Here is a 57,252-nt window from a genome sequence, read left to right on the forward strand (position 1 = left end):
CTCGTTGTAGAGGGTCTGCCGGGACACCCCGGCCGCCGCGGCCACGTCGACCATCCGCACCGCGGACCACGGCCGGCGCGCGAGCGCCGTGAAGGCGGCGTCCAGTAGGGACTCCCGGGCAGCAGGCATCGTCGCCTCCCTGGGCCAGACCAGCTCTGCGCCCAGAGTTGACGCGCCCGTATGCACTGTCAAGGGCGCGCGAGCGCTCGCCCGCCCGGGGGACGTCCGTGAGCGCGACGCGCGGTGGCCCCGCCCCCGGTGGCCTCGTGGCCGCCGAGGCGGATACGGTTCCCTCCATGCCGGACTACCTCGACGACCTGCGCCTCGCCCACGTCCTCGCGGACGCCGCCGACGCCACCACCATGGACCGCTTCAAGGCCCTCGACCTGAAGGTGGAGACGAAGCCGGACATGACCCCGGTGAGCGAGGCGGACAAGGCGGCGGAGGAACTGATCCGCGGCCACCTCCAGCGCGCCCGCCCCCGGGACGCGGTCCTCGGCGAGGAGTACGGCGTCGAGGGCAGCGGCCCGCGCCGCTGGGTGATCGACCCGATCGACGGCACCAAGAACTACGTCCGCGGGGTCCCGGTGTGGGCCACGCTCATCTCGCTGATGGAGGTGGGCGAGGGGGGCTACCAGCCCGTCGTGGGCGTCGTCTCCGCCCCCGCTCTCGGCCGCCGCTGGTGGGCCGCGAAGGGGCACGGCGCCTTCACCGGCCGCAGCCTCACCTCGGCGACCCGCATCCACGTCTCCCGCGTCGGCCGGCTCGCGGACGCCTCCTTCGCGTACTCCTCCCTCTCCGGCTGGGAGGAGCAGGGCCGCCTCGACGGCTTCCTGGACCTCACCCGCCAGGTGTGGCGCACGCGCGCGTACGGCGATTTCTGGCCGTACATGATGGTCGCCGAGGGGTCGGTGGACCTCTGCGCCGAGCCGGAGCTGTCCCTGTGGGACATGGCGGCCAACGCGATCGTCGTCACGGAGGCCGGTGGCACGTTCACGGGCCTCGACGGCCGGCCGGGCCCGCACAGCGGCAACGCGGCCGCGTCCAACGGCCTGCTGCACGACGAGTTGCTGGGGTATCTCGGCCCGCGCGGCTGAGACACAACCCTTGTTGACCGTCCCTTTACCTGGCAGTGTGGGCCCATCCTCACTTGTGAACATGTGAATCCCGTGCGGTTCCAGGAGGTGGCCCGCCCATGCTCGTCCGCGACGCCATGACCACGGTGATCCTCACCGTCGGCCCCGCCCACACCCTCCGCCAGGCGGCCGCCCTGATGTCGGCCCGCCGGGTCGGCGCCGCCGTCGTCCTCGACCCGGACGCCGGCGGCATCGGCATCCTCACCGGACACGACATCCTGAACTCGGTCAGGCTCGGCCAGAATCCGGACACCGAGCGCGCCCCCGCCCACACCACCACCGACGTCGTCTTCGCCTCCCGGCCTGGAGCCTGCACGAGGCCGCCCGCGCGATGGCCCACGGCGGCTTCCGGCACCTGGTCGTCCTCGACCGGGGCGAGCCCGCCGGGATCGTCTCGGTCCGCGACCTCGTCCGCCGGCTGCTCCCGGCCGCCCGGCACGCCCCGACGCACTGACACGCCGACGCTCCGCCCGAGCCGAACGGGCCGGACCCCGAGCACCAGGGGTCCGGCCCGCCCTGAGGGACAACCCCCAGGCTCATGACGCGTAAGGGCCCGGCACGGACGCGCCGCCGGCCCTTGCTCGGCTCAGCCGCGCAGCGCGCCCACCGCCGCCTCCAGCCGCTTGCCGAAGTCGGCGTCGGCGCGCTCGAAGTTGCCGATCGCCCGCTCGACGATGTCCTCGCGCGAGACCGGCGCGATCGCCGCCGCCAGGTTCGCGATCAGCCGCTCCCGCTCCTCCTGCGACATCAGCCGGTAGAGGTTGCCCGCCTGGACGAAGTCGTCGTCCTCGGCGTGCGCCGGCGTGGGGTGGTTGCCGGTGGAGCCGCCGACGGATACCGGCTGCCACGGCGCACGGCCCGTCTGCTCCGGCCCGCCGAAGCTGTTCGGCTCGTAGTTCTTCGCCCCGCCGTGCCGGCCGTCGTACAGGAAACCGTCGCGGGAGTTGGTGCACGCCTCGGTGGCGTGCGGACGGTTCACCGGCAGGTGGTCGGCGTTGATGCCGACGCGGTAGCGGTGCGCGTCGCCGTACGCGAAGAGCCGGCCCTGGAGCATCTTGTCGGGCGAGGGACCGATGCCCGGTACGAAGTGCGCGGGCGAGAAGATCGACTGCTCGACCTCGGCGAAGACGTTCCGCGGGTTGCGGTTCAGCTCCAGCCTGCCGATCTCGATGACCGGGTAGTCCGCGTGCGGCCACACCTTGGTCAGGTCGAACGGGTTGAAGCGGTACGTCGCCGCGTCCGCCGCCGGCATGACCTGCACGCCCACGGTCCAGCTCGGGAACTCCCCGCGCTCGATCGCCTCGCGCAGATCGCGCTGGTGGGAGTCGGGGTCCTTGCCCGCGAGCACCTCGGCCTCCTCGGCCGTGAGGTTCTTGATCCCCTGGTCGGTCTTGAAGTGGTACTTGACCCAGAAGGCCTCGCCCGCGGCGTTGCTCCACTGGAAGGTGTGCGAGCCGAAGCCGTCCATGTGCCGGTACGACGCCGGGATGCCGCGGTCGCCGAACAGCCAGGTCACCTGGTGCGTCGACTCGGGCGACAGCGACCAGAAGTCCCACACGTTGTCGGCTTCCGTGCTGCCGGTGTACGGGTCGCGCTTCTGGGTGTGGATGAAGTCCGGGAACTTGATCGCGTCCCGGATGAAGAACACCGGGGTGTTGTTGCCGACGAGGTCGTAGTTGCCCTCCTCGGTGTAGAACTTCAGCGCGAAGCCGCGCGGGTCGCGGACGGCGTCGGCCGCGCCGAGGTTCCCGGCGACGGTGGAGAAGCGCAGGAAGACCTCGGTCTCCTTGCCGACCTCGGAGAGGAAGGCGGCCCGCGTGTACGGCGTGACGTCGGCCGTCACCGTGAACGTGCCGTACGCACCCGCGCCGCGTGCGTGCACGACGCGCTCGGGGATGCGCTCGCGGTTGAAGTGGGCGAGCTTCTCCAGCAGCAGTTGGTCCTGGACCAGGACCGGCCCGCCGACGCCCGCCGTCTCGCTGTCCTGGTTGTCGGCGACCGGAGCACCGGCCTCCGTGGTGAGCGGTCCCTGCGTCACGTGCGCCTCCTGCGTCATTGCTGACTGGTCATGTCCCAGTTCTGTCCTGCGGCCAAAGCCGTTCTGGATCCTACATTGGACTAGATCTAAGTCAAACAACGTTCCAATCTCACACCTGTTCCCATCCTGGGATGCCCTGCTGTTAGGCTGGTAGCCATGAGCGACCTTCTGGAACGGCTGCGTGGACGCGGATGGCGGATGACCGCGCAGCGGCGCGTGGTGGCCGAGGTCCTGGACGGTGAGCACGTCCACCTGACGGCCGACGAGGTCCATGCGCGCGCTGTCGCGAAGCTCCCGGAGATCTCCCGGGCGACCGTCTACAACACCCTGGGCGAACTGGTCACCCTCGGCGAGGTGCTGGAAGTCTCGACGGACAAGCGCGCCAAGCGGTACGACCCGAACGCGCACCGCCCGCACCACCACCTGGTGTGCGCGCGCTGCGGCGCGATCCGCGACGTCCACCCGACGGGCAACCCGCTGGCCGACCTCCCCGACGCCGAGCGCTTCGGCTTCACGGTGTCGGACGTCGAGGTGACGTATCGGGGGCTGTGCCCGGACTGCGCGAGCGCGTAAGCCGCGGGCAGAAGCTTGAGGGGGCGCGAGCCCCCTCTTTTTTGTCGCCTCCGGGATCCCGGGGACGCTCATGGCCTGGAAACGCCCGAGGGCCGGAACCCATCTCTGGATTCCGGCCCTCGGCCTTCAGTAGCGGGGACAGGATTTGAACCTGCGACCTCTGGGTTATGAGCCCAGCGAGCTACCGAGCTGCTCCACCCCGCGTCGGTGAACACGACATTACGTGAGGCACGCGCGCGGTGGCAAATCCGTTTCCCGGGACGTGGCGGGGCTCACCCGGTCACGCCGAGAGTTCTTCTCGCAGCGCGTCCCTGAGCCGGCCCGCCCGCTCCGCGACCTCCGCCGGCCCCAGGTCCACCGCGCGGTCGGCCCACCGCTGCCCCTCGGCCAGCTCGCCCCGACGCGCGTAGACAAGGGCCAGCCGCAGCGCCGCCCGGCCGTGCCCGGCGTCGGCGGCCCGGGTCCACCACACCGCCGCCTCCGGCTCGCTGCCCTCCCTGGCCAGCAGCAGCCCCAGGTTGAAGGCGCCGTTGCGCGACCCGGCCTCCGCCGCCCGCCGGTACCACCGCGCGGCCTCGACCACGTCCCCCCGGGCGGCGGCCAGCATGCCGACCCGCACCTGGGCTCGCCGGTGCCCCTGCGTGGCCGCGCGCTCGTACCACTCCTCGCACTCGGTCTTCTCGTGCACGATCTCGCCCAGCTCGTGCGCGGGCTCCGGCGGCCGGCGCGCGTCCAGCAGCGTGGCCAGCCGGTACGCCGCCTCCGCGCTGCCACCGCCCGCCGCGCACCGCAGATGCCGTTCGGCCTCCTGCTCGTCGCCCTCACGCAGCCGGGCGATGCCGACCTGCAGGGCCGCCTCGGTGTGCCCCGCGGCGGCGGCCCGTTCGTACCAGCGCAGCGCCATCCGCGCGTCCGGCCCGGTGCCGCGCCCGGCGTAGAGGATGCCGAGGTTGAACGCGGCGTCCACGCTGCCGGCCTCGGCGGCCTTGGAGAACCACGGCTCGGCACCGGTCGCGTCGCCGCCCTGGAGCAGCAGGATGGCGAGCGCGTTGGCGGCCTCCCGGTGCCCGGCGTAGGCGGCCCGCCGGTACCACTGCTCGGCCTGGGCGGTGCGGCCCTGCTCGGCGCAGAGCAGCCCGAGGTTGTACGCGCCGTTGTCGTCGCCCGCGTCCAGCGCCGCCCGGTACCAGCGCTCGGCGGTCTGGGTCTCGCCGCGCTCGGCGTGCAGCGCGCCGAGCGCGTTGGCCGCGTTGCCGTCGCCGTCCTGGGCGGCGCGCAGCCACCACACGGCCGCGCTCTCGGTGTCCCCGGCGTCGCGCAGCAGGAAGCCCAGGGCGCAGGCGGCGCGGGCCTCGCCGTCCTTGGCCGAGGTCAGGTACCAGCGCCCGGCCTCCTTCAGCTCGCCCCGCTTCTCCAGGATCGCCCCGAGGTGCAGCGCGGCCCGCCGGTGGCCGCGGGCGGCCGCCTGCCGGTACCACTGCTCGGCCTCCGCGACAGCGTTGTCGGACCCGGCCCCCTCCTCCGGGCCCGGCGCGCGGTCGAGGGCGCGCGCCAGCCGGTACGCCGCCTCCCGGTGCCCTCGCTCGGCGGCGGCGCGCATCCAGTGCTCGGCGCCGACGTCCCCGCGGTGCTCCAGCAGATCGGCGAGCGCGTAGGCGCCGAGGACGTGCCCCTGCTCGGCGGACTGGCGCAGCCAGTACTCGGCGGCGGGCTCGTCCCCGCGCTCACGGTGGTAGCGGCCGAGCGCGTGCGCGGCGGCGGCGGACCCGGCGACGGCGGCGATGCGCCACCAGCCGGCGGCCTCCTCGGGGTAGCCGCGCTGGTGCAGCAGGACGCCGAGGTTGTTGGCGGCGGCGCGGTCGCCGGCCGCGGTGGCGGCCCGCAGATGGGTTTCGGCTCCGTCGAGGTCGCCGCGGCGCAGCAGCAGGCTTCCGAGGACACTGGCGGCCTCGGCGTCACCGCTCTGCGCGGCGAGACCGAGTCGTACCTCCTCGGCGGCGTCCCCCATGTCGCTCACGTCGTCGCGGGTCGGCTCCTCACCGGGATTCTGCACAAATCGCCCTGACTCGAACAGAGTTGCCTTGTCCCCCATAACGTCCATCGTCGCACCACCTGCAACCTGGGTACACCCGGTATACCGCAGCCCGTGAGGTCACTTCAGCGTTTTGTCGACATGCCCACAGGGAGACAAGTCAAACACACACCCCTCAACTCCCCACGGCGGCGCGGCCGTACCTCCTTTCCGTATTTGAGTTCGCACACCACGAAGGCCCGGATCCCTTGGGATCCGGGCCTTCGATGCAGTAGCGGGGACAGGATTTGAACCTGCGACCTCTGGGTTATGAGCCCAGCGAGCTACCGAGCTGCTCCACCCCGCGCCGTTGCGTGTCAACCGTACCACGGCGCGGGGTGGTCTTGATCAACTCCCCTTCTTGCCTCCGGCCTTGGTCTCCGCGTCCGCGGCCCGCTTCAGCGCGGCCTTCAGGTCCTTCTGGGCCTTGTCGTACGCCGTCCAGTCCGGTCCGTTCGGATCCTTGAGGGCCTGCTGTCCCGCGTCGAACGCCTTCTGCGCGTCGGCGAGGGCCTGTTGGACGCTCGGGTTGGCGGAGGAGGGCGGGTTGGCGGTGCCGGTGTCCGGTGGCGTGGGGGTGGAGCCGTCCACGCCGAAGACCTTGTTCAGCGCCTGGTCCAGGGTGTCCTCGAAGGCCGTCTTGCCGTTGTAGGTGACCAGCACCTTGCCCAGCAAGGGGTACTTCAGCTTGCCGCCGAGGACGTAGACCGGCTCCGCGTACAGCAGTCCGCCGTCGAGCGGCACGGTCAGCAGATTGCCGTACTCGACCTTGGAGTGCCCGCGGGTGAGCAGGCTGATCGTCTCCGCGATGTCCGGCCGGGAGTTGAACTGGCTCTGCACCTGTTTGGGGCCGTCGGCCGTCGTGCTGGTCGGCAGTTTCAGGATTCTGATCTTGCCGTAGTCGCCGGTTCCCGGGTCGGAGTCGACCGCCATGAACGCGGCGAGGTTGTCACGTCCGTTCGGCGTGAACGTCGTCGTCAGCGAGAACGTCTGCTTGCTCTGGTCCGGCATCTTCATGCTCAGGTAGTACGGCGGCACCGCGCTGCCCGAGTCGTTGGTCGGGTCGTCCGGCACCTGCCAGACCTCGCTGCCGGTGAGGAACGTCTGCGCGTCCGTCACGTGGTAGCGGGCGAGCAGCTCGCGCTGGACCTTGAACAGGTCCTGCGGGTAACGCAGATGGGACATCAGGTCGGGCGAGATGGCGCTCTTCGGCAGCACCGTGCCCGGGAAGGCCTTCATCCAGGTCTTCAGTACCGGGTCCTGGGTGTCCCACTGGTAGAGCTTGACCTCGCCGGTGTACGCGTCGACGGTCGCCTTCACCGAGTTGCGGATGTAGTTGACCTGGTTCTGCTGGGCCACCACCGCGCGGTTGTTGTTGGCGGCGGTGAGCGAGTCGGCCGTGGTGTCGCCGAGGGTCGTGCGCGAGGAGTACGGGTAGCCGTTCGACGTCGTGTAGGCGTCGACGATCCACTGGATGCGGTGGTTCACCACCGCCGGGTAGGCGTCGCCGTCGATGGTCAGCCAGGGGGCGACGGCCTCGACGCGCTCCTTCGGCGTGCGGTTGTACAGGATCCGCGAGCCCTTGCCGATCGCGCCCGAGTAGAGGATCTGCGGCTCGTTGAACGCCACCGCGTACGCGGCCCGGTTGACCGCGTTGTCGAGGTTGACCCCGCTCTCGCCGGTGTAGCTGGTGGTCTTCTCGTCGCCGTTGTCCGCCGAGTAGTCGACCTCCTTCTGCGGACCGCCCACGATGGAGTACGTGGTGGTCTTCTCACCGTAGTAGACGCGCTGTTCGTACGTGCCGAGGTCGCCCTTGGAGGGCAGGTCGGACTCGGTGAAGACCGGCTGGCCCTGGTCGTCGGCCTCGGTGCCCTTGGCGGCGACCGCGCCGTACCCGTGCGTGTAGCGGAAGTGGTCGTTGATCCAGTTGTTCTTCGGGATGCCGTCCAGGTTCAGCTCGCGCAGGCCGATGACCGTGTCCTGCTCCTTGCCGTTCTTGTCCCGGTACCGGTCGACGTCCAGGTTGGTCGGGAAGGCGTAGTAGTTCTTCATCTGCTGCGCCTGCTGGAACGTCGGCGAGACGACGTTCGGATCCATGATCCTGATGCTCGCCGCGTCGTCCGCGTCACTGCGCAGCTTGGTCTTGTCCGAGGCCGTGGACTTGCCGTCGTACTCGGTGACCTTGGTGTCGCCGATGCCGTACGCCTCGCGGGTCGCCGTGAGGTTCTTCTGGACGTAGGGGGCTTCCTTGGCCTGCTCGTTGGGCTGGACCTGGAACTTCTGCACGATCGCGGGGTACAGGCCGCCGATCAGGATCGCCGACAGGACCATCAGGCCGAAGCCGATGACGGGCAGCTGCCAGGTGCGCCGCCACAGCGTGGCGAAGAAGAGCAGGGCGCAGATGACCGCGATGCAGAAGAGGATGGTCTTCGCCGGGAGGTAGGCGTTGGCATCGACGTAGCGCAGGCCGGTCCAGTTGCCGGTCGCCTTGAAGTCGCTGGACTTGACGGCGAGGCCGTACCGGTCGAGCCAGTAGGCGACCGCCTTGAGGGCGACGAAGATGCCGAGCAGCACCGACAGATGACCGGTCGCGGCGGCGGTGGCGCGCGCGCCCGGGCTGGTCAGGCGCAGCCCGCCGTACAGGTAGTGCGTGAGCGCGGCGGCGATCAGGCACAAGATGGCCGCGGCGAAGCCGAAGCCCAGCAGGAAGCGGTACCAGGGCAGGTCGAAGGCGTAGAAGGAGACGTCGAGGTGGAACTGCGGGTCCTTCTGGTGGAAGGGCACGCCGTCGACCCACATCAGCCACAGCCGCCACTGGCCGGCCGCGGACGCGCCCGCGACCAGCCCGACGAGGGCGGTGACGGCGAGCAGCAGCCACCTCTTGTACGGCGCGATGCCCATCCGGTAGCGGTCGAGGCTCTGCTGCTCCATGGACATGGCGCTCAGCGGGGGCCGCAGCCGGTGCGCGATCCAGATGTTGAGCCCGACGGCGACCGCCATCAGCAGACCGAAGACGAAGAACAGCCCGATCTTGGTCGACAGCGTGGTCGTGAACACCGACGAGTAGTGCACCGACCGGTACCAGAGCCAGTCCGTCCAGAAGCCCGCGAACATGGTGAACGCCATGCCGAGAACGGCCAGGACGCCCAGTGTCAGGAGCAGGGTCCGAACCCCGCGGGACGGGCGGGCCGCTCTGATCCGTGGCCCCGTCGGGCCTCCGCCGCGGTCCGGCATCTGGAAAGCCAAGGTGCGCACCTCGAAGTCGCTGTCGATCCGTCAGTCAGGCCCTCGTGTTCGCGGACCCGCCGTGGCCCCCCGTGATCGCGGACCCACACCTATGCAACTTACTCACCGTTTGCTCGGTTCCCGATTCCGGCCCTGAACGAGGCAGGATTGTGACCATGTCCAACACTCCCATGGCAGCGAACCCGCTCACCCGGGCCGTACTCGAGATCGACGAGTACGTCTCCGGCCTCGGCTGGGACCAGCCCGCTCGCCTCTTCGCCCTTGTCGACACCGCACGGCTGCGGGCTCAGGAACCCTCGCTCGCGGCCCAGCTGGGCCTCGACGGGGACGAGTCCGAGACCGCCGGTCTCACCCCGATCGAGCAGGACGAGCTGCCGTCCGGCAAGCCTCTCGACGACTTCCTCGGCACCATCGCGTGGCCCGACGCGGTGGCCGGCTGCGCGCTGGCGGTGGAGCGCCTGATGCTGCCGCCGTCCGCCGAGGCGCAGGTCCCGCAGAACCTGAGCGAGGCCAAGCTGACCCAGTGGGTCGCCCAGCACCCCGAGCGCCAGGAGGTCCGCATGACGGTGGCGGTGCTGCGCGACGGCACCCGCGAGTCGGCGATCCGGCTGCGCGAGAAGGACTCCCCGACCGAGGTCCTCACCGGCCCCGATCTGGTCCCCGGCCTGGCGGAGGCGCTGAAGGCGACGTTCGAGGACTGAGGTCCTCTTCCGGTACGGCGAGGTCCGGTACGGCGATGGGGGCGCCCCTGCTGGTGAGGGGCGCCCCCAGCCGTGACCACGCGCGCGTGCCGCTCAGCCCCTGGTGGTGCACCTGGGCAGCGCGCCGGTGTTCCCGCTGCGGATGTCCTTCAGCGCGCCGAGCGCGTCGCCGATGGTCCTCACCCTGACCAGGGTGAGCCCGCTCGGGATGTCCTTGGCGGCCGCCGCGCAGTTGTCGGCGGGTGTCAGGAAGTACTGGGCGCCCTTGTCGCGCGCGCCGACGGTCTTCATCTCGACGCCGCCGATCGGGCCGACGGTGCCGTTGTCGTCGATCGTTCCGGTGCCGGCGACGAACTTGCCGCCCGTGAGGTCGCCCGGGGTGAGCTTGTCGTAGATGCCGAGGGCGAACATCAGACCGGCGCTGGGGCCGCCGACGTCGGCGAGCTTGATGTCGATGCTGAACGGGAAGGTGTGGCCGGTCCCCGCGGAGATCCCGACGACGGCCCGCTTCGGCCCGCTGTCGTCGGACTCCTTGGTGGTGACGGTGATGTCCCGGGTCGCGGTCGCCGTCTTGTTCGCCTTCTCCGCGGCGGCCTGCTCCTTGGCGGGGACGACGGTGAAGACGGCGCTCTGGCCGGGCCTGTGCTTGGTGACGAGCTTGGCGACGTCGGACGGCTGCTTGACCGCCGTGCCGTCGACGGCCTTGATCACGTCACCGGCGTGCAGCCTGCCCTCGGCCGGGGAGCCCTTGACGACCGTGGAGACGATCACCCAGGACTTCACCGGGATGCCCAGCTGCTTCAGCGCGGCGACCTTGGCGCTCTCCTGGGACTGGCTGAACTCCTCGGCGTTCTGCTGCGAGGACTGCTCCTCCGTCGTCCCGTTCGGGTAGAGCGTGTCGTGCGGGACGATCAGGGTGTCCGGGTCGAGCCAGCCGTAGACTGCTTCCACCAGGTTCATCCGGAAGTCCGCGCTGGTCACCCGGACCGTGGTCATGTTCAGGTGGCCGCTGGTCGGGTACGTCCTGTGCCCGGAGATCTGCAGCACCGGCTCGCCGCCGTGGTCCCCCAGCGTGTTCACGGTCGGGCCCGGGGACATCTCCGCGTACGGCACGGGGATGAGCACACCCGCGCACAGGAGCGCGATCAGCATGAGGGTGGAGGCGAGCATCGTCGCGGTGCGGCGTGGCATGGCACGACAGTACGTGACGCCTGTGTCAGCGGCCCGTCAGGGCACCCCCCTCACCCACCGCCCGCGCCCGAGTGCGACTTCTCCATCGCCGCGCGGAATCGCGCGTATCCGTCCAGCTCGGGCCCGTCGCCGCGCACCTTGCGGGTCCGATTGGCCCAGCTGCCCCAGAGGCCGCCGCCGATCGCGGCCAGAAGCGGAATCAGCAGCCAGACAAGCGCCCCCATGCCGACCTCCCAACGCTCAGAGCGTCCGCAACTGACTGATCAGCAGATTAACCATCCGCACCGACAACGCTCACGCGCGGGGGGCGGTTACGCAACCGGTGGGACAGGTGTTGCTCCAGGTGACGGACACCGACGGGGCCTCGAGGGCGCGACGGGACGCCTCAGGGGTCAGCAGGCCCCCACCCACTCCTCGGTACCGTCCGAGAACCTCTGGTGCTTCCAGATCGGCACCTCGTGCTTGAGGTCGTCGATCAGCTTGCGGCAGGCGTCGAACGCCTCCGCGCGGTGCGGGCAGGACACGCCGACGACCACGGCGAGATCCCCGACCCTCAGCTCCCCGACCCGGTGCACGGCGGCCAGTGCCCGCACCGGGTACTCGGCGACGACCTTCTCGGCGATCCGCCGCATCTCGGCCTCGGCACTGGGGTGGCACGAGTACCCGAGCGCGTCGACGTCGGCGCCCCCGTCGTGGTTGCGCACGGTTCCCACGAACAGCGCGAGACCGCCGGCCGCGTCGTCCCCGACCGCGCGGAACACCTCGTCCAGGGAGAGCGCGGTCTCCCGGACGCCGATCAGCCTGATGGGATCCTGCGCCGCCTGCTCACCGGGGTGCTCGTTCGCGTGTGCCATGTGCCCATGGTGCCGCAACGCTGTGACAACGGGGAATACGAGATTCACCAGGCACGCGCGCGTGCCTGTTTGGTGAGTCCTACGACAGGGCGGCGGGGAACACCGCAACCGGGTACGTCATACGCGACGGCGCGCCTTGCGGGCCCGCCGTACGACAGCGGCGGCGCCCAGCAGCGCGACCGTCGCGCCCGCGGCACCCGCGGCCGTGGCGTCCTTGCGTCCCAGCCGCCGCCCGGCCACCGTGTGCCGCCCGGAGACCTCCTCCAGCAGCTCCGCCAGGACCTCCTCGTTGGTCCACCGCGGCCGCCACCCGGCGTCGTGCAGCCGGCTTCCGCTGACCACCCAGGGATACATCGTGTACGCCAGGTCCCCGGCCGGGGACGGCGTGAGCCCGATCCGGTGCAGCCGGGCCGCGGCGCCGAGCGCGACCGCCGACGGCAGCTCCATCCGCCGGATCCCGCTCAGCTCCTCGACCTCCTCCTGCTCCAGCCACCCGTCGCAGCCGACGGCCAGTTCCCCCTCGACCTTCTCCAGCACGGCGTACTCCAGCGCGCCGCACAGGTCCTCGACATGGCAGAACTGCCACGCGGGCCGCGACCCGGCGACGACGAGCAGCCGCGGCGACTCGAAGTACCGGGTCAGCGCGGTGTCCGTCCCGCCGACCAGCACGGCGGGCCGGACGACGGTGACGTTCAGCCCCGGGTGCGCGCGCGGCGCCCGGCGGGCCAGCCGCTCGATCTCCAGCAGGTCGCCGACGCCGGTGGCCTCGGCGGTCGCGCGCAGTTCGGCGTCCTCCGAAAGCGGCAGCTCGTTGTCCGGCAGCGCGCCGTAGACCATCGCCGAGGTGCACAGCACCACCCGGTGCACTCCGGCGGCCGCAGCGGCCGTGAGGACGGTCTGCGTCCCCCGGACGTTGTAAGCCGTGCGCGCCGCCGGATCCGTCTCCAGATCGAGGTCGAGGGCGAGGTGGACGACGACGTCGGCGCCGCGCAGCTTGTCCGCGATGGCGGGGTCGCGCACGTCCAGGATGTGCCAGTCGGCGTCGGCGCACTCCCCGCGCCGCTCGTCGATGGCCACGACCTGCTTGACCTCCCCGGAGGCGGCCAGCCGCTCGGTGAGCAGGGCGCCGACCCCGGTGGCGGCACCGGTGACCGCGACGACGGGGCCGCGCGCGGCGGGGGGTGCGGACGGGGTTGACCGGTTTCGCGCTGCGCGAACCTGCGGATCTGGGGAACTCACCAGGCGTCTCCAGCGGTTGTCTTCCATACGGGCGCGAACGACGCGTACGTACCAGGTGCATCCATCCTGCCGCAGGCCTTCCGTGGGCGAAGCACCGAGGCCCGATCGGGTCGGGGTGTCTACGCTGGGTGGTGTTGTCGGGCAGCCGCGCCGCCGGAGGAAGACCGGTGGCCTTACCAGCCGAGGAATCCCGTGAGTGACACCCCATTCGGTTTCGGCCTTCCGCCGGAGGAGCCGGAGGACGGCGACGAGGGCAAGAAGAAGGACCAGCAGGGCGGCGGTGGGCAGGGACCGGCCAACCCGTTCGGCTTCGGCGGCCTGCCCGGAGCCGGAGGCTTGGGCGGCCCCGGCGCCGACAATCCGCTCGCAGCGATGTTCGGCTCCATGAACCCCACCGACCTGGGCGCGGCGTTCCAGCAGCTGGGCCAGATGCTCTCCTACGAGGGCGGCCCGGTGAACTGGGACATGGCCAAGCAGATCGCCCGCCAGACGGTCGCCCAGGGCACCCCGGACGGCACGAAGGACGCGAGCGTCGGCCCGGCCGAGCGCAAGGCGGTCGAGGAGGCCGTCCGCCTGGCCGACCTGTGGCTGGACGACGTGACGTCCCTGCCGTCGGGCTCCGCCTCGGCGGTGGCGTGGTCCCGCGCGGAGTGGGTCGAGGCGACGCTGCCGGCGTGGCAGGAGCTGGTCGACCCGGTCGCCGAGCGGGTCGGGGCGGCCATGGGCGATGTCCTGCCGGAGGAGATGCAGGCCATGGCGGGCCCGCTGATCGGCATGATGCGCTCGATGGGCGGCGCCATGTTCGGCACCCAGATCGGGCAGGCCGTCGGCGTGCTCGCGGGCGAGGTCGTCGGCTCCACCGACATCGGCCTGCCGCTGGGCCCGGCCGGCAAGGCCGCGCTGCTGCCGGCCAACGTCGAGGCCTTCGGCAAGGACCTGAGCGTGCCGCAGGAGGAGGTGCGGCTCTACCTGGCCCTGCGCGAGGCGGCCCACCAGCGCCTGTTCGCGCACGTGCCGTGGCTGCGCTCGCACCTGTTCGGCGCGGTCGAGGGCTACGCGCGCGGCATCAAGGTCGACACGGCCAAGCTGGAGGACGTGGTCGGCCAGTTCGACCCGCAGAACCCCGAGCAGCTGCAGGACGCGCTCCAGCAGGGCATGTTCCAGCCGGAGGACACCCCGGAGCAGAAGGCCGCCCTCGCCCGTCTGGAGACGGCTCTGGCGCTCGTCGAGGGCTGGGTGGACGCGGTGGTGCACGCGGCCGCGAAGCCGCGTCTGGCCTCGGCCGACGCCCTGCGCGAGACCCTGCGCCGGCGCCGTGCGACCGGCGGCCCGGCGGAGCAGACGTTCGCGACGCTGATCGGCCTGGAGCTGCGCCCGCGCCGCCTGCGCGACGCCTCCCGGCTGTGGGCCTCGCTCACGGACGCGCGCGGGGTCGACGGCCGCGACGGCCTGTGGGCCCACCCGGACATGCTGCCGACGGCCACCGACCTGGACGACCCGGACGGCTTCGTGCACCGCGAGCAGCTGGACTTCTCGGAGCTGGACAAGATGCTCGGCGAGGCGGCGGGCGGCTCCGCCGGGAAGCCGGACCTCAAGAAGCCGGACCCGACGAAGGACGACGGCGAGGGCGACGACACCGAGTGAGCCTGTACGACGACGCGGTCCTCGTGCTGAAGGGGTACGAGGGCCAGGAGGAACTGCGCCAGGCCTACCTCGACCACCTGGCGGCCCACCCGGACGGCATGTGGAAGGCCTGCCACGCGGGCCATGTCACGGCGAGCGCCCTGGTCGTCGACCCGGCGCGCGGACGCGTTCTGCTGACGCTCCACAAGAAGCTGCGGATGTGGCTGCAGATGGGCGGCCACTGCGAGCCGGGCGATGTGTCCCTTGCCGCCGCGGCACTGCGGGAGGCGACCGAGGAATCGGGCATCGCCGGGCTCACGCTGCTGCCCGGCGGCCCGGTCCGCCTGGACCGCCATCCCATCCCGGCACCGTGCCACCGCCACTTCGACGTCCAGTACGCGGTCCTGGCCCCGCCGGGAGCGGTGCAGGCGATCAGCGACGAGTCCCTCGACCTGCGCTGGTTCGCCTACGGCGAGGTGGCCGACGTAGCGGACGAGTCTGTCGTACGGCTGCTGGACGCGACCCGCGCCAGGCTCTGACCGGCTGAGGGGTGACCGCATCGGCGGTCGCCCCTGACCGGAGGCTAGCTCCAGACGTTCCCCTGGTTCTGTCCCCGCGCCCCCTGCTGTCCCATTCCGAACTGGGCGGCGAGGCCCGAGCCGATCACCGCGTTCTGCGGCGGGAGCAGCTCACTGGGCTGGACGAGCGCGAAGCCGGTGCCCATGAAGCTCAGCTCCCAGCCCTCACCGGTGCTGCCGCGCCGGCGCCACACGCCGGAGGAGTGGGTCTGGGCCTGCAGCTGCACGCGCAGCCCGGCGGACCAGGCGACGATCGCGTCCGCGTCGCAGTTGACGTACCGGTCGGGGGTGACCTGCATCAGCAGCGGCGCACCCGAGGTCATCAGGGCGACCCTGCCGTGCCCGGTGATGTTCAGCTGGTACTTCCCGGAGCCGGAGATGCCGTAGAGGCTGTCGACGGCGACGACCTCGTGGTGCAGCGAGGAGTCCATGGCGAGGACGTAGGAGCTGTCGACGGTCAGCCCCTCCTGCTCGACGTCCATGATGTGCACGTGCTGGGCGAGGTTGGCGAGGTAGACGGTGCCCTGCCCGTGACAGCGCATCAGGTCCAGGCCTTCGCCGGTGTACGCACGCGCGCGTGCCCGGTTGTTGCTCTGGTACTCGGCGTCGAACTCCATCAGCCCCTGGTAGGCGACCATCGTGCCCTTGCGGGCGAGGATGTCGTCGTGGCCCTGCAGCGTGACGCGGAGGAGCTGCGCGTTCTGCAGGCTCCAGCGCTCCTGCGTCTGGAGGTCGTTGTGGGCGAAAAGCGGGCTCTGCATGACGGTGTGACTCCCCCTCAGCCCCGGATCCGGAGGCGGTCGGTGCTGTCCTCGCTGGGCTGGACGACGACGATGCCCTGGCCCGAGAAAGCCATCTGGTAGGCCTCGCCGCTGCCCCGGCCGATCAGCGACTGCGCCTTGAAGCTGCGCTTGCCGCGCACCTTCAGGTTCGGCGACCAGGCGACGAGCGCGTCGGGGTCGACGTACGTCTCGTCCTCGCCGCCCCCGCAGTCGACGACGATCGGCGTGCCCCGGGAGGTCAGCGCGACCCAGCCCTGTCCCGTGATCCGCGTGTTCCACAGCCCCTGGCCGGCGAACTTGGCCAGGCCCTTGACCCGCTCCACGCCCCAGCTCAGGTGCGCGTCGAAGGCGAGGAGGTTGGTGGCGTTGACGGAAATCCCGTCGCCGCCCAGGTTGATCACGACGACGTTGGCGCCGTAGTCGGCGAGGTAGAGCAGTCCGTCGCCGGAGCACTTCATCAGGGGCGCCCCCTCGCCGGTGATCCAGTCGCGGGCGATCTGGCGGACGGCGGGCGGGTTGGGCTCGTAACTGACGAAGCCTTCGTAGGCGACCATCGAGCCCACGCGCGCGAGGAGGTCGTTTCCGGTCTGCATGGCGACCTTCAGCATGTGCTGGCCGTGGTTCTCCATGCGGGCGGTGACGGGTGCGGGGGCGAAGCCCGCGAGCGGCTGGTTCATGACGGGCTCCCTCTAGACCTCGTAGGGCTGTACGACGACGAAGTTGCCGGGCGCGCCCCGGAACTGGAGGTTGACGCTCTCGCCGGTGTCGCCCGGGTAGGCGCCCCGGCGCATGCGGACCTGGCTGGATACGATCACCTGGGAGGCGGCCGACCAGGCGACGACGGCGTTGCAGTCGGCGAAGGTGGTCGGCGTGACCGGCAGGACGACGGGGGTGCCGTGCGTCTTGACGACGACCGTGCCGGTGCCGTGGAACTGCATGGTGAACAGCGCGCCGCCGGGGATGCCGTGGCCCTCGATGCGGCGGACCTCGTGGTGCAGGCCCTCGTCGAAGGCGAGGACGTTCTCCGCGGACACGCAGATGGCGTCGCCCTGCAACTCGACGGGGTGCAGGTAGGTCGCGTTCTCGGCGAGGAACACCTGGCCCTGGCCCGTGCAGCGCATCAGCTGCATCTCCTGCCCGGTGGCGTTGCCGACGATACGGCCCATGACGCCCGCGCCCTTGTAACCGAAGTCGACCTTGCCCTGGTAGAGCACCATGCTGCCCTGCTTGGCCAGCACGGGCTGCCCGCCGATGCCGAGGTCGACCCGGACGAGCTTCTTGTTCTGGAGCGTCCAGCGCTGGCCCGTGGGCGTCTCCTTGAACATCTGCAGCGCTGCCGTGACCCCGGCACCGCCCCGCGGGGCGCCCTGCGGCGCCGCGTGAGCGGCCGCCTGCGGGCCGGGGACGACCTGCCCGTGGGGCTGCTGCCCGCCGTGGCCGGGGGGCACGGGCGCGCCCGGCTGTCCCCCGTAGGCGGGCTGCCGGCCGTAGCCCGGCGGCAGCGGCGCGCCCGGCTGCCCGCCGTACGGCGGCTGCTGCGACGGGTACGACGGCCGGCCGTAGGGCTGCTGACCGTGCGGCGCGGGCGCGTGGGCGGGAGCCGGGGCCGGCGCGGGCGGCGGGACCGTGCCGGCGCCGGGCGAGCCCAGCGGGGCGATGAGCGTCGGCGCGGCGTGCACGTTCGACGCGGGAGCGGGAGCCGGGGGCGGGACGTGGCCGGGTTGCGGGGCGAAGCCCTGCGGGGGCGTGCTTCCGGCGGGCGGGGTGAAGCCCTGAGCGGCGGGGGCGGGGGCCGGGGCGGACACGGGCGCGGATGCGGGCGCGGGCGCGGGCGTGGAGGGAACGGCGAAGGCGGGCGGGGCCGTGGCCTGGGAGGGAGGCGCGAAGCCGGGGACGGCGCCGGGCTGCGGCTGTTGCGGGGCCGCGGGCGCCTCCTGCTCCTCCTCCAGCACCTCGCCGCCGAAGTTCCTCAGCAGCGCCTCCAGTCCGCCGTCGAAGCCCTGTCCGACGGCGGCGAACCGCCACACGTCCTTGAGGTAGATGTCACCGAGCATCACGGCCCGCTCGGTGGAGAACTCCGCGCCGCTGAACGAGTACCGCGCGACCTCCTCACCGCCCGCCACGATCCGCAGATAGCCGGGGGCGATCTGGGACATCTGCCCGGCCCCGTCGATGGTCGCGGTGAAGGACAGCTTGCGGATGTGCGGGGGGACGCGGTCCAGGGTGATGCGGAACGACTCCGTGTCGCCCGCCTGGGCACCCAGCAGTTGGAGGGACTCCTCAGGGGACTTCGGCTGGTTGAAGAAGACGAAGTAGCGGTCGTCCGAGAGACGCTCGTCGCCGTCCAGACCGAAGCAGCTGATGTCGAAGGTCAGTCCGGGGGCGGAGACCTGCACGCCTACGTACAGATCCGTGCCCGCCGTGAGGTCACTGATCCTGGCCTTGTGGCCGCGTTGGAATTCCCTGGCCATGCGTGACGACCGTCCCCCATCCGGAAGTGAGTGCGTCGCGCCAGGCTAACGGCAAAGTCCGACAACGCGCGCGGACGGTACGGACCCGCTGCACAACCGCATCCAAAGGTGCGTCAACGGCCGCCCGGGGGCGCGCACGGGCCCGGTTCACTCCCCGCGCGCGCCGGGGAGGTGCGGCAGCCGCTCGGCGGCCACGACCCCTTCGAGGTAGCCGCGGGCCCGCTCGGTGCGCGGGTAGGCCTCCAGGAGCCGCCAGAAGTCCGCGCCGTGACCCGGCACCAGAAGATGGGCCAGTTCGTGGCAGAGGACGTAGTCGATGACGTACTCGGGCATCCCCTGGAGCCGGTGCGAGAGCCGGATGCTGCCCTCCGCCGGGGTGCACGAACCCCAGCGCGTGTTCTGGTTGGTGACCCAGCGCACGGTGGCGGGGCGGGCGCGGCCGTCGAAGTACTGCGCCGACAGCCGCTCGGCGCGCTCGGCCAGCTCGGCGTCGCCGAGGTTCCGTTTGCTCTCCTGGGCGGCGAGTCTGTCGAGCATGACGGTGACCCAGCGCTGCTCCTCCGCCTTCGACATCCGGGCGGGGATCAGGACGACGGTGCGATCGCCCTCGCGGTACGCGGAGACCGTCCGGCGGCGCCGGGCGCTCCTGCGGACCTCGATCGCGCTCGCCTTGGAGCCGCTGGGCGGCTGGCTCGTCGTGCTGCGCTGTGGCTTTCCGGCGCGGTGCAGTGGGTCGGCGGGCACGCCCCGACGTTACCCGGTGGGCCCGGCCGAAGTCCCGGCTCCGGGACGGTTCGATGCCGATCCACCACCATGCGTGGGATTCCTATGACTCCTACGACTGTTCCACCCATCCGGTCGACAGACCTCCACCGACCGGTGTCACGGAGCGGCTCGCCCGGCTCCGATCAACCGGTCCAACACGCTTAATGCTTCCGATTTACCCGACTTCGCCCGGCCGGTTCGTATGACGAATACCCCCAGCCTGTGGATAACTCGCGGCGCCGGGCGGACCGGCACGGCATGCTGGCAGGCGTCGGCGGAGCGGGACCGGCTCCACGGCCGACGGGAAGTTCCAGGGATGCTCTCTACCGATACGGGGGTCAGTCATGCATCCGGTGATGAAGCCCGCGCTGCGACGCGGCTGGCGTGATCGCGACACCATGCAGTTCGGGATGACCGCGGCGCACGCGCAGACGCTGGGACCCGTGGACCCGGCGACACGCGGCTTCCTCGATCTGCTGAACGGCACGCGCGGGCTGCCGTTGCTGCGCGAGGAGGGCCGCCGCATGGACCTGCCCGCCGACCGGGTCGACACCCTGCTGGAGCAGCTCACGCGCGCGGGCCTCGTCGACGACGCGCGCGGCGGCGGCCCGGCCGCGGACGCGCTGCGCGAGCAGGACGACGTCCTGCAGCGGCTGCGCCCCGACCTCACCTCGCTCTCCCTGACCACCGCCGAACCGGGCGCCGCGCTCGCCCGGCTCGCCGCCCGCCGCGCGCTCAGCGTGCGGGTGGAAGGCGCGGGACGGGTCGGCGCCGTGCTGGCGTCGGTGCTCTCCGGCGCCGGTGTCGGCGAGATCGACGTGCGCGACACCGGACGTGTGGAGCCCTGGGACGTGGCCCCGGGTGGCCTGTCCGCCGACTCCGTCGGCGACCGCCGCGAGGCGGCGGCACGGGCCGCCGTCCGCCGCGCGGCACCGCACCGCCCGCCGCGCCCGGCGCACTCCCCCGGATCGGGTGCCCGGGACTCCGGGCTCCGCCTGGTGATCCTCACCCCGCGGGACGACGTGGGCGTGCACGCGCCGGACCCGGTCGCCGCGGAGCCCCTCATGGCCTGCGGAACGCCCCATCTGTACGCCGGTGTCGTGGAGGGCACGGGTGTCGTGGGCCCGCTGGTCGTGCCCGGGGAGACCGGCTGCGCCCGCTGTCTGCACTTCGACCGCACGGACCGGGATCCGGCCTGGCCGCAGCTGATCGCCCAGTGGCGCTCCGCGCGGTCCCGCCGGGTCGGGGCCTGCGATCTGACGCTGGCCACGGCGGTCGCCGGACTGGCCGCGGCGCACGCGCTCGCCTTCCTCGACGAGCGCCCGCCAGCCGGCACGGCGGCCCGCTGGGAGGTGTCCCTGCCCCGCCTGACCTGGTCCGCCCGGCCGGTCCGGCCGCATCCGGCCTGCGGGTGCGGCGCGGCACGGAAGGCCGCGGAGGAAGCCGAGGGGGAGTACTCCTCAACCAATGGCCGGCCGCGCGCGACAATGGCGGTGCAACGGCCGTCGAGGGAGCGACGTCGCGAAGCGGGCGCGGCGCGGCCGACTGGGACTTGGAGGGCGCATGTCTGATCTTCCCCGGAAGGCGGTCACCCGGACCGCCAAGCTCGCCGCGCTCCCGCTCGGCTTCGCCGGGCGGGCGACCTGGGGGCTGGGCAAGCGGATCGTGGGCGAGTCCGCGGAGATCGTCGGCCGCGAGCTGCAACAGCGCACCGCGGAACAGTTGTTCAAGGTGCTCGGCGAGCTGAAGGGCGGTGCGATGAAATTCGGGCAGGCCCTGTCCGTCTTCGAGTCCGCGCTGCCCGAGGAGGTCGCCGGCCCCTACCGCGCGGCCCTGACCAAACTCCAGGAGGCGGCACCGCCGATGCCGACCCGCACGGTGCACGCCGTGCTGGAGGAGCGGCTGGGTCCGGACTGGCGGGAGCTGTTCGAGGAATTCGAGGACAAGCCGGCGGCCGCGGCCTCCATCGGACAGGTGCACCGGGCGGTGTGGCACGACGGCCGCGAGGTGGCGGTCAAGGTGCAGTATCCCGGCGCCGGTGAGGCACTGATCTCCGACCTCGGCCAACTGAGCCGATTTGCCCGCCTGTTGGGCCCTCTCGTCCCCGGCATGGACATCAAGCCGCTGATCACGGAGCTGAAGGACCGCGTCTCCGAGGAGCTGGACTACTCGCTGGAGGCCCAGGCCCAGACGGTGCACGCGGAGGAGTTCGCGGACGATCCGGACATGGTCGTTCCGGCGGTGGTGCACCAGTGCGAGCAGGTTCTCGTCACGGAGTGGATCGACGGGATCCCCCTGTCGGAGATCATCACGCACGGCACCGAGGAGCAGCGGGACCGGGCCGGCCAGCTCCTGGCCCGCTTCCTCTTCTCGGGCCCGGCCCGCACCGGCCTGCTGCACGCCGATCCGCATCCGGGGAACTTCCGCCTGCTGCCCGGCGGCCCGTCCGGCGAGGACGACTGGCGGCTCGGGGTACTGGACTTCGGCACGGTCGACCGGCTGCCCGGCGGCCTGCCGACGCCGATCGGTGTCTCGCTCCGGATGACGCTGGACGGCGAGGCCGAGACGGTCTACGAACTGCTCTGCGAGGAAGGCTTCGTCAAGGAGTCCATAGAGCTGGACCCCGACGCCGTGCTCGACTACCTGCTGCCGATCATCGAGCCGGCCCGGGTCGACGCCTTCACCTTCACCCGCGCCTGGATGCGCAGCCAGGCCGCCCGCATCGCCGACCCCCGCTCCCCCGCCTACCAGCTGGGCAAGCGGCTCAATCTGCCGCCCGCCTACCTGCTGATCCACCGGGTGACCCTCAGCACGATCGGCGTCCTGTGCCAGCTGGGCGCGACGGTACGGTTGCGCGAGGAACTGGAGCAGTGGCTGCCGGGATTCGCCGAGGAGCCCCGGGAAGCCCTGGAGGAGGGCGGCCTGGAGGAGGAGCCGGCGGCGGAGGCGTGAGCCACGGCGGCGAGCATCACCACCAGGACGAGTCCAGCCGGCCCTCGATCGCTCTCAGGTTCTCGCGGGAGCAGGCATCGCAGAAGTACTGGCGGATGCCGTTCTCCACGGAGCAGGTCCAGGTGGCCGGCGGGGAGCCGTCGGCGGGGGTGCCGCAGCGGGCGCACACGAGCACGCGGCGCTCCGCAGTGGAGCCGCCCTGATCACCGTCGCCGGGAAGACTCGTCACCCGGTGACGATAACTCCGGGCTCCGGCGATCGCGCGCACAACGCACCGCGGGGGCCGGTCCGTTCGGCCGGACCGGCCCCCGCGGGGAAGTCTTCGCCTCCCTCGGCCGGGAGGCCACCGCTTCTCGGGTGTGATCGTTACTGCATGACGGCCTGGGCGAGCGCGCGGCGGGCGCGCAGCGAGGCGCGCTCGGCCCGGCGCTGCATCCGCTGGGCGACCACCAGGCGCAGGGCCCGGCGCTCTCTCCCGGCGTCATGGAGGCGCTCGTGCATATGCGCACGAGCCAGGGCTTCTTGCATGAGTTGCATCTCGCGGGTCCTGTTCTGGCGCGCCTCGGTGGCGCCGGTGGCGGGGAAGTCTGTGGTCGCGGAGCCTGCGGGCTCGCTGGTGGACGGCTTCATCGGGGCCTGCTTCTTGGGGTCGTGCGTGAGGGGGCGATCGATCGTTCCTGCGATGTTCATGCTGTGACCGGGTTCTTCCGCGGGCGGCCACGCGGCCGCTTCCGGGCGACGACGACACCCTGGACGAACAGCTCGCCGCCCCAGACGCCCCAGGGCTCCCGCCGCTCCTTGGCCCCGGCGAGGCAGGCCTCGATCAGCGGGCAGGTGCGGCACAGGGACTTGGCGTACTCCACGTCCGCCGGCGACTCGGCGAAGAAGACCTCCGGGTCGTAGGAGCGGCAGGGGACGGGTACGCCGAGGTTCTCGATGGCGTCGTCGAGCGCGGTGAGCGCGGTGAGGGGGGTCAAGGTGGAGTCCTCCGTGAGGCCGGGCGGGGGGATCGTTTGCGAAGGCGGTACGGACGGGGCGTGCGCTTCGAGTTGCACGGTTGGTCTTCCTCGTCTGGTCGTTCCGGCCGGTTGACCGGGTGTCGGCTGGTACCGGGTTCTTTTCTTGTCCCGAGGCCCCTTCGGCTCCGTCTTCCCGCGTGAGGGAAAACAGAAGGGCCGCGGATCCCGGATGGGGTTCCGCGGCCCTGAAGGCGCCGGCCTGATCGGCGATCAGGCTGGATCACTCCAGGGTTCTGGCCCACGGAAGGCCCACATCAGGTGGTGCTGCGTCGTCTGCTTCCGGAATCCGGCACCGGCCGCCGCAAAGGCATAGGCATGTGCCTGTGCCGCTACCGCTTCCAGTGCCTTGGTCGGTCGCTCATTGCCCTCACGGATGGGAAGACCCGCGAGAGCGAGGGAGGACGCCGGACGGGCGGCACGGATGCCGGACAGACCGGTGCCCTGGTTCGAGGCGCCGAGCATGCACGTGGAGACGGTCGAGCGATCGGTCAGTTTGGCCGTGCTGGTGGTGCTGGTGTTGATGCTGATCACTGGACTCGCCTCCTCTCGGCGTCTAAGGGACCGGGGTCAACCGGCCCGTTCGGATATGCAAGTACATCACGGAGCGCGGCCTTCGAGAAGGCCGCTGCTTCCGTGCCTAGAACCTATGGGGATTGCTGGGGCATGCGCAAACTATTTTTTCGACGAGTTCGCATCAGTCGTCGCTCTCGCCTTCGTTGAGGTCCTGGCCTGCACAGATGGCCAGAACCTCGGCTCCGTAGCTGCGCAGCTTGCGGCTGAGGACACCAGGGATGCGGGAGAGTTCGGCGGAGTTCTCGGGCCGTGCCTCGGCGATGGCGACGAGGGTCCGGTCGGTGAAGACGCAGAAGTCCGGCTGCCCGCTGCGCTCGGCCTGGACCGCCCGCCACGCGCGGAGGCGCTCGTAGAGCCCCTCGTCCATGTCCGAGGGGCAGTCCTCGCAGCGCATCAGCTTCATCTCGCCCGCGTCGGTGAGGGTGCGCCCGCAGACCCGGCAGCGCGCCGGGCTGCGCTGGGCGCGGCGCGGCACTGCGGTCGTGTCCCGGCCGGGGCCGCGTTCGACGCCCGCGCCGGCGGTGGTGCCGGAGTGACCGGCCGCGGCGGTCGTGCCGGGGCGCAGGCCGTCGAGGAAGCGACTGGCCCTGCGGTGCGGGCGGCCGCCGGGGGAGCGGGACAGGGCCCAGGAGACGTGGAGCCGTTCCCGCGCACGGGTGACGCCGACGTAGAGGAGCCGGCGTTCCTCCTCGATCTGCTCGTCGGTCTTGGCGTAGGTGATGGGCAGCATGCCCTCGGCGACGCCGACCAGGAAGACGACATCCCATTCCAGGCCCTTGGCAGCGTGCAGGGAGGCCAGGGTGACGCCCTGGACGGTGGGGGCGTGCTGGGCGTTCGCCCGCTCGTCCAGTTCCGCCACGAAGTCCGCGAGGGTGGCCTTCGGACTGGCGGCGGCGAGGTCCTGCGCGAGATTGACCAGGGCGGCCAGGGACTCCCAACGCTCTCTGACGGCGCCGGAGCCGGCCGGGGGCTGGTGGGTCCAGCCCTCCCCGGACAGCACGGCCCGGACCTGGGAGGGCAGGTCGACGGCGTCGTCCAGGAGGGAGTCGTTGCCGCCGAATCGGGCGGCGCCGCGCAGGGCGAGTCCGGCCTTGCGGACCTCGGGGCGGTCGAAGAAGCGCTCGGCGCCGCGCAGCTGATAGGGCACGCCCGCGTCCGCGAGGGCCTGCTCATATGTCTCGGACTGGGCGTTCGTACGGAACAGGACGGCGATCTCGGCGGCCGGGACACCGGCGTCGATCAGCTCGCGGATGCGGCGGGCGGCGCCTTCGGCCTCGGCGGGCTCGTCGGCGTACTCGGTGTGGACGGGCTCGGGGCCGGGGGCGCGCTGGGAGACCAGTTCCAGCCGGTGGTCGGCGGCGCGGCCATGGGCCTGGGCGAGCAGCCCGTTGGCGAGGTGGACCACCTGCGGGGTGGAGCGGTAGTCCCGGACCAGCTTCACGACGGTGGCGCCGGGGTGCCTGGCGCGGAAGTCGAGGAGGTGGTCGGGTGTTGCGCCTGTGAACGAGTAGATGGTCTGGCTGGCGTCGCCGACCACGCACAGGCTGTCGCGGTCGCCGAGCCACAGCTCCAGCAGCCGCTGCTGGAGCGGGCTGACGTCCTGGTACTCGTCGACGACGAAGTGCTGGTACTGGGCGCGGACCTGTTCGGCGATGTCGTGCCGGTCCTGAAGGATCCCGACGGTCAGCAGCAGGACGTCCTCGAAGTCGATCACCGAGCGGTCGCGTTTGAGGTTCTCGTAAGCCGCGTAGAGGTGGGCGATCTCGGCGGGGTCCCGGGGGGCCTCGCGACCGGCTTTCGCGGCCGCGTACGGGTAGTCGGCGGGGACCGTCTGGGTGACCTTGGACCATTCGATCTCGGCTGTCACGTCCCGCAGCTCGCCCCGGTCGAGCCGGGTGCCGCAGGCGGCGGCCGCGTCGGCGACGAGCTGGATCTTGCGGTCGACCAGCCGGGGCATGCCGCCACCGATCGCTTTCGGCCAGAAGTACTGCAGCTGGCGCAGCGCGGCGGAGTGGAAGGTGCGGGCCTGGACGCCGTGGGCCCCGAGCTGGCGCAGCCGGCCGCGCATCTCTCCCGCGGCGCGGTTGGTGAAGGTGACGGCGAGCACGCTGGACGGTTGCAGGATGCCGGCGCGCACGCCGTAGGCGATGCGGTGGGTGATCGCGCGGGTCTTCCCCGTGCCCGCTCCGGCCAGGACGCACACCGGCCCGTGCAGGGCGGTGGCCACCGCGCGCTGCTCGGGGTCGAGCCCTTCGAGCACCGCGTCGGCAGAGTCCGGTACCTGCGGGAAGAGGGGGGAATGCGTTGCTGCTGTCACACCGCAATGCTGCCAGGTCCCCCGGGACGGCCGTGGCGGTTGTCCACAGGCAGCCACCCTTTGTCGTACTGATGCGGCGGGCGTCACAGCGCCTGTGGACAACGACGGGTGCGGGCCGCGCATACCCCGGGTGGGAATGGCAGGCCCGTGGCATACGTTCTCCCCCTGCACGCCTTTTTCCGAGCTGCCTGAGGAGCGCGAGAGACATGCAGGGAACTGTGACGATGTACAGCACGACGTGGTGCGGTTACTGCCAGCGGCTGAAGAAGCAGCTGGACCGGGAGGGGATCGCCTACAGCGAGATCAACATCGAGCAGGACCCGGAGTCCGCCGCTTTCGTGGAGAAGGCCAATGGCGGAAACCAGACAGTCCCCACCGTGCTCTTCGCCGACGGCAGCACGCTGACCAACCCGTCGCTGGCCCAGGTGAAGCAGAAGATCGGCGTGTGACGCTCCGCGGGTTTCCCGCGATGCCGCGGCGGGGCGGTCCCTGAGGCTCAGGGACCGCCCTGCGTCGCCCTGTCCCAGACCACGATGTAGCGCCACAGCAGCGCGCGCCGGTAGCGGCAGCCCGGCAGCAGGCGGCGGGCAGCCGCGCGGACCTCGCCCCAGCGCATCGTGGAGTCCTCCACCGGCATGCCGGCCGGGCCGCGCTTGCCCCCGCGCAGACGGGCGTAGAGCCGGCTCGCCGGCAGTCCGCAACCGCTGATCACCCAGTCCACCGGAGTGCGGTTGTACGCCAGCCCGACGACGACCAGCCGACCGCCGGGCGCGACGAACCTGGTGAGAGCGTCGATCGCGGCCTCGAAGGGAGCGTGGTGCACTACGGCGACCGCGCTGACGAAGTCGTACGCCCCTTCCGGAAGCGAGTTGTCGCCGAGGTAGTCGGCCTCCAGGAAGGTGACGTTCCCGGGCCGGCGGGCGCGGGCCTGCCGGATCATCTCCGGTGAGCGGTCCACGCCCGTGACCGTCCGCACGCGCGTGGCGAGCTTGCGGGCCAGGAGCCCGTCGCCGCAGCCGACGTCCAGCGCCGTGCGGCAGCCGTCGGGGACGGCCGCCAGCACGGCCCGGTGGTAGTGGACGTTGTGGTTCCAGTACGGGTCTGCGGACACCGGGAAGCGGCCTCAGACGAAGCTGCGCGTCGGCAGCGGCTTGCCGTACCACATCTCGATCAGGCGGGCCGCGATGGAGATGCCGTAGGGCGGCATGACCTCGCCGGATTCGAAGGCGTCGTGCAGCTGCTCGCGGGAGAACCAGCGGGCCTCGTGGATCTCGTCGCCGTCGACGTCGATCTCGGTGGACGTGGCGCGGGCCATGAAGCCGAGCATCAGGCTGGACGGGAAGGGCCAGGGCTGGCTGGCCACGTACTCCACGGAGCCGATGGTGACGCCGACCTCCTCGGACACCTCGCGGCACACCGCCTGCTCGATGGACTCGCCGGGTTCGACGAAACCGGCGAGCGTGGAGAAGCGGCCCTCGGGCCAGTGGACCTGGCGGCCGAGCAGGATGCGGTCCTCCGCGTCGGTCACGGCCATGATCACGGCCGGGTCGGTGCGCGGGTAGTGCTCGGCGCCGCAGGCCGGGCAGCGGCGGATGTGGCCGGCGGCGGCGATGACCGTGCGCTCGCCGCAGCGGGAGCAGAAGCGGTGGGTGCGCTGCCAGTTCTCCAGGCCGACCGCGTGCACCATGAGCCCGGCGTCACGCGGCGACAGCAGCAGTCCCGCCTCGCGCAGACCGGCGGGGCGCGCGGACTGGTCGATACGGCCGGGCAGCGCGTCCTTCTGGAGCGCGAAGTAGCTGACGCCGTCCTCGTCGATGCCCAGGAAGTAGCGGTGGGCCTCGGTGAGCGGAGCCTCGAAGGAGGGCGTCATCACGAGTTCGGTCCGGCCGTCCGGGGTCTCGTCGATGAGCACCTGGCCGCCGGACACCACGAAGCAGCGGGTCGTGGGGTGGCTCCACGCCGCCGCGAGCCAGGCTTCGTCGAGCCGGTGGTGGGCGGCTCGGTCGATGCCGCTCGGGGCGGTCAGTGAGATGGGTCGGTCGGCTGTGTCGTCGGTCCAGGTGGTCACGGTGCTTCCAACTCCCCCAGTACAGCGGTTGGTTCGGCGGGCGGTTCGGCAGGGCGTGCGGCGTGGGGCACCGGGCCGGGTGCGGGCGGGGCGTGCGGGGCGGTTCGTCCAGTGTGCCCCGCGCGCGCTGCCTCCCTTACGGCGCCGGTCGCTCAGGGCGTGGGACGCCAGTTCTCGGCCAGATCACCCCACAGGTAGGCGCTGGTCTCGACGCCCTTGAGCAGCAGGTCCAGCTCGACCTTCTCGTTGGGGGCGTGCCAGCCGTCGGAGGGGACGGAGATGCCCAGGAAGAGCACGGGGGCGCCGAGGACCTCCTGGAGGTCGGCGGCGGGTCCGGAGCCGCCCTCGCGCGTGAAGCGGACCGGCCCCTCGAAGGCGCGGCCCATGGCGCGCACCACGGACTGCAGGGCGGGGTGGTCGAGCGGGGTCAGGCACGGGCGCGTGGCCGAGCCGAAGTCGATCTCGCAGCGGATCCCGGCGGGCACCTGCTCGGCGGCCCAGGCGCGCACCGCCTTCTCGATGTGCTCGGGCTCCTGGCCCGCGACCATGCGGAACGACAGCTTCACCATGGCCGAGGACGGGACGACGGTCTTGCTGCCCGGGCCCTGGTAACCCCCGCCGATGCCGTTGACCTCGGCGGTCGGTCGGGCCCAGATCCGCTCCAGGGTGGTGTGCCCGGCCTCGCCGTGGGCGGCGCGTGACTTGGCGGTGCGCAGCCAGCGCTCCTCGTCGAAGGGCAGCTCGGCGAACAGTTCGCGCTCGCGGTCGGTCAGCTCGACGACGCCGTCGTAGAAGCCGGGGATCGCCACGCGCGCGTTCTCGTCGTGCAGTGCGGCGACCAGGCGGGCGAGGGCGGTCGCCGGGTTGGGCACGGCGCCGCCGAAGGAGCCGGAGTGGATGTCCTGGTCGGGGCCGTGCAGCCGGATCTCGCACTCGGCGAGGCCGCGCATGCCCGTGCACACCGTCGGGGTGTCCTCGGACCACATGCCGGTGTCGGAGACGATCACGGCGTCGGCGGCGAGCCGGCCCGCGCGCTCCTCCACCAGGGCCCGGAAGTGCGGGGAGCCGGACTCCTCCTCGCCCTCGATCAGCAGCTTCAGGTTGACCGCGGGGGCCGTGCGGCCGGTGGCGGCGAGGTGGGCGCGGACACCGAGTGTGTGGAAGAACACCTGGCCCTTGTCGTCGGCCGCCCCGCGCGCGTAGAGGCGGTTCTCCCGGACGACCGGCTCGAAGGGATCGCTGTCCCAGCCGTCCTCGCGGGCGGCGGGCTGCACGTCGTGGTGGCCGTAGACGAGGACGGTGGGGGCCTGCGGGTCGCCCGAGGGCCACTCGGCGAAGACGGCCGGGGCGCCGGGGGTCGGCCAGATCTCCACGGTCGGGAAGCCGGTCTCGCCGAGTTTGGCGGCCAGCCAGTCGGCGCTGCGCCGGACGTCGCCCGCGCGGTCGGGCTGGGCCGACACGGAGGGGATGCGCAGCCATGCCGCGAGGTCGTCGAGGAAGGCGGCGCGGTGCTGGTCGATGTACGTACGGACGGCGCTGTCCGGGGTCTGGCTCATGCTCACGAGCCTATCGGCCCGCACCGACAACCTCGGCGGGCGGTTCGTCACACCCGGCCCGCCGCCGGTGCCGCGCCGGGCTCGCCGGTGAGCAGCCGCTCCAGCGCGGCCCGGTCCGGCAAGCCCACCGGGCGTACGACCTCGCCGGTGCGCACGTACAAGAACGCGGCCGTGACGGCCTCGGGCGGCACGCCCGCCTGCTCCGCCCAGGCCAGTCGGTACACGGCGAGTTGGAGCGGGTCGGCCGCGCGGGTGCGGCTGGTCTTCCAGTCGACGATCTCGTACGTGGCCTCGTCGCCGTCGCCCGTTCTGTAGACGGCGTCGATCCGGCCCCGTACGACGCGGCCGGCGAGGGTGAACTGGAAGGGCGCCTCCACCCGGTACGGCGTGCGCTGGGCGTAGACGCTGCGCTCGAAGGCCTCCTTCAGGGCCTCAAGGTCCTCCTCGTCGGCGATCTCGGCGTCACTGCCGGGCAGCTCGTCCGGTTCGATCAGGGGCAGGGTCAGCTCCTCGAAGCGGGCCTCGACCCAGGCGTGGAACCGGGTGCCCCGGCGCGCGGCCGGCTGCGGGGGGCGCGGCATCGGGCGGGCGAGTTCCTGCGCGAGCCCGTCGGGGTCCGCGGCGAGCAGCATCAGCTGGGAGGCGGTCAGCGAGGCGGGCAGGGGGACGTCCGTGACGGTCTGCCGGGCGCGCAGCAGCTCGCCGGCGAGCGCGTCCAGGTCGCGGTCCCAGGAGGCGACGGTGCGGGTCTCCTCCGGGGTGAGCCGGGGCTGCGGTGCGGCGGGGCGGGAGGCGTGCGGCGCAGCGGGCGCCTGGTGGGGGACGGTGGGCCGGGCCGTGTCCCAGGTGTCCCAGCCGGTGGAGCCGTCCGCGGCCCCCGCGGGCGCGGCTCCGGGTGCGGCGTCCGGGTCGTACGGCGGCTCGCCGTCGCCGAAGAGGCCCTCGTCACCGAAGGGGTCCTCGTCGTACGGCAGGTCCGCGCCGTGCTCGTCGTACGGGGCGTCCCCGTAGGGGTCGTCGTCCGGGGGCGTGGGCCAGTCCGGGTCGTCGAAGGCGGCGGGGTCGTGGGCGGCCGGCGGACGGCCGGTCTCCTCGGCGGCGAGGGCGTCCAGGTGGGCGAGGACGGTATCGGCGGCCGCGCGGCGGCGGGCCAGCGCGTCCTCGTCCAGCGGGAGCGGCCACGCCTGCTCGGCGGTCGCCGCGTGCAGGGCCGGGTTCTCCTCGCCCTCGGCGGGTTCGTCCGCCCACTGCTCGATCTCGCCGTACCCGGCGGCGCAGTGGTCGTACAGGGTCTGGAGGAAGCCGGACGGGCCGCGCGGCTTCTTCTGGCTGGGGCCCCACCAGTGGCCGGAGCCGAGCAGGAGGGAGCGGGGGCGGGTGAAGGTGACGTAGCCGAGGCGGAGTTCCTCGGTGTGCTGGTGCTCCTTCATGGCCTCGTGGAAGGCCTTCATGCCGCGCGCGTCCCAGCTGCCGACGTCGGGCAGGGTGTCGGTGTCGCCGCGCAGCGCGTGCGGCACCACCTTGGCCTGCGCCGTCCACTTCTCGCGTCCCTGGGCGCTCGGGAACGTGCCCTCGACCAGTCCGGGGACGGCCACGACGTCCCACTCCAGGCCCTTGGACTTGTGGGCGGTGAGCACCTTGACGGTGTTCTCGCCACCGGGCAGGGCGTTGTCGAGGCCCTTCTCGTACTGCGCGGCGGTGCGCAGGAAGCCGAGGAAGGCGAGCAGCGTGGCCTCGCCGTCGCTCGCCGCGAAGGAGGCGGCGATGTCCAGGAAGTTGGACAGTGTCTCGCGGCGGCGGGCGGCCAGGGCGTGCGGTGACGCCGACAGCTCCACTTCCAGGCCGGTGACGGCGAGGACGCGGTGCAGGACGTCCATCAGCGGGTCGGACAGGGAGCGGCGCAGGTCGCGCAGCTCGGTCGCCAGGCGGGCGAAGCGCACGCGCGCGTCCGCGGAGAACGGCAGCCCGTCGTCGTCGCCCTCCGTCGGTGTCTCCAGGAAGGTGTCGAGGGCGTCGGCGAGCGATATCACCTCGGAGGGGTCGACGCCCTCGACGGCCGCGGCGAGCCGGCGGTCGGGGTCGTCGGTGTCGGACACGCGCGCGTGGGCGACCAGCAGCCGGGCCCGGCGGCCGAGCAGGGCGAGGTCGCGGGGGCCGATGCGCCAGCGCGGCCCGGTCAGCAGGCGCACCAGGGAGGCGTTGGCGCCGGGGTCCTGCAGCACCTCGCAGACGGCCACGAGGTCGGCGACCTCCGGCAGGTGCAGCAGCCCGGACAGGCCGACGACCTCCACGGGGATGTCGCGTGCCACGAGGGCGCCCTGGATCTCGGCGAAGTCGGTCGCCGTACGGCACAGGACGGCGATCTCGCCGGGTGCCGTGCCGGTGCGCACGAGGTGGGCGATCGAGTCGGCGAGCCAGTCGATCTCCTCGGCGTGGGTGCGCAGCAGGGCGCAGCGGACCGTGCCGTCGCGTTCGGCGCCGGGGGCCGGGCGCAGGGCCTCCACGCCCGCGTGCAGGGCGCGCAGCGGCTCGGCGAGGCCGTTGGCGAGGTCGAGGAGGCGTCCGCCGCTGCGGCGGTTCTCGCTGAGCGCCTGCCGGGTCGCGGGGCGGCCGCCGGCGCGTGCGAAGTGCGCGGGGAAGTCGTCCAGGTTGGCGACCGAGGCGCCGCGCCAGCCGTAGATGGCCTGGCAGGGGTCGCCGACCGCGGTGACCGGGTGGCCCGTGCCCCCGCCGAACAGGCCCGCCAGCAGCACGCGCTGGGCCACGGAGGTGTCCTGGTACTCGTCCAGGAGCACCACGCGGAACTCCTCGCGCAGCAGTCTGCCCACGTCGGGCACGCGCGCGAGGCGGGCGGACAGGGCGATCTGGTCACCGAAGTCGAGCAGGTCGCGGGCGCGTTTGGCGGCCCGGTAGCGCTGGACGAGGTCGGCGAGTTCGCGGCGCGCTGCGGCCGTCTCGGGGACCTTGCGCAGGTCGGCGTTGGTGAGCTTGGCGCTGTGGAGGGTGTGCAGGAGGTCCGCGTCCCAGGCGCGCAGTTCCTCGGGCTCGACGAGGTGTTCGGCGAGCTCGGAGTCGAGGGCGAGCAGGTCGCTGACGAGGTCCGCGAAGGAGCGGGTCAGGGCGGGGTAGGGGCCGGGGGCCTCGCGCAGCACGCGCGCGGCGAGCTGGTAGCGGGTGGCGTCGGCGAGCAGCCGGGAGGTGGGCTCCAGGCCGATGCGCAGGCCGTGGTCGGTCAGCAGCCGGCCGGCGAAGGCGTGGTACGTGGAGATCACCGGCTCGCCCGGGGGGTTGTCCGGGTCGATCACGTCGGGGTCGGTGACACCGGCCTTGACCAGCGCCGTGCGCACGCGTTCGGCCAGCTCGCCGGCGGCCTTGTTGGTGAAGGTCAGGCCGAGGACCTGCCCTGGGGCGACCTGTCCGGTGCCGACCAGCCAGACCACGCGCGCGGCCATCACGGTGGTCTTGCCCGACCCGGCTCCGGCCACGATCACCTGCGGGGCGGGCGGCGCGGTGATGCAGGCCGTCTGCTCCGGGGTGAACGGGATGCCGAGGAGCTCCTTGAGCTGCTCGGGATCGGTGATACGGGCGGGCATGTCGCAAAAGGCTAGCGGCGGGCACTGACAGCCGGGTACGGATCGGTCGTACGGCGGGGAGGACGCGCAGGTCAGCGGGGGTCGTGCCCTGCGTCACGCCGGCATCCGCGACACCCGGACCCCGGTACGCCGACCGCCGGCGCCGGCGCCGGCTCACTCGACCACGTGCCGCCCCTCGGGCCGGGCGCTGCACGAGGCGCGGAACGCGCAGTGCGTGCAGTGCTGGCCGGTGCTCGGCGCGAACCGCTCGTCGAGGACCTTGCCCGCGGCGGTGGCCAGCAGCTCGCCGACCCACTCGCCGGACAGCGGCTCCTGGGTCTGCGTCTTCGGCAGCCCGTCGCCTCCGTCGCGCTTGGCGGCACCCTGCCGCAGGTGCACCAGTTCGGCGCCGCCCGGTTCGGGCCGCACGCCGTCGAAGGCCTCGTCCACGGCGCCTTCCCGGACGGCGAGCTGGTAGACGGCGAGCTGGGGGTGGCGGGCCACGTCGGCGGCGCTGGGTGCCTGTTTGCCGGTCTTGAAGTCCACGACGTAGGCGCGTCCCTCGCCGTCGGCCTCCACACGGTCCATCTGGCCACGGATGCGGATCTCGTAGTCGCCCGCTCCGAGGGTGACGTCGAAGTCCTGCTCGCTCGCCACGGGGGTGCGGCCGGCGCGGTCCAGGACGTGCCAGTTCAGGAACCGTTCGAGCGCCACGCGCGCGTTGTCCTTCTCCTGCCGCGACTTCCACGGCGCGTCGAAGGCGAGCGCGTTCCACACCGAGTCCAGGCGCTCCATGAGGACGTCGAGGTCGGCCGGGGTACGGCCCGAGGCGACCTCGTCGGCGAGGACGTGGACCACGTTGCCGAAGCCCTGCGCGGTGGTGGCGGGCGCGTCGGCCTTCACCTCGCGGCCGAGGAACCACTGGAGCGCGCAGGTGTTGGCGAGCTGGTCGAGGGCGCTGCCGGAGAGCACGACCGGCTGGTCGCGGTGGCGCAGCGGCACCTTGCTCTCCGTCGGGTCGTACATGCCCCACCAGCGGTAGGGGTGCGCGGACGGCACCAGCGGGCGGCCGTCCTCGTCGGCGAGGGCGGCGAGCCGGGCCAGGCGGCGGGCGGCGGCCTCGCGCAGGGCGGCGGACGCGCGCGGGTCGACGGTGGTGGCGCGCAGCTCGGCGACGAGCGCGGCCACGGACAGCGGGCGGCGCGGGCGGCCGGTGACGTCGCGGGGCTCGACGCCCAGCTCGGTCAGGAACCGGGACGGCTGGTCGCCGTCGTCGGCCGGTGTCTTCACGGCGGTCACGATCAGGCGCTCACGCGCGCGCGTGGCGGCGACGTAGAACAGCCGGCGCTCCTCGGCGAGCAGCGCGCCCGGTGTGAGCGGTTCGGCCAGTCCGTCGCGGCCGATGCGGTCGGCCTCCAGGAGCGAGCCGCGGCGGCGCAGGTCGGGCCACAGCCCCTCCTGGACGCCGGCGACGACGACCACGCGCCACTCCAGGCCCTTGGCGCGGTGGGCGGTCATCAGGCGGACGGCGTCGGGGCGCACGACGCGACGGGCGAGCGTGTCGGCGGCTATGTCCTCGGCTTCGATCTCCTCCAGGAAGTTCAGCGCGCCCCGGCCCCCGACGCGCTCCTCGGCGCGCGCGGCGGTGGCGAACAGCGCGCACACCGCGTCCAGGTCGCGGTCGGCGTTTCGGGCGGCCGCGCCGCCGCGCCGGGCGGCCCGCTCCAGCCGCCCCGGCCAGGGTGTGCCCTCCCACAGGTCCCACAGGGCCTCCTCCGCCGTGCCGCCGCCCGCGAGGCGCTCCCGCGCCTTGCGCAGCAGGGCACCGAGGCGCTGCGCCCCGCGCACGTACGCCGGGTCGTGCACGGCCAGGCGCTCCGGCTCGGCGAGCGCCCGGGCGAGCAGCTCGTCGGACGGCGGCGGCAGCGGGTTCCCGGCCGCGCGCTCCTCCTCGCGCAGCGCGCGCCCGAGCCGGCGCAGATCGGCCGCGTCCATGCCGGCGAGGGGCGAGGTGAGCAGGGTGAGAGCGGTTTCCGTGTCGAGCCAGGAGGCCTCCGGGGGCCGCGCCGTGACGCCATCGGCGCCGGCATCGCCGGACTGCCCGGTGCCGGCCTGCCCGGTGCCGACCTCAGCAACGCCCGCTTCTCCGGCGCCGACATCCACAACGCCGGTATCCCCAGTGCCGGCCTGCCCGACACCCGCCTCCCCGACGCCCGCACCCGCCTCCCCGGCGCCCGGTTCCCCCGTACCCGCCTCCTCCGAGGCGTCCCCGCGCCGTGCGGACTCCGCCGTGGCGACCGCGCGCAGGGCCGTCAGCAGGGGGGCCACCGCCGGCTCGTGCCGCAGGGGCACGTCGTCGCCGTCGATGTCCAGCGGCACGCCGGCCGCGGTCAGAGCACGGCGGAGGGCGGGCAGGCGGGATCCGGCCCGGACCAGGACGGCCATGTCGCTCCAGCGCACACCGTCCTCCAGGTGCGCCCGGCGCAGGATGTCCGCGATGTTGTCCGTTTCCGTACCGGACGTCGGATAGGTATAGACCTCGACGCGGCCCCCGTCCCGTACGGCGGCCGGTTCCCGGTGGGCGCGGACCTTCTCGGCGGGCAACCGGGTCAGCGGCATGCGCTGGGTGACCAGGCGGGTGGCGGCCAGCAGGCCGGCGCCGGAGCGGCGGGAGGTGCGCAGCACCTCGACGGGGGCGGGGCGGCCGTCCGCGCGCGTGAAGGCGGCCGGGAAGTCGAGGATGCCGTTCACGTCGGCGCCACGGAAGGCGTAGATCGACTGGTCCGGGTCACCGAAGGCGACCAGCGTGCGACCACCGCCCGCGAGGGCGTGCAGCAGCCGTACCTGCGCGGGGTCGGTGTCCTGGTACTCGTCGACGTACACGGCGTCGTACCGGGCGGCGAGCCGCGCGGCGGTGTCCGGCTGCCCCGCGAGCAGGACCGCGCGGTGCACCAGTTCGGCGTAGTCGATCACGCCCTGCAGGTCGAGCACGTCCAGGTACTCGGCGAGGAACGCGGCCGCCGCCCGCCAGTCGGGGCGGCCGATACGGCGGGCGAAGGCGTCCAGGGCGTCCGGGCCGAGGCCCAGCTCGCGGCTGCGGGCGAGGACGGCGCGGACCTCGTCGGCGAAGCCGCGCGTGGTCAGGCAGGCGCGCAACTCGTCGGGCCAGCGCACATGCCGCCGGCCGAGGGTCTGCTCCAGCTCGACATGGCCGGCGAGCAGTTCGCGGACGGCGACGTCCTGTTCGGGACCGGAGAGCAGGCGCAGCGGCTCCGCGAACAGACCGCTGTCCTGGTGGGCGCGCACCAGGGCGTAGCAGTACGAGTGGAAGGTGGTCGCCCTGGGCGCGCGGGCGGCGCCCATGCGCAGGGCCATGCGGTCGCGCAGCTCGACGGCGGCCTTGCGGCTGAACGTCAGCACCAGGACGCGCTCGGGGTCCACCCCGCGCGCGATCCGCGCGGCGACGGATTCGACGAGGGTGGTGGTCTTGCCCGTGCCCGGACCGGCGAGGACGAGCAGCGGTCCGAAGCGATGGTCAACCACGGCGCGCTGGGCCGCGTCCAGACGAGGGGGGCCCGCCGCGGCGGGCGGGGTACGGACCAGCCGGTAAGCACCACGGCTCCCCTGCCGTACCTGGTGGTGCGGCAGGCGTCCGGTGGAGGAAGAGGAGCTCACGTGGTTGGCCGGTCCTGGTGGTCGTGCTGATGGGCGGGCGGTCACGCGCGCGAGGCGCAGGCCGCGGGGTGTGCGAGACGGGTGCGGCCGACGCTACGCCGCCGCTGCGGACGGAAGCGGGAGTTCCGCTTCGTCCCTCGCGGCACTCGTGCCACTCCGGTCCCCACTCTCACGAACGTACGTCATGCCACGGATGTCCCCCCTGTCCCCCGTACGGGCCACAGGCTCTCCCCGACGGCCCGCGATGGCGGAAGCTGTCAGGTGTGACCCTCCGCGCCCGCCCCGCCGTCCCACCGGGCCCGCCGCATGTCGAGCCGCGGCAGATGCCCCTCGGCGCTCCTGCCCGCCTCTCTCAGCGGCGTGCCCTCCGCGCGGTAGTGGGCGAGGGCGCGCAGCTCGTGTCCGGGCAGCAGCACCCCGTCGGCGCGGACGACCCGCCACCACGGCACCGCGCCTCCGTAGAGGGACATCACCCGGCCGACCTGGCGCGGCCCCCCGTCCTCGAGCCACTCGGCGACGTCGCCGTACGTCATCACGTGCCCCGGCGGGATCCGCTCGGCGACCTGCAGGACCCGCTCGGCGTACTCCGGCAGCGCGTCCGCGTACCCCTCGTCGGCCGTCCCGGCAGGGCTCTGCTCGTTCATTCGTCCCATCCTGCCGCACTCCACCGACAGCGCGGCGCGGACCTGGGGGACGCCCGTCTCGCTCCCGGACGGCGCTTCGGGCAGACTGTGCGCCCGCGCATCCGCACCCTGACGGCCCCGTGGGTCGGTGGGGCATGCCACCATCGTGCGGGCGGTGACCGGTGATACGAGACCGAGAAGAGACCATGAATCAGCAGGGCGTGCACCCCGAAGGCGCGGCGGGCACCCCTGACGCCGCCGCGCGCCCCGGCGCCGCCGGCGCGGGCGACGGCACACGCCGGGAAGACACCGGTCCGCGCGAGGACGGTCCCACGCGCGCGCGTGGGAACGACGACGACGCCGGTGGCCGCGAGGGCGAGGGCGCACGCGCGCGTACGGACCGCAACGACGACACCGAGGGGACGCACGTCCTGGAGAACACGCCCCCCGGCCACGGTCCGGGCAGCGACGGCGAGCCGCACGCCGGCGAGGTGGAGGGCGACGAACCGCTGCTCCCCGCGCGCGTGCACCGCCCGTCGGACCTCATGCGGCTCCTGGTCGGCGTACTGGCCATCGCGGTGCTGCTCGCGATCGCCGCGTTCGCGCACGGCACCACCTCCGGCCTCGAACAGGACATCAACAAGGGCACCGGACAGGCCCCCGACCTGCTGATCCGGTTCGCGGGGCTCGCGTCCAGCATCGCGATCCTGCTGGTGCCGGTCGCCTTCGCGATCGAGCGGCTGATCAAACGCGACGGGCTGCGCATCGCCGACGGCGTCCTCGCGGCGGTCCTCGCCCACGGAGTCACGCTCGCGACCGACCTGTGGGTCGCGAGAGCCGCCCCGAACTCGATCCAGGAGGCGCTCACCCAGCCCTCCCCGGGCGACCTGCACGCCCTGACCGACCCCGTGCACGGCTATCTGGCCCCCGTCATCGCCTATATGACGGCCGTCGGCATGTCCCGCAGACCCCGATGGCGCTCGGTGCTGTGGATCGTGCTGCTGCTCGATGCGTTCTCGATGCTGGTCACCGGCTACACCACGCCGTTCTCGATCATCCTGACGGTGCTGATCGGCTGGACCGTCGCCTACGGCACGCTGTACGCGGTCGGCTCCCCCAATGTCCGCCCCACCGGGCAGACCCTGATGGCGGGCCTGCGGCACGTCGGCTTCCACCCGGTCGCCGCCGCGCGCGAGGAGAGCGGGGAGAGCGAGAACGGCGATCGCGGACGGCGCTACTTCGTCACCCTGGAGGACGGCCCGCCGCTGGACGTCACGGTCGTGGACCGCGAACAGCAGGCCCAGGGCTTCTTCTACCGGGCGTGGCGCAACCTCACCCTGCGCGGTTTCGCCACCCGCTCCAGCCTCCAGTCGCTGCGGCAGGCGCTGGAACAGGAGGCCCTGCTGGCGTACGCGGCGATCGCGGCCGGCGCCAACGCCCCCAAGCTGATCGCCACCTCAGAACTCGGCCCGGACGCGGTCATGCTCGTCTACGAGCACACCGGCGGGCGCACACTGGACTCGCTGGCCGACGAGGAGATCACCGACGAACTGCTGCGCAAGACCTGGCACCAGGTGCAGGCCCTGCAGTCGCGGCGCATCGCGCACCGCAGGCTCGCGGGTGACGCGATCCTGGTGGATCGTTCCGGCAATGTGATCCTCACCGAGCTGCGCGGCGGCGAGATCGCCGCCGGCGAGCTGCTGCTGCGCATGGACGTGGCCCAGCTGGTCACCACCCTCGGCCTGCGGGCGGGCGCCGAGCGGGCGGTGGCCTCGGCGGTCGGGGTGCTCGGCCCGGACGCGGTCGCCGACTGCCTGCCGCTGCTCCAGCCGATCGCCCTGACGCGCTCCACGCGCGCGACGCTGCGCAGACTGGCGCGGGAGCGCGCCGAACGCGAGCGCGAGGCGGTCCTGGAGGCGTCCCGGCAGTCCAAGCAGGCACGGCTGGAGGAGGCCCGGGCACAGGGCACGGACACCGCTGAGAAAACCGACAAGAAGGCCGTACGCGCGCAGGAGCGGGCCGAGAAGCGGGCCATCGACGAGGCCGTCGAGGAGGCGCGCGAGGAGGATCTGCTCAGCCAGATCCGCCATGAGGTGCTGCGGATCAGGCCGCAGGCACCGGTGGAGCCGGCCCGGCTGGAGCGGGTCAGGCCGCGCACCCTGATCAGTCTCATCGCCGGTGCCATCGGCGCGTACTTCCTGCTGACGCAGCTCACGCACATCGAGTTCGGCCCGCTGGTGGCCAACGCCCAGTGGGGCTGGGTGGTCGCCGCCGTGCTGTTCTCGGTGCTCAGCTATGTGGCGGCGGCGATGCAGCTGCTCGGCTTCGTGCCGGAGCGGGTGCCGTTCCTGCGGGCCGTGGCGGCCCAGGTGGCCGGCTCCTTCGTGAAGATCGTGGCCCCGGCGGCGGTCGGCGGGGTGGCCCTCAACACCCGGTATCTCCAGCGCGCCGGAGTCCGGCCGGGGCTGGCGGTGGCGAGCGTGGGCGCGTCGCAGCTGGCGGGGCTCGGCGCCCACATCCTGATGCTGCTGTCCTTCGGCTACCTCACCGGCACCGAGAAGACGCCGTCCCTGTCGCCCTCCCGGACGGTCATCGCGGGTCTGCTGACGGTCGCGGTGCTGGTGCTCGTGGTGACATCGGTGCCGTTCCTGCGCAAATTCGTCGTCACGCGTGTGAGGTCGCTGTTCGCGGGCGTCGTGCCGCGCATGCTCGACGTGCTCCAGCGGCCGCAGAAGCTGATCACGGGCATCGGCGGCATCCTGCTGCTGACGTTCTGCTTCGTGATGTGCCTGGACGCCTCCATCCGGGCGTTCGGCGACGGTACGGCCTCGCTCAGCATCGCCAGCGTCGCAGTGGTCTTCCTCGCCGGCAACGCGCTCGGCTCAGCGGCGCCCACCCCGGGCGGTGTGGGCGCGGTGGAGGCGACCCTGACGGTCGGCCTGATCGCCGTGGGACTGCCCAAGGAGGTCGCCGCCCCGGCCGTCCTGCTGTACCGCCTGCTCACGCTGTGGCTCCCGGTCCTGCCGGGCTGGCTGGCGTTCAACCACCTGAGCCGCAAGGGCGCCCTGTAGGGACCGCGGGCGCGGGTACCTCGTACGGCCCGTGCCCCGCGCGCGGTGCCGGGCCCGCCGCCAGGATGGGGGCATGGCGAACCCCTTCCGGCTGCGCGCCGCCGCCCTGACCACCGCCGCCGTGCTGCTGCCCACGCTGCTGGCCGGCTGCGGCGGCGACGACGCCAAGGACGGCAATCTCACGGCGCAGCGGCTGGACTGGAAGGACTGCCCGGCGCCGTCCGAGGCCGAGGGCGGCGGCAGCGCACCCTCCCCGCTGCCGGGCGGCGGCACATGGCAGTGCGCCACCATGAGGGCGCCGCTGGACTGGAGCAGGCCGAAGGGCGACACGATCGGCATCGCCCTGATCCGCGCCAGAGCCAGCGGGCCCGCGAGCGAGCGCATCGGTTCGCTCGTGTTCAACTTCGGCGGGCCGGGCGGCAGCGGCGTCAGCTCGCTGCCCTCGTTCAGCTCCGACTACGAGACCCTGCGCACCCGTTACGACCTGGTCAGCTTCGACCCGCGCGGGGTCGGCCGCAGCGCGCCGGTGACCTGTGAGAGCGACGCCCAGCTGGACGTGTACTTCCAGCAGGACGCGACGCCCGACACCAGCGCCGAGCGCGCCCAGCTGCTCGACCGCACCAAGCAGTTCAACGCGGCCTGTGAGCAGAACTCCGAGAGCATCCTGCCGCATGTGGCGACCACGGACGCGGCCCGCGACATGGACCTGATGCGCCAGGTCCTGGGCGACGCCAAGCTGCACTACTTCGGCATCTCCTACGGCACCCAACTCGGCGGCGTGTACGCGCACCTGTTCCCCGGGAACGTCGGCCGGGCCGTGCTCGACGGCGTCGTCGACCCCACCCAGAACCCCGAGGAGAGCGCGCTCGGACAGGCCAGGGGCTTCCAGCTCGCGCTCGACAACTTCGCGGAGGACTGTACGTCGAAGACCACCGACTGCCCGATCGGCGACACCCCGGACGATGTGAAGAACCGGATCGCGAAACTGCTGAGAGACCTGGACAAGACGCCGATCCCGGGCATCCCGCCCCGCCGGCTCACCCAGACCGAGGCGACCAACGGCATCGCGGAGTCCCTGTACTCCAAGGACTTCTGGGAGTACCTGACCGAGGGGCTGGAGGACGCCTACATGGGCGACGGCAGGATCCTCATGCTGCTGTCCGACTCGATGAACGGACGCAGCGAGAACGGCCAGTACAGCAACATCACCGCGGCCAACATCGCGATCAACTGCGCCGACGCGAAGCCGCGGTACACCGTGGACGACATCCAGCGGAAGCTGCCCGAATTCCGGGCCGCCTCCCCGCTGTTCGGGGACTACCTGGCCTGGGGCCTGATCAGCTGCACCGGCTGGGCCGTGCCCGGCGCCGCCGACCATCCCGACGTCAGCGCGCCCGGGTCGGCGCCCATCCTCGTCGTGGGCAACACCGGCGACCCGGCCACCCCGTACGAGGGCGCGAAGAAGATGGCGGACGCGCTCGGCAGGGACGTCGCGGTGGAGCTGACGTACAAGGGCCAGGGCCACGGTGCGTACGACAGCAAGGACAGGTGCGTCCAGAGCACGGTGAACAGTTACCTGCTGGACGGGAAGGTGCCGAACACCGGCGCGGTCTGCTCCTGACGCGCGCGGCATCGGCGGGCCGGCCTTCTTGCCCCGGCCACGCTTCCTCCGGCAGTCGTTGTCAGGACCGGGCGTTGACCTCGCCTGGGACAATGCACCCATGAATGACGCCTCTGGACCGCAGACCTTCGCTTCGCCGCTCAAGCCCGTCGACCTGCGCACCATCGCGCCTGAACGTGAGGCCTTGGCCGGGTGGCTCGACTACCAACGCGCCGAACTGCTGAGGAGGCTCGACGGGTTGACCGAGGAACAGGCAGCCCGGCGTGTCGTTCCGTCCCTCACCACCCTGCACGGATTGGTGCGACACCTCACCAAGGTCGAGTTCGTCTGGTTTGTCAACGTCATCGAGCAGAGCGAGGAACCCGCGCCCTTCGGCTGGCCGGAGCGCAGGGACGGTGACTTCCTGTTGGACGACGGCGCGACACTGCCTGAGGACGTCGCGCGCTACGTGGCCGCCTGCGAGCGCAGCCGCGAGATCTTCGCCAGGGTTTCACTGGATGATGTTTGCACGCACCACCGATTCGGGGATCTCGACGTGCGTTGCATCATGATGCACGTGATCAGGGAATACGCCCAACACAACGGCCACGCGGACGTCATCCGCGAGCTCATAGACGGCAGTACGCAGAGCTGAGTCCCCTGGGCCTTGTCGGGAATCCTGGTGAGCTGGGTCTCTTGTGGGTCAGCTCGGCGCAGTGGCGCGGAGCCAACCGGCGAGCGCGGCGAGGCCGGCGTCCACGAGGCCTTTGGTCGGGTCGACGCGATGAAGGAGTGACGGCCCAGGATGTCGGCGACCCAGACGCGGTCGATGGCGCTGATCTCGTCGTCGACCCGGATGAAGGACCGGCGGTTGGCCCAGTCGACGAGGTGGCGGGTCTTCCGGTGCAGGCCGCGCGGGCCGCCGTCGGCACAGGCGTCCGGCCACTTCACGACAGGCAGTCTTGGTAGTCCGAGGCGTGGGGCGGCGGCCTCGTTCGCATCCCCCAGGTCGAGGCCCATGCGAGCTGACAGCCCAGAGCCATGAGGCCCGGCCCCAGGCCGGGGTCAAGCCGTTCGAGCAGTGGGTTCCCCTGGTCGAGGGACGTCTCAGAGCGGGAGGCACAAAGCCCACGGCGTCTGAGCTGGTCAGAGCCGTGGGCTTCGTCAGTCTCGCCGGTCGGCCGGAGCGGTGATCAGTAGACCGGCTTGTGCGGTTCGATCTGGTTGACCCAGCCGATGACGCCGCCGCCCACATGGACGGCGTCGGCGAAGCCCGCGGACTTCAGCACGGCGAGGACTTCCGCACTGCGGACACCCGTCTTGCAATGCAGGACGATCTTCTTGTCCTGTGGGAGTCCCTCCAGGGCGGTGCCCATGAGGAACTCGTTCTTCGGGATGAGCCTGGCGCCCGGGATGGAGACGATCTCGTACTCGTTCGGCTCGCGGACGTCGATGATCTCGATGTTCTCGCCGTCGTCGATCCACTCCTTGAGCTGCTTCGGAGTGATCGTGGAGTCGGCGGCCGCCGCCTGGGCCTCCTCGGACACGACGCCGCAGAAGGCCTCGTAGTCGATCAGCTCGGTGACGGTCGGGTTCTCGCCGCAGACCGCGCAGTTCGGGTCCTTGCGGACCTTGACCTGGCGGTACGTCATCTCAAGGGCGTCGTAGATCATCAGTCGGCCGACCAGCGGCTCGCCGATGCCCGCGAGGAGCTTGATGGCCTCGTTGACCTGGATGGAGCCGATGGACGCGCACAGCACGCCCAGGACGCCGCCCTCGGCGCAGGAGGGGACCATGCCCGGGGGCGGGGGCTCCGGGTACAGGCAGCGGTAGCAGGGGCCGTGCTCGGACCAGAAGACGGAGGCCTGGCCGTCGAAGCGGTAGATCGAGCCCCACACGTACGGCTTGTTCAGCAGCACGCAGGCGTCGTTGACCAGGTAGCGGGTCGCGAAGTTGTCCGTGCCGTCGATGATCAGGTCGTACTGGCTGAAGATGTCCATCACGTTGTCGGCTTCGAGCCGCTCCTCGTGAAGGACCACGTTCACGTACGGGTTGATGCCCTTGACGGTGTCGCGGGCGGACTCGGCCTTGGAACGGCCGATGTCGGACTGGCTGTGGATGATCTGGCGCTGGAGGTTCGACTCGTCGACCTCGTCGAACTCCACGATGCCGAGCGTGCCCACGCCCGCGGCGGCCAGGTACATCAGCGCGGGCGAGCCCAGGCCGCCGGCACCGACACAGAGCACCTTGGCGTTCTTCAGCCGCTTCTGCCCGTCCATGCCCACGTCGGGGATGATCAGGTGGCGGGAGTACCGGCGGACCTCGTCTACGGTGAGCTCAGGAGCTGGCTCGACCAGGGGTGGCAGCGACACGGGGACTCCGTTGGTCGGTCAAACAGTACGGTTGTTCTCCCCGTAACACTGCCACGGCCTTTTTCATTCCGAGACACCTGTCCCGATAAGCGAGACGATGTCGTCCCAGTAGCCGGGCATCGTCCCCCACGGGTCGGTGCGGCCACCGCGGTCCGTGCGGTCGGTGAAGTAGATCGTCGCGGCTCCCTGCCAGCGGGCGATGCGCAGGGCCTCGTCCAGGTGGCCGCGGGGCACGCCGTGCACGAAGTGGCAGAAGCGGTCCGGCGGGTAGTCGGCGGTCCACTCGGCGGCCTGCGACCAGCGGTAGTCGGACCAGGGCCCGGAGAAGGTCACCAGCTGGTCGGCGCTCTCCGCGTAGCCGGGGTACGGATGGCGGCCGTGGCCGAGTACGACATGGGCGGCGTCACTGATCGCCCGCAGCGTGGTGACCGCCCGGCGGACCTCGGGGAGCGCCGCGCGTTCGGTGGGGCAGCGAGCCAGCAGGAAGCCGTCGACGCGGTACCAGTCGAGGTGGCGGTGCGCGTCGCCGAGCAGGTCGGCGAACGAGCGGGCGCCGTACGTGACGTCCAGGTGGCCGAGGACCCGCGCACCGGCGCCGCGGAGCAGGTCCGCGGCCTCCAGGCAGTGCGGGTCGGGGCGGGTGCCCGGCCCCGACGACACGTTGAGGACCACCCAGTCCAGCGGGACGCCCGGGCGGGCGAGTCCGGCCCACTGGGCGGGCGCGACGAGCGGGTGGGCGAAGCCCGGGACGCCGAGGGCGGTGCGCAGGCCCGTGCTCGTCGCGCCCGCCGCGGTGCTGGTCAGATGCGGCATGCCGCCTCCATCCAGATGTCGGCCAGGGATTCTTCGAGGTTGATGCGGGGCCGCCAGCCGAGCCGGTCCCGGGCGGTGCGTACATCGGCCTGCTGCCAGCTGCCGCAGCCGTCCGGGTACGGGTACGCGACCGGTGCGGCGTGGTCGGCGTCGGCCCGCGGGTGGCCGATGGGGGCGCGGGGCGGGCCGGGCGGGGCGTCGAGTTCGTGCAGGGTGCCGCCGTACCCGGCGACCCGGGCGAGGACGGCGGCGGCGTCGCGGAGCCGGACGGCGCGGCCGGAGCCGATGTTGATGACGCCCTGCGCGGCGGAGAGCGAGGCGGCGTGCACGGCGCGCGCGACGTCGCGGACGTCGATGAAGTCGCGCTGGGCGCCGAGCCCGCCGAGCTTGAGTTCACCGTCCCCGGCCTGCATGGCGCGGCGCATGGCCTCGGCGAGGCGGCCCAGCGGGGAGCCTGCCGGCGTTCCGGGGCCGGCCGGGGAGAAGACGCGCAGTACGACGGCGTCCAGGCCCGAGCCGAGGACCAGTTCGGTCGCGGCGAGCTTGCTGACGCCGTACGGGCCGCCGGGGCGGGGCACGGCGTCCTCGGCCGTGGAGGAGCCGGGCTGGCTCGGACCGTACTCCGAGCCGCAGCCGATCTGTACCAGCCGGGCTCCGCACCCGCTGCGGCGCAGGGCCTCGCAGACGGTGGCGACCGCGATGGTGTTGTGCCGGGTGAGTTCCCGGGCGCCGCCGCGGGTGGCGCCCGCGCAGTTGACGACGACCCCGGGGTGGACCGCGTCGAGGAAGCGGGTGAGCGCGCCCGGGCTGCCGGTGGCGAGGTCGAAGCGGACGTCGGCGTCGTCGCCGCGGCCGAGCGCGGTGAGCTGGACGGCCGGGTCGGCGAGCAGGCGGTCGGCGACGAAGCGGCCGATGTACCCGTTTGCTCCGATCAGCAGAACCCTCATCGGGCGCCTCCCGGGGTGTGCGCGGCGGCGGGACCGGCCGCGGCGAGGGCACCGGTCGCCGCGGGCGCTCCGGCGGTTCCGGGGGCTCCGGACGCTCCGGGTCGGGAGGTGGTCATCTGGTGTTCTCCTTCGAAGGGGTGACGCGGGTGCCCGCGGCGGTGGGGCGGTGTCGGAAGGTTCACTCGGGAGCTCACTCGCAGGCTCCCGCGGGCGCGTGGGCCGAGGCCCGGGTGAGCGTGCGGCCGGCGTGGCACAGCAGGGCCAGGGCCGCGGCGCCGCAGGCGAGGGCCGGTACGGCGGCCGGGCCGCAGGCGCTGACGAGGGCCCGCACGGGGGTCGCCAGGAAGGCGCAGCCGGGCAGCCGGCCGGCCAGCGGCAGGGCGAGGGCCGCCGCCTCGGTCGTGGCGGCGGCGCCCAGCGCGAGCGCCGGCGCACGCCGGTGGCGGTGTACGGCCAGCAGGCGCGCGAGCAGGAGCAGGGCGCCCAGGGTGAGGGCCTGGGCGTAGGCCGCGGGTTCGCGCAGGACCGCGCCGCAGAGCAGGAGCAGGCCGGTGAGCGCGCCCAGGAAGAGGGTGAGCGTGCCGAACAGCAGTGGCCTGGCGGCGGACGTGAAGTCCGCGAGGCCACGGCTGCCTGCCAGCCTGCGGCGGGCGCCCGTGCTGAGCAGATGGGCGCTCCAGGCCGCCGGAGCGCACGCCAGCGCGAGGGCCAGGGCGGGCGCCAGGGCCGTGGGCCAGGGGCCGTCCGGGGCGCCGGTCGGCGGGGCGTCGGGGCCGCCGGTCAGGACGCAGTCGAGCAGGCCGTCGCCGAGGAGGGCGTACCCGAGCAGCCAGAGGGTCCACGCGCGCGTGCCGCCCGCCGGGTGCCGCGCGGAGCCGCCGGGCGGTCCCGCGAGGGGGCCGCGGCGCAGCACCGCGCGCGTGGCGAGGCAGAGGGCGAGGAGACCGGCCAGGGCGACGAGGAGGCGGAGGTGGCCGTGGGTGAGGCGCAGCCCGGCCACGGTGGCCGCGCCGAGCGCGCCGGGCAGCGGGGTGAGCAGGACCCAGTCGGCGCGGACGCGCGGGACGGGCAGGGCCCCGGACCCGGTCCCCGCCTCACCGCCGTCGCGCGGCACGCGCGCGTACAACTCCTCGGCCAGGGAGAAGACGTCCCGGTGCCGGAAGCGGGCGGCGCCGCGGTCGGTGATGCCGTGCGCCTCCAGCCCGGCGGCGATCTCCAGCGGATCCACCGCCCGCTCGCACAGCTCGCGGTGCCGGTGCAGCAGCGCCTTCACGGGGTCACCGGCGCCGCGCCGGGTCGCGGTGCGCACGGCCGAGCCCGCGACACCCGCGGTGGGCGCCGGTGCGGGCACGTCTGTTCCGGCGGACGGCGGGGACGCGCCCGCGGAAGGCGCCGGCAGGGGCGAGCCGGATCCGGCAGACGGCGCGGGTGCGTTCCCGGCGACCGACCGCTCGGGCCCGCTGCCGGAGACGGCGGGTACGGGCACGCCGGGAGCGCTCCAGCCCGCCACCGGCGCGGAACCTGCGGAACCGGCCACTGCAGCCTCCGCCGCCCCCACCGGCCCCCTTCCGCCGGGTGCGCTCCCCGCTGCCGCTGTGGGGGGCCACTGCCCCGACCACGCGTCCCACGGTTCCGCTCCGCTCGGCCTGCAGGGCAGGTCGGCCCCGCCGGGCCTGGCCCCCTCGGCGCAGCCGTCGTCCTGTACGTCGGTCACGTCGCTCACACCCCCTCCGCGGCCGCCAGTGCTGTCGCGCGGACCGGCGCGGTCGTGGCCCAGCCCGGGGCGGTCCGGGGCAGGGCGCGGGCCGTGGGGCCGGTCCAGCGGCCGGGGACGTGGGACTCGGCCGGGGCGGCGAACGGCAGGGGCTCACCGGCCTCGTCGAGGACGACCCGGCGCACCGGGCAGTGCGAGACGATCTGCAGGTAAATGCCGTGAAATGCCGCGATGTTCTGCTCGACGGTGAACAGCTCCAGCGCGCGGGCGCGCGCGGCGGCACCCAGGCGCGCGCGGCGCTCGGGGTCGCGCAGCAGCGCCAGGCACGCCTCGGCGAGCGCCCGTGGATTGCGCGCGGGCACGACCAGGCCCGTACCGCCGATGACCTCGACCACCGCGCCGGCGTCCGTGGACACCGTGGCCCGGCCGCAGAGCATGGCCTCGACGAGGCTGATCGGGAAGCCCTCGACGACGCTGGACAGCACGACGACCGCGCCGGCGGCGTACGCGTCGGGCAGCGTCGGCGCCTCGGGGCCGCCGATCTCCTCGAAGGAGACCGGGTTGTCGCCGACGGTGTGCACGCCCTCCGCCTCGTCGGGGAAGAGCTGGGCGGCGAGCGCCCGGCAGTGGCCGAGATAGGCCGCGCCCTCGGCCCCGGCGGGCGCGCCGACGATCCTCAGGCGCGCGCGGGGCTCCTCCTTGCGCACGTCGGCGAAGGCGTGCAGCAGCCCGATCAGGTCCTTGGCGGGTTCCACGCGTCCGACCCAGACCAGGGTGCGGGGGTCGGCCCGGTCCGGTGACTCGCCGGCCTCCGTGAAGCGGGTGGCGTCCATGCCCGGGTAGACCGTGCGGATCCTGGCCCGGTCGGCACCGCACCGTTCCTGCCAGCGGCGCGCGTGGGCGTTGCCGGGGGTGAGGATCTCGGCGCGCCGGTACACCTCGGCGGCGAGCCGGCCGTGGAAGGCGCCGAGCAGCGCGCGTACGGCGGGGGCGGCGGTGTCGGGGCCGAGGGCAAGGTAGTGCGAGCGGAGCTGCACGCCGTACTCGGTGACGAGCAGCGGGACACCGGCGAAGTGCCGGGCGAGCAGGCCGGGCAGGGCGGCGGTGCCGCCGGCGGTGGCGTGGCAGAGGTCGGCCGCGCCGAGCCCGTCGTCGCCGTACCAGTCGAGGGAGAGGGGACGCAGGGCGCGTTCGAGCTGCGCGGTGACGGTGAGCAGATCGGGGACGCGCGCCTCGCGCGCCGTGCGCAGCGCTCCAGGAGCGTGGCAGGCGCGCTCCAGGGCGCGTACGGCGGTGTCCGAGCTCAGGGCGCCGACCAGGCCGCCGTGCTCGCGGGCGAGTTCGGCGAGCCCGTACAGCGCACTGCCGAAACGGTCCGCCAGATCGGCCGCCCCCTCCCCGGACCGGCTCCCGTCGCCGTCCGACGCGCCCGCGCGGGCGCCGTCCGCCCCTGGGGCGGCTCCGGCGCACACGGCCCCGACCAGTTCCCCGTAGCACTCGGCGAAGCGCCGGCGCGCGCGCCGGCCGTAGCCGACCCCGCCCTCCTCGGCCGTCCACAGCGGCGCCGTACGCACCCGGCTCACCTGCGGCGGGAGCGGGACCCAGCCCTCGTCCTCCTGCCGTCGGCCGCGGCTGAGCGCGTAGAGGTCGAACTCGTGCTGTGCGAGCCCGCGCACGAGCCGGTCGCACCAGAGCCCGGCGTCACCGCTCACATACGGATAGCCACCCTCCGTAAGCAGTCCGATGCGCACGTGTGCACCCCCGATCTCCCGTCTGGGGAGCCACCGTTGTCCCGGCGGCTCGCAGCGGGACGAACGTAAGCGGACAAGGCGGTGGCGCGACGGACGGTTGTCCATCGCGCCACCAAAAGGGGTGAACGGTCGTAACTTTCGCGTGCGGGTCGCGTTCCGTAGCGCTAAGGGTTCAGAGCGTCATCGTCCGTGCGCGAAACGTTACGCCACGGCGGGCTCCCGCCGGGCCGCGCGCCGCCGGGCCGCCAGGTCCGGATCGAGCGCGGGTACGGCGGCCAGGAGCTGCTTCGTGTAGGGCTCGCGCGGGCTGTCGTACACCTCGTCGGCGGGCCCGTACTCGACGAGCCTGCCCCGGCGCATGACCGCGACCCGGTCGCTGACCTGCCGTACGACGGCGAGGTCGTGGGCGATGAAGACCAGCGCGAGGCCGAGTTCCCGCTGCAACTCGCCGAGCAGCTCGACCACCTCCGCCTGTGTGGTGACGTCGAGCGCGGAGACCGGCTCGTCGCAGACGATGACCCGCGGTTCGGCGGCGAGTGCCCGGGCGATGCCGATGCGCTGGCGCTGGCCGCCGCTGAACTCGTGCGGGTAGCGGTCGTAGTGCGCCTTTTCGAGCCCCACGCGCTCCAGCAGTTCCGCCACGCGCCCCCGGATGCGCTGCTCCTCGCGTTCCCCGCGCGCGCGGAGCGGGTCGGCGATGGACTCGCCCACCCGGCGGCGCGGGTTGAGGGAGGAGACCGGGTCCTGGAAGACCATCTGGACGGACGGGTGCACCGCCGTGTGCGGGCGCCCCTCGTAGCGGATCGTGCCGGCGGTCGGCTCCAGCAGCCCGACCAGCATGCGACCGAGGGTGGTCTTGCCGCTGCCGCTCTCGCCGACCACGCCCAGGGTCTCGCCGCGGCGGACGGTCACCGAGACGTCGTCCACGGCCGCGAACGCCCGCTTGCCGCGCCCGAACTCGCGCCGCAGCCCGGTGGCCTCCAGCACGGCCTCCTCGGTGGCCCCGGAGCCGGTGCGGCGCGCGTCCACGCGCGGGACGGCGTCGAGCAGCTCGCGCGTGTACGCCTGCGCGGGCGCCGCGAGGACGGTTCCGACGGGGCCGCGCTCGACGGCCCTGCCGTGCCGCATGACGAGGACGTCGTCCACGCTCTCGGCGGCGACGCCGACGTCATGGGTGACGAGCAGCAGGCCCATGCCGGTCTCCTCGCGCAGCGTGTGCAGCAGGTCGAGGATCTGGGCCTGGACGGTGACGTCCAGGGCGGTGGTCGGCTCGTCGGCGATCAGCAGGTCCGGCTCGCAGGCGAGGGCCATGGCGATCAGCGCACGCTGGCGCATGCCGCCGCTGAACTCGTGCGGCCGGGACCGGGACCGCCGTGCCGCGTCCGGGATTCCAACCCGCTCCAGCACCTCGACGGCACGCGCGCGTGCGCTGCGGCGCGACACGCGCGCGTGCACGCGATGAACCTCGGCGATCTGGTCGCCGATCGCGTAGTACGGGTCGAGCGAGGAGAGCGGGTCCTGGAAGACCATGGCGGCCTTGGCGCCGCGCAGCCGCCGCAACTCCTCGTCCGGGGCGGCGTGTACGTCCGTACCGGCCACCCGCACGGATCCCGTGACCCGCGCCCCGGTGCCCCGGTGCAGGCCCAGCAGGGCACCCGCGACCGTGGACTTGCCGGAGCCGGACTCGCCGACGAGGGCGAGCGCGGCACCCTTCGCCAGGCTGAAGGAGACCCCGTCCACGGCCCGCAGGGAGCCGAACTCGACGGTCAGGTCCGTGACGTCCACCAGGCTCATGCGAGCACCACCCGTCGGTCGGCCACCGCGTACAGCACGTCCGCGACGGCGTTGGCGAGAACCACGAAGAAGCCGACGACCAGGACCATGCCGACGACCACCGGCAGGTCCACGACCTTCACCGCGTGCACCAGCTCCTGGCCGATGCCGGGCAGGCCGAACAGGGTCTCGGTGAGGACGGCGCCGCCGACGGCCGACCCGAAGGTGATCGCGTTGAGCGCGATGACGGACGCGGTCGCGCCGCGCAGCGCGTGCCGGGCGATCACCGCGCGCTCGCCGACGCCGTACGCGCGAAACGTGCGGATGTGGTCCTCGGCCAGCGTCTCCAGCATCGACGCCCGGGTCAGCCGGGCGAAGCCCGCCGCCTCGATCAGGGCGAGGGAGAGCCAGGGCAGCAGCAGGTTCCACGCCCACTGTTGCGGGTCGTCGGTGAAGGCGACGTACTCGGGGAAGGGCAGTAGCTGGAGCTGGCCGCAGACGACGACCATCAGCACCAGGCCGATGACGAAGACGGGCGTGGCCGTGCCCGCCAGCGTGACGGCGGTCAGGACGCGCTCGCTGAACCGGCCGCGCCGCCAGGCGGAGAGCACACCGGTACCGACGCCGAGCAGCAGCCAGATCACCATCGCGCCGAGCACCAGCGAGAAGCTCACCGGCAGCTTGGTCAGGATGATGTCGGTGACCTGCTGGTCGTTCTGGTACGACTCGCCGAGGCAGGGGGCCGAGCAGTGCTCCACGCCGGTGCCGGTGGAGAAGTCCTGGCCGGCGAAGATGCCCTGGAGGAAGTGCCAGTAGCGCACGTACAGCGGGTCGTCGAGGCGCAGTTGCGCGGCGACCTGGTGGACCTGCTCCGGGGAGCAGCGCGGGCCGCAGGTGATCTGGGCGACGTTGCCGGGGGTGACGTAGAAGACGACGTAGATGATCACCGAGAGTGCGAACAGGGTGATCACGGCGCCGAGCACGCGGCGCAGGACGAAGCCGGTGAGGCCGTTCATGCCCGGTCCCCCTTCCGCACGGCGGTCGCGTCCGCCGTGGCCGCGCGGGCCTCCCGCTTGCGGCCGGTGCCGACGCGCAGGCGCGAGGCCGCGCGCGGGTCGAGCGCGACGCGCACGCCGTCGCCGAGGACGGTCAGCGAGAGCACGGTCACGAACAGGGCGGCGGCGGGCAGCAGCAGGTACTGCGGTGCCGCCTGGTACCAGACGTCGGCGGAGGTGAGCATCTGGCCCCACGACGGCGTCGGCGGCTTCACGCCGACGCCGAGGAAGGACAGGGCCGCCTCGGCGCTGATGTTCGACGGGATCAGCAGCGCCGCGTACGTGATGACGGGCGCGGCGAGGCCCGGCAGGAGTTCGCGGACGGCGGTGCGCCAGGTGCTCCAGCCGCTGAGCCGGGACGCGGCGACGTAGTCGAGGTTCTTCAGGGTGAGCGCCTGGGCGCGCACCATCTTCGCCGTGGTGCTCCAGCCGGAGACCAGGGAGATGACGAGGGCGACCAGGACGGGCCGCGGGAAGCTGTCGGGTACGACGGCCAGCAGCGCCAGCGCCATGATCATCAGCGGCATCGCGACGAAGATGTCGGTGACGCGGCTCAGGACCAGGTCGACCCAGCGGTTGCCCAGGCCCGACGCCAGGCCCACGGCGACGCCCAGGACCACCTGGAGCACCGTGGCGGCCAGGGCGACGCCCAGCGACACCCGTGCCCCGTAGACGAGCCGGGCGAACATGTCGCGTCCGGTCTGCGGTTCGACGCCCAGCCAGTGGTCGGCGCCGATGCCGCCGAAGGCGCCGACGGGCACGCCTCCGCGCGCGGAGTCGATCAGGGTCGGGTGGTACGTGGTGGGGTCCTGGCCCTCCAGGGCGGTGAACAGCGGCGCGGCGAGCGCGACCAGGACCAGCAGCGCGACGACGGCCGCGGCGACCAGGGCGGCGCGCTGCGCCCGCAGCCGCCGCCAGAACCGACGGGCCCCCGAGCCCGCCGGGACGGATGCGTCGGATCCGTCCGTCCCGGCGGTCTCGATGGCGACAAGTGCCTCGCTCACGGCGCTACTTCACCGCGACCTGGGAGATGTCGAGAACGCCGGTCCAGTCGCTGACGACGATGTTCCTGACGTCCTTGCCGTACAGGCGCTTGTAGACCGGGTGGAACAGCGGCACGACGAGGGCCTGTTCACCGATCTTCTTGTCCAGCGCACCCCAGCGCTGGGCGGCAGCGTCAAGGTCGGTCAACTTGTTGATCGCGTCAATCTCGTCATTGACCGACGTGTCGTTGAGCAGGCCCGTGTTGAAGTTCGCGCCGTCCTTGACGATCTGCCGGCCGTCGAAGATCGGGGCGAGGAAGGGACCGCCGGAGGGCCAGTCGGCACCCCAGTGCGCGAGGAAGAACCCGGGCTCGGTCTTCACGCCGTGGATCGTGTCCCGGTAGTCGTTGTCCTCCAGGCCCTTGAGCTTGACGGTGACGCCGGCCTTCTTGAGCGCGTCCTGGACGGCGGTCGCGATCTCCGGGCTGGTCTCGAAGTCCTTGGCGTTGGAGTGGGTCAGCGTGATGGTGAGGCCGTTCTTGTAGCCGGCCTGCGCGAGCAGTTCCCTGGCCTTGGCCGGGTTGCCGGACGCGCCCGCCGGGAACGGGTCGTAGGGCGTGTAGCCGAAGGACTTCTGGTTGGGCAGGAAGGTGGTGGCGGGCTCGGCGAGCGCGCTGCCGCCGGCCGCGTTGACGACCGAGGAGCGGTCGACGGCGTACGCGATCGCCTGGCGCACCTTGGGGTTGTCGAACGGCTTCACGGTCGGGTTGAAGGCGATGTAGTTCGTGTAGCCGAAGTGGCCGGTACCCACGCGCGCGGCGAGTTCCTTGTCGCCGCTGACCTTGGCCAGTTCGGCCGGGCCGAGGTTGGTGTCCGTGGTGACGGCCGCCGCGTCCGCTCCCTGGGACGCGGACAGCCGCTGGTTGATCACCGAGGAGTCCAGGCCGGAGCGCACGTCGACCGTGTCGGGGTACGCCTTGCGCTGGTCGTCGGTGGCCGGGGACCAGTAGGGGTTGCGCGCCAGCAGCAGGTGCTCGCCGTCGTTCTCGTTCTTGACGACCTTGTAGGGGCCCGAGGAGACCGGGTGCTCCTCGTACTTGGTGCCGGTGTCCTTGCTCCTGGGCACCGGCGTGAACTGGGTCTGCGTGGCGAGGAACGGGAACTCGCCCTCGGGCTTGTCCAGGTGGAAGACGATGGTCCGGGCGTCCGGCGTCTCGATCGCCGATAGCCCCTTCTTGTCCTTGTACGGCCCCTGGTAGTCGGCCGCGCCGGCCAGCCAGTCCCGCAGGTAGGGGGCGCCGCCGGACAGCTCGGGGGCGAAGGAGCGCTCGATGCCGTACTTGATGTCGGCCGAGGTGATCGGCGTGCCGTCCTCGTACGTGAGGCCCTTCTTCAGGGTGTACGTCCACACGGTCGCGTCCTTGTTGGGGCGCCCGGTGTCGGTGGCGAGGTCGGGGACGACCTTGGCACCGGCGGCGCCGTTCGCGCGGTTGCGCGTGGTGAGCGTGCGGAAGACCAGCGAGGGGACGTTGCCGCCGCCGGAGGTGTACAGGCGGGCGGGGTCGAAGTCGGTCTGCGGCTGGGCGTTCAGGACCGTGAGAGTGCCGCCCTTGTGGGGCGTGGAGTCGCCACCGGAGCCCTTGGCACCGCTGTCCTTCGGGCCGCAGGCGGCGGCGCCCGCTGCCACGACCAGGCTGACGGATGCCGCTGCCACGCGGCGCGCTGTGACGGACGGTTGACGCATCGGAATGACGACCTCTCGGATACTGAGACTTGTGGACGAGGAGTGAGACGGCTGCGGACAGACGTCGGCCCCGGCGCCGGGTCGTCGAAAAAGCCCGTGACGGGATCACGGGCGCGCGGGAGGACGCGCACAAGGGAAAAGAGGTCGCGACGCGAACGCCAGGGAGGCGGCGTCAGCGACAGTGGATGTCGGCCACGCAGAGTGCGGTCACACCGATGAGCGCCAGCTCGATGGCGGCGCTGTCGGAGACGGCATGACTAGACCACATGCGCAAAAATATGAACGAACATACGTCTCATGTCAATGCGACATAAGTGACGCCTGTCAACTCCCGGGATAAGGCCAGGGGTTGGGCAGACAGTGGATTCCGTCGTGGTCCAGAAACTTGGTCTGCTGCTGCATGACCGGCGCCGGCTCGCCGGTCTTCTGGCATGTCACGTGGCCGTGGCCGAGCCGGTGGCCGACCTCGTGGTTGATCAACATCTGCCGGTACGCATGGATCTTGTTGCCGTACGTCGTGCTGCCCTGGGCCCACCTGTACGCATTGATCATCACTCGTTCGGTGGCCGCCGAGTCACAGGAGACGTTGTCCTCCGTGGTGTCCAGCCCGGACTTGGCACACCAGGCGGCGGTCGTGCCGGGGCTCGCCAGCGTGATCACGAAGTCGGGCCTGCCGGAGGAGATCCGCTCGAAGGTACGCGCGCCGCCGTGGGCCCAACTGCGGTCGTCGTTCAGGGTCTCCTGCACGGCCGCGGCGAACAGCGTGCCGTCCAGCCCCAGCCCCTGCTCGACGTCGACCCGGTAGGTGTACTTGCGCCCGGTGCCCGGCGCCTTGTCGAACCCCGGTACGGCGTCGAACCTCCCCGAGCCCTTCAGCGTGGCGCTGAGCGGGTACGTCCGGTCCATCGCCTGCTCGTACGTCGGCGCCGGCGCGCTCGCCGAGGCGGAGGGCGCCGCCCCTCCCGGGGCCCCGGCGTCACGTTCCTGGTCGGCCGCGGACCGCGACTGCGCCGTCCCGCCGTCCCGCCGCCCTTCGGCCACATGTCCGGCGACGATCACCGCGAGCACGGTGGTGACGGCCGCCGCCGCGACCCCGGTGAAGGCCCGCCCCTTGCCGCCGGAGCGCTGCGCGGGCACATCGGCGCCGGGTGCACCGACGGGGAGTGCGCGGCCGCCGGCCCCGCCGTCCACCGCGGTCGCCAGGTCGGCCACCGGCGCGACGGTACGGCGCGGCCCACGCGCGCGGGGCGCGAAGACGTCGACGTCCTCAAGGCCCGCGCCGCCGCCACCGGTGTCGCCGAAGGCGTCCAGGTACTCCTGCCGGGGCCCGCCGCCCTGCCCCGCCTTCCGCTGCCGCGGAAGCGCACCGGGACCGGCCCCGGCTCCGGGCCGCCCCGCGAACTCCCCCCAGCCGCCCCCGGCTTCCCGCTGCTCAGGGTGCCCACCGCGCACGGCGGCCGCCTGACGCAGGCCGGGCACGCCACGGGCGGGCGTCCCGTCGGGGAGCCGGGGCACCCCGTGCGCGGGCGTGCCCTCGACGAACCGGGGCACCGGCTGGGCGGGCGGGCCGTCGGCAAGCCTCGGACGCCCCTGCTGCACCTGTGGCTGTTGCCGCTGCCGCTGCTGCGCGGATCCCGGCCGTTCCGTCCGCCGGGCGCCCTGCGCCTGCGGTGCCCTCTCGCTCTGCTCCGCCTTCTGCGCGCGCCGCGCGCTCGCGGCGGCGTCGGCCTGGGGGGCCGGTCCGCGACGGCTGTGGCGTCCCACGCCGGCCTCAGCTCCCCGCGCCGGGGACGGCGGCCTCGGCGG

The 57,252-nt window shown here is 72.8% G+C and carries 46 protein-coding genes, 2 tRNA genes and 2 pseudogenes (2 of these 50 running past the window's edge); 12 read left to right on the plus strand and 38 right to left on the minus strand.

Going from position 1 to position 57,252, the window contains the following annotated elements; all coding sequences use genetic code 11:
* Positions 1-129, minus strand: the 5' end (the start) of a protein-coding gene (locus tag ACZ60X_RS14600; RefSeq protein ID WP_469597895.1) for a TetR/AcrR family transcriptional regulator. The gene continues 477 nt to the left of window position 1, outside the view; the window shows 129 of its 606 coding nt (coding positions 1-129); it begins with the start codon at positions 127-129; its stop codon lies off the left edge, out of view.
* 167 nt (positions 130-296) lie between these two features.
* On the opposite strand from ACZ60X_RS14600, the gene hisN reads away from it, so the two are divergent.
* On the plus strand, positions 297-1,097 hold the full coding sequence (hisN, locus tag ACZ60X_RS14605) for a histidinol-phosphatase (RefSeq protein ID WP_469597897.1): 801 nt from the start codon (positions 297-299) through the stop codon (positions 1,095-1,097).
* Positions 1,098-1,195: 98 nt separating this feature from the next.
* Positions 1,196-1,590, plus strand: a pseudogene (locus tag ACZ60X_RS14610) (CBS domain-containing protein).
* Positions 1,591-1,722: 132 nt separating this feature from the next.
* Here ACZ60X_RS14610 and ACZ60X_RS14615 read toward each other — a convergent pair.
* A complete protein-coding gene (locus tag ACZ60X_RS14615; RefSeq protein WP_469597899.1) occupies positions 1,723-3,174 on the minus strand; it encodes a catalase in 1,452 nt (483 codons plus the stop codon).
* A gap of 156 nt (positions 3,175-3,330) precedes the next feature.
* Between ACZ60X_RS14615 and ACZ60X_RS14620 the strand changes: the two genes are divergently transcribed.
* Positions 3,331-3,747: a Fur family transcriptional regulator gene (locus tag ACZ60X_RS14620; protein WP_469597902.1), complete on the plus strand. Its 417-nt coding sequence runs from the start codon at positions 3,331-3,333 to the stop codon at positions 3,745-3,747.
* Positions 3,748-3,877: 130 nt separating this feature from the next.
* Here the strand turns inward: ACZ60X_RS14620 and ACZ60X_RS14625 are convergent.
* From ACZ60X_RS14625 to ACZ60X_RS14640, 4 genes are all read right to left on the minus strand, one after another.
* Positions 3,878-3,951 (minus strand) — tRNA-Met (locus ACZ60X_RS14625).
* Between the two features lie 76 nt (positions 3,952-4,027).
* Positions 4,028-5,848: a tetratricopeptide repeat protein gene (locus ACZ60X_RS14630; RefSeq protein ID WP_469597904.1), complete on the minus strand. Its 1,821-nt coding sequence runs from the start codon at positions 5,846-5,848 to the stop codon at positions 4,028-4,030.
* Positions 5,849-6,051: 203 nt separating this feature from the next.
* Positions 6,052-6,125 (minus strand) — tRNA-Met (locus ACZ60X_RS14635).
* Between the two features lie 41 nt (positions 6,126-6,166).
* Entirely contained in the window at positions 6,167-9,052 is a 2,886-nt protein-coding gene (locus tag ACZ60X_RS14640; RefSeq protein ID WP_469598422.1) for a UPF0182 family membrane protein, read from the minus strand.
* 167 nt (positions 9,053-9,219) lie between these two features.
* Here ACZ60X_RS14640 and ACZ60X_RS14645 point away from each other — a divergent pair, with 167 nt between their 5' ends.
* On the plus strand, positions 9,220-9,765 hold the full coding sequence (locus ACZ60X_RS14645; RefSeq protein ID WP_469597906.1) for a PPA1309 family protein: 546 nt from the start codon (positions 9,220-9,222) through the stop codon (positions 9,763-9,765).
* A gap of 93 nt (positions 9,766-9,858) precedes the next feature.
* Here ACZ60X_RS14645 and ACZ60X_RS14650 read toward each other — a convergent pair whose 3' ends face one another.
* From ACZ60X_RS14650 to ACZ60X_RS14665, 4 genes are all read right to left on the minus strand, one after another.
* Positions 9,859-10,956, minus strand: a complete 1,098-nt coding sequence (locus ACZ60X_RS14650; protein WP_469597909.1) for a YlbL family protein — start codon at positions 10,954-10,956, stop codon at positions 9,859-9,861.
* 50 nt (positions 10,957-11,006) lie between these two features.
* Positions 11,007-11,180: a hypothetical protein gene (locus tag ACZ60X_RS14655; RefSeq protein ID WP_469597911.1), complete on the minus strand. Its 174-nt coding sequence runs from the start codon at positions 11,178-11,180 to the stop codon at positions 11,007-11,009.
* A 168-nt stretch (positions 11,181-11,348) separates the two neighbouring features.
* Positions 11,349-11,810, minus strand: a complete 462-nt coding sequence (locus ACZ60X_RS14660; RefSeq protein WP_469597913.1) for a molybdenum cofactor biosynthesis protein MoaE — start codon at positions 11,808-11,810, stop codon at positions 11,349-11,351.
* A 117-nt stretch (positions 11,811-11,927) separates the two neighbouring features.
* On the minus strand, positions 11,928-13,049 hold the full coding sequence (locus tag ACZ60X_RS14665; protein ID WP_469597915.1) for an SDR family oxidoreductase: 1,122 nt from the start codon (positions 13,047-13,049) through the stop codon (positions 11,928-11,930).
* A gap of 192 nt (positions 13,050-13,241) precedes the next feature.
* Here ACZ60X_RS14665 and ACZ60X_RS14670 point away from each other — a divergent pair, with 192 nt between their 5' ends.
* Complete coding sequence (locus ACZ60X_RS14670) at positions 13,242-14,693, plus strand: zinc-dependent metalloprotease (protein WP_469597918.1); 1,452 nt, start codon at positions 13,242-13,244, stop codon at positions 14,691-14,693.
* Positions 14,690-15,211, plus strand: a complete 522-nt coding sequence (locus ACZ60X_RS14675) for an NUDIX hydrolase (protein WP_469597920.1) — start codon at positions 14,690-14,692, stop codon at positions 15,209-15,211. The genes ACZ60X_RS14670 and ACZ60X_RS14675 overlap by 4 nt, the downstream gene beginning before the upstream one ends.
* 44 nt (positions 15,212-15,255) lie before the next feature.
* Here the strand turns inward: ACZ60X_RS14675 and ACZ60X_RS14680 are convergent, their stop codons facing one another.
* From ACZ60X_RS14680 to ACZ60X_RS14695, 4 genes are all read right to left on the minus strand, one after another.
* On the minus strand, positions 15,256-16,011 hold the full coding sequence (locus ACZ60X_RS14680; protein WP_469597923.1) for an AIM24 family protein: 756 nt from the start codon (positions 16,009-16,011) through the stop codon (positions 15,256-15,258).
* Between the two features lie 17 nt (positions 16,012-16,028).
* Entirely contained in the window at positions 16,029-16,709 is a 681-nt protein-coding gene (locus ACZ60X_RS14685) for an AIM24 family protein (RefSeq protein ID WP_469597925.1), read from the minus strand.
* 12 nt (positions 16,710-16,721) lie between these two features.
* A complete protein-coding gene (locus ACZ60X_RS14690) occupies positions 16,722-18,503 on the minus strand; it encodes a TerD family protein (RefSeq protein ID WP_469597928.1) in 1,782 nt (593 codons plus the stop codon).
* A gap of 147 nt (positions 18,504-18,650) precedes the next feature.
* Positions 18,651-19,247 carry a M48 metallopeptidase family protein gene (locus tag ACZ60X_RS14695; protein ID WP_469597931.1) on the minus strand — a complete coding sequence of 199 codons (597 nt, stop codon included), beginning with the start codon at positions 19,245-19,247 and terminating at the stop codon, positions 18,651-18,653.
* A gap of 365 nt (positions 19,248-19,612) precedes the next feature.
* Between ACZ60X_RS14695 and ACZ60X_RS14700 the strand changes: the two genes are divergently transcribed.
* Positions 19,613-20,839: a TOMM precursor leader peptide-binding protein gene (locus ACZ60X_RS14700; protein WP_469597933.1), complete on the plus strand. Its 1,227-nt coding sequence runs from the start codon at positions 19,613-19,615 to the stop codon at positions 20,837-20,839.
* The gene (locus tag ACZ60X_RS14705) at positions 20,832-22,220 is read left to right on the plus strand and encodes an ABC1 kinase family protein (RefSeq protein ID WP_469597935.1); all 1,389 of its coding nucleotides are present in this window, start codon (positions 20,832-20,834) and stop codon (positions 22,218-22,220) included. Before ACZ60X_RS14700 ends, ACZ60X_RS14705 begins: the two co-directional genes overlap by 8 nt.
* Before the next feature lie 16 nt (positions 22,221-22,236).
* Here ACZ60X_RS14705 and ACZ60X_RS14710 read toward each other — a convergent pair whose 3' ends face one another.
* The 5 genes from ACZ60X_RS14710 to ACZ60X_RS14730 all read right to left on the minus strand — a co-directional run bounded on the left by ACZ60X_RS14710 (position 22,237) and on the right by ACZ60X_RS14730 (position 26,129).
* Positions 22,237-22,449, minus strand: coding sequence for a hypothetical protein (locus tag ACZ60X_RS14710; RefSeq protein ID WP_469597937.1), 213 nt, complete (start codon positions 22,447-22,449; stop codon positions 22,237-22,239).
* Between the two features lie 137 nt (positions 22,450-22,586).
* On the minus strand, positions 22,587-22,910 hold the full coding sequence (locus tag ACZ60X_RS14715; RefSeq protein ID WP_469597939.1) for a hypothetical protein: 324 nt from the start codon (positions 22,908-22,910) through the stop codon (positions 22,587-22,589).
* A complete protein-coding gene (locus ACZ60X_RS14720) occupies positions 22,907-23,275 on the minus strand; it encodes a WhiB family transcriptional regulator (protein ID WP_023546912.1) in 369 nt (122 codons plus the stop codon). The genes ACZ60X_RS14715 and ACZ60X_RS14720 overlap by 4 nt, the downstream gene beginning before the upstream one ends.
* A 174-nt stretch (positions 23,276-23,449) precedes the next feature.
* Positions 23,450-23,770 carry a hypothetical protein gene (locus ACZ60X_RS14725; RefSeq protein WP_469597941.1) on the minus strand — a complete coding sequence of 107 codons (321 nt, stop codon included), beginning with the start codon at positions 23,768-23,770 and terminating at the stop codon, positions 23,450-23,452.
* 163 nt (positions 23,771-23,933) lie between these two features.
* Positions 23,934-26,129 carry an ATP-dependent DNA helicase UvrD2 gene (locus tag ACZ60X_RS14730; protein WP_469597943.1) on the minus strand — a complete coding sequence of 732 codons (2,196 nt, stop codon included), beginning with the start codon at positions 26,127-26,129 and terminating at the stop codon, positions 23,934-23,936.
* A 206-nt stretch (positions 26,130-26,335) separates the two neighbouring features.
* Between ACZ60X_RS14730 and ACZ60X_RS14735 the strand changes: the two genes are divergently transcribed.
* Positions 26,336-26,578 (plus strand): mycoredoxin, encoded by a 243-nt coding sequence (locus ACZ60X_RS14735; protein WP_469597945.1) that lies wholly within the window; start codon positions 26,336-26,338, stop codon positions 26,576-26,578.
* Positions 26,579-26,625: 47 nt separating this feature from the next.
* On the opposite strand, the gene ACZ60X_RS14740 is transcribed toward ACZ60X_RS14735, so the two are convergent.
* The 6 genes from ACZ60X_RS14740 to ACZ60X_RS14765 all read right to left on the minus strand — a co-directional run bounded on the left by ACZ60X_RS14740 (position 26,626) and on the right by ACZ60X_RS14765 (position 37,644).
* Positions 26,626-27,240 (minus strand): class I SAM-dependent methyltransferase, encoded by a 615-nt coding sequence (locus ACZ60X_RS14740; protein WP_469597947.1) that lies wholly within the window; start codon positions 27,238-27,240, stop codon positions 26,626-26,628.
* A gap of 12 nt (positions 27,241-27,252) precedes the next feature.
* Positions 27,253-28,197, minus strand: coding sequence for an NAD(+) diphosphatase (nudC, locus tag ACZ60X_RS14745; protein ID WP_469597950.1), 945 nt, complete (start codon positions 28,195-28,197; stop codon positions 27,253-27,255).
* A 152-nt stretch (positions 28,198-28,349) separates the two neighbouring features.
* The gene (locus ACZ60X_RS14750; RefSeq protein ID WP_469597952.1) at positions 28,350-29,753 is read right to left on the minus strand and encodes a dipeptidase; all 1,404 of its coding nucleotides are present in this window, start codon (positions 29,751-29,753) and stop codon (positions 28,350-28,352) included.
* Positions 29,754-29,800: 47 nt separating this feature from the next.
* The gene (locus tag ACZ60X_RS14755) at positions 29,801-33,346 is read right to left on the minus strand and encodes a UvrD-helicase domain-containing protein (protein WP_469597954.1); all 3,546 of its coding nucleotides are present in this window, start codon (positions 33,344-33,346) and stop codon (positions 29,801-29,803) included.
* A gap of 153 nt (positions 33,347-33,499) precedes the next feature.
* Entirely contained in the window at positions 33,500-37,000 is a 3,501-nt protein-coding gene (locus tag ACZ60X_RS14760) for an ATP-dependent helicase (protein WP_469597956.1), read from the minus strand.
* 257 nt (positions 37,001-37,257) lie between these two features.
* Complete coding sequence (locus ACZ60X_RS14765; protein ID WP_469597958.1) at positions 37,258-37,644, minus strand: MGMT family protein; 387 nt, start codon at positions 37,642-37,644, stop codon at positions 37,258-37,260.
* A gap of 185 nt (positions 37,645-37,829) precedes the next feature.
* Here ACZ60X_RS14765 and ACZ60X_RS14770 point away from each other — a divergent pair, with 185 nt between their 5' ends.
* From ACZ60X_RS14770 to ACZ60X_RS14780, 3 genes are all read left to right on the plus strand, one after another.
* Positions 37,830-40,694 (plus strand): lysylphosphatidylglycerol synthase transmembrane domain-containing protein, encoded by a 2,865-nt coding sequence (locus ACZ60X_RS14770; RefSeq protein ID WP_469597961.1) that lies wholly within the window; start codon positions 37,830-37,832, stop codon positions 40,692-40,694.
* A 73-nt stretch (positions 40,695-40,767) separates the two neighbouring features.
* Positions 40,768-42,315, plus strand: a complete 1,548-nt coding sequence (locus ACZ60X_RS14775) for an alpha/beta hydrolase (RefSeq protein WP_469597963.1) — start codon at positions 40,768-40,770, stop codon at positions 42,313-42,315.
* Positions 42,316-42,415: 100 nt separating this feature from the next.
* Positions 42,416-42,949 (plus strand): DinB family protein, encoded by a 534-nt coding sequence (locus ACZ60X_RS14780; protein WP_469597965.1) that lies wholly within the window; start codon positions 42,416-42,418, stop codon positions 42,947-42,949.
* A gap of 48 nt (positions 42,950-42,997) precedes the next feature.
* On the opposite strand, the pseudogene ACZ60X_RS14785 reads toward ACZ60X_RS14780, so the two are convergent.
* The 13 genes and pseudogenes from ACZ60X_RS14785 to ACZ60X_RS14845 all read right to left on the minus strand — a co-directional run.
* Positions 42,998-43,391, minus strand: a pseudogene (locus ACZ60X_RS14785) (hypothetical protein); the annotation flags it as partial.
* A 96-nt stretch (positions 43,392-43,487) separates the two neighbouring features.
* Positions 43,488-44,666: an adenylyltransferase/sulfurtransferase MoeZ gene (gene moeZ / locus ACZ60X_RS14790; RefSeq protein ID WP_469597967.1), complete on the minus strand. Its 1,179-nt coding sequence runs from the start codon at positions 44,664-44,666 to the stop codon at positions 43,488-43,490.
* A 63-nt stretch (positions 44,667-44,729) separates the two neighbouring features.
* Entirely contained in the window at positions 44,730-45,479 is a 750-nt protein-coding gene (locus ACZ60X_RS14795) for a spherulation-specific family 4 protein (protein WP_469597969.1), read from the minus strand.
* Positions 45,467-46,426: an NAD-dependent epimerase/dehydratase family protein gene (locus ACZ60X_RS14800; protein WP_469597972.1), complete on the minus strand. Its 960-nt coding sequence runs from the start codon at positions 46,424-46,426 to the stop codon at positions 45,467-45,469. The genes ACZ60X_RS14795 and ACZ60X_RS14800 overlap by 13 nt, the downstream gene beginning before the upstream one ends.
* Before the next feature lie 190 nt (positions 46,427-46,616).
* Positions 46,617-48,083 (minus strand): DNA polymerase III subunit gamma/tau domain-containing protein, encoded by a 1,467-nt coding sequence (locus ACZ60X_RS14805; RefSeq protein WP_469598425.1) that lies wholly within the window; start codon positions 48,081-48,083, stop codon positions 46,617-46,619.
* 62 nt (positions 48,084-48,145) lie between these two features.
* Positions 48,146-49,891 (minus strand): DUF3492 domain-containing protein, encoded by a 1,746-nt coding sequence (locus ACZ60X_RS14810; protein ID WP_469597974.1) that lies wholly within the window; start codon positions 49,889-49,891, stop codon positions 48,146-48,148.
* A gap of 201 nt (positions 49,892-50,092) precedes the next feature.
* The gene (locus tag ACZ60X_RS14815) at positions 50,093-51,685 is read right to left on the minus strand and encodes a dipeptide ABC transporter ATP-binding protein (RefSeq protein WP_469597976.1); all 1,593 of its coding nucleotides are present in this window, start codon (positions 51,683-51,685) and stop codon (positions 50,093-50,095) included.
* Positions 51,682-52,680 (minus strand): ABC transporter permease, encoded by a 999-nt coding sequence (locus ACZ60X_RS14820; RefSeq protein WP_469597978.1) that lies wholly within the window; start codon positions 52,678-52,680, stop codon positions 51,682-51,684. The genes ACZ60X_RS14815 and ACZ60X_RS14820 overlap by 4 nt, the downstream gene beginning before the upstream one ends.
* Positions 52,677-53,723 (minus strand): ABC transporter permease, encoded by a 1,047-nt coding sequence (locus tag ACZ60X_RS14825; protein ID WP_469597981.1) that lies wholly within the window; start codon positions 53,721-53,723, stop codon positions 52,677-52,679. The genes ACZ60X_RS14820 and ACZ60X_RS14825 overlap by 4 nt, the downstream gene beginning before the upstream one ends.
* 4 nt (positions 53,724-53,727) lie before the next feature.
* Positions 53,728-55,446 (minus strand): ABC transporter substrate-binding protein, encoded by a 1,719-nt coding sequence (locus ACZ60X_RS14830; protein WP_469597983.1) that lies wholly within the window; start codon positions 55,444-55,446, stop codon positions 53,728-53,730.
* A 172-nt stretch (positions 55,447-55,618) separates the two neighbouring features.
* Positions 55,619-55,714, minus strand: coding sequence for an Ms4533A family Cys-rich leader peptide (locus ACZ60X_RS14835; protein WP_317933593.1), 96 nt, complete (start codon positions 55,712-55,714; stop codon positions 55,619-55,621).
* Between the two features lie 56 nt (positions 55,715-55,770).
* Positions 55,771-57,210, minus strand: a complete 1,440-nt coding sequence (locus tag ACZ60X_RS14840) for a DUF3152 domain-containing protein (protein WP_469597986.1) — start codon at positions 57,208-57,210, stop codon at positions 55,771-55,773.
* Positions 57,211-57,217: 7 nt separating this feature from the next.
* A protein-coding gene (locus ACZ60X_RS14845; RefSeq protein ID WP_469597989.1) for an alpha/beta fold hydrolase crosses the window boundary here: on the minus strand, positions 57,218-57,252 show its end. 982 nt of this gene lie beyond the right edge of the window; only the last 35 of its 1,017 coding nucleotides appear in the window; the start codon falls outside the window, past its right edge; its stop codon occupies positions 57,218-57,220.

It is taken from the genome of Streptomyces sp. NPDC104106 (genome assembly GCF_055584345.1).

What these genes read in the sequence shown, in the direction of transcription:
- ACZ60X_RS14755 (WP_469597954.1), bottom strand. Translation starts at nt 33,346, where the DNA reads ATGCCCGCCCGTATCACCGATCCCGAGCAGCTCAAGGAGCTCCTCGGC.
- ACZ60X_RS14620 (WP_469597902.1), top strand. Translation starts at nt 3,331, where the DNA reads ATGAGCGACCTTCTGGAACGGCTGCGTGGACGCGGATGGCGGATGACC.
- ACZ60X_RS14780 (WP_469597965.1), top strand. Translation starts at nt 42,416, where the DNA reads ATGAATGACGCCTCTGGACCGCAGACCTTCGCTTCGCCGCTCAAGCCC.
- ACZ60X_RS14705 (WP_469597935.1), top strand. Translation starts at nt 20,832, where the DNA reads ATGTCTGATCTTCCCCGGAAGGCGGTCACCCGGACCGCCAAGCTCGCC.
- ACZ60X_RS14835 (WP_317933593.1), bottom strand. Translation starts at nt 55,714, where the DNA reads ATGTGGTCTAGTCATGCCGTCTCCGACAGCGCCGCCATCGAGCTGGCG.
- ACZ60X_RS14655 (WP_469597911.1), bottom strand. Translation starts at nt 11,180, where the DNA reads ATGGGGGCGCTTGTCTGGCTGCTGATTCCGCTTCTGGCCGCGATCGGC.
- ACZ60X_RS14830 (WP_469597983.1), bottom strand. Translation starts at nt 55,446, where the DNA reads ATGCGTCAACCGTCCGTCACAGCGCGCCGCGTGGCAGCGGCATCCGTC.
- ACZ60X_RS14750 (WP_469597952.1), bottom strand. Translation starts at nt 29,753, where the DNA reads ATGAGCCAGACCCCGGACAGCGCCGTCCGTACGTACATCGACCAGCAC.
- ACZ60X_RS14735 (WP_469597945.1), top strand. Translation starts at nt 26,336, where the DNA reads ATGCAGGGAACTGTGACGATGTACAGCACGACGTGGTGCGGTTACTGC.
- ACZ60X_RS14815 (WP_469597976.1), bottom strand. Translation starts at nt 51,685, where the DNA reads ATGAGCCTGGTGGACGTCACGGACCTGACCGTCGAGTTCGGCTCCCTG.
- ACZ60X_RS14800 (WP_469597972.1), bottom strand. Translation starts at nt 46,426, where the DNA reads ATGAGGGTTCTGCTGATCGGAGCAAACGGGTACATCGGCCGCTTCGTC.
- ACZ60X_RS14685 (WP_469597925.1), bottom strand. Translation starts at nt 16,709, where the DNA reads ATGAACCAGCCGCTCGCGGGCTTCGCCCCCGCACCCGTCACCGCCCGC.
- ACZ60X_RS14770 (WP_469597961.1), top strand. Translation starts at nt 37,830, where the DNA reads ATGAATCAGCAGGGCGTGCACCCCGAAGGCGCGGCGGGCACCCCTGAC.
- ACZ60X_RS14765 (WP_469597958.1), bottom strand. Translation starts at nt 37,644, where the DNA reads ATGAACGAGCAGAGCCCTGCCGGGACGGCCGACGAGGGGTACGCGGAC.
- ACZ60X_RS14660 (WP_469597913.1), bottom strand. Translation starts at nt 11,810, where the DNA reads ATGGCACACGCGAACGAGCACCCCGGTGAGCAGGCGGCGCAGGATCCC.
- hisN (WP_469597897.1), top strand. Translation starts at nt 297, where the DNA reads ATGCCGGACTACCTCGACGACCTGCGCCTCGCCCACGTCCTCGCGGAC.
- ACZ60X_RS14645 (WP_469597906.1), top strand. Translation starts at nt 9,220, where the DNA reads ATGTCCAACACTCCCATGGCAGCGAACCCGCTCACCCGGGCCGTACTC.
- ACZ60X_RS14820 (WP_469597978.1), bottom strand. Translation starts at nt 52,680, where the DNA reads ATGAACGGCCTCACCGGCTTCGTCCTGCGCCGCGTGCTCGGCGCCGTG.
- ACZ60X_RS14715 (WP_469597939.1), bottom strand. Translation starts at nt 22,910, where the DNA reads ATGAACATCGCAGGAACGATCGATCGCCCCCTCACGCACGACCCCAAG.
- ACZ60X_RS14680 (WP_469597923.1), bottom strand. Translation starts at nt 16,011, where the DNA reads ATGCAGAGCCCGCTTTTCGCCCACAACGACCTCCAGACGCAGGAGCGC.
- ACZ60X_RS14795 (WP_469597969.1), bottom strand. Translation starts at nt 45,479, where the DNA reads ATGCCGCATCTGACCAGCACCGCGGCGGGCGCGACGAGCACGGGCCTG.
- ACZ60X_RS14700 (WP_469597933.1), top strand. Translation starts at nt 19,613, where the DNA reads ATGCATCCGGTGATGAAGCCCGCGCTGCGACGCGGCTGGCGTGATCGC.
- ACZ60X_RS14630 (WP_469597904.1), bottom strand. Translation starts at nt 5,848, where the DNA reads ATGGACGTTATGGGGGACAAGGCAACTCTGTTCGAGTCAGGGCGATTT.
- ACZ60X_RS14640 (WP_469598422.1), bottom strand. Translation starts at nt 9,052, where the DNA reads ATGCCGGACCGCGGCGGAGGCCCGACGGGGCCACGGATCAGAGCGGCC.
- ACZ60X_RS14775 (WP_469597963.1), top strand. Translation starts at nt 40,768, where the DNA reads ATGGCGAACCCCTTCCGGCTGCGCGCCGCCGCCCTGACCACCGCCGCC.
- ACZ60X_RS14690 (WP_469597928.1), bottom strand. Translation starts at nt 18,503, where the DNA reads ATGGCCAGGGAATTCCAACGCGGCCACAAGGCCAGGATCAGTGACCTC.
- ACZ60X_RS14650 (WP_469597909.1), bottom strand. Translation starts at nt 10,956, where the DNA reads ATGCCACGCCGCACCGCGACGATGCTCGCCTCCACCCTCATGCTGATC.